Consider the following 57671-nt stretch of genomic DNA (forward strand, 5'->3'; position numbering starts at 1 on the left):
CCCTCGACGACGCTCAGGAATGGGCACACCGCATCGCGAATCTCGCACCGCTGTCGTTGCGGCACATGAAGATGGTTCTCAACGACGACGGCACCATGGAGGAGCAGTCTCCCGAGCAGCTCGACGCGCTTCACGCCGCCTGGCTCAGCGAGGACGTCCAGGAAGCCCGCGCTGCCCGCATCGAGAACCGCCCTCCCGTATTCAAGGGTAAGTAAAGCTGGTTGCAGGGAAAACAGGCGCCGGGCACGCAGGGCAGATAGTGGCTACGCTCGTCTGAATGAAGAAGACGACGGTTCTCGGAGTTGCTGCTGTTGCCGCGGCGACGGGGTGGGTGGCGCGAGCCGCATGGGGCATCCCGACGCAGATCGGGGCCTCGCGAAGCACGGTGCAACCGTATGCGGCGATGTCCCCGCGATACCGGGACCGCCAGTTCCACAACTCGGAGCCCAGCAGCACACTGGTTCCGGGCACCGATGATGCTCTCCTGAGAGTCAAGCTGCTTTTCGATGGTGTCGGGTGTTCGGGGTGATGGTCTGCGGTCCAGGGTTGAGGAGGTAGTAGACCTCGCGAGCCAGGTAGCGTTTCAGGCACCGAATGGTTTCCAGTTTCGAGTGGCCTTCGCTGGTTTTCTTCTCTACGTAGGCCTGGGTTTTCGGGTCGAGTCGAATGCGGCCGATGACGGCCAGATGCAAGGCTCGGTTGGCTTGGCGGTCACCGCCGCGATTGAGGCGGTGGCGTTGGGTCATGCCAGAAGATGCGGGTAGCGGCGCGACACCGCATAGCATCGCGAACGCGGCTTCGGATTTCATTCGATCGGAATTGTCGCCGGCGGTGACAAGCATTTGTCCGGCGACTTCGATACCGATTCCGACGCGCTCGAGTAGTTGAGGTGCGAGGGCTTTCACGATCGGGTTGATCAGTTCGTCGAGATCGGCGATCTCGTCGGTCAATTCGAGATAGCGGCGAGCCAGGGATTTCAGCGAAACCCGGTAGGCGGTCACAGGATCGGTAGCGTTCGAGACATCCGGCCGCCACGCGGCGAGGAGGCGTATCAGCTGCATCCGCGTCAGATCGCGGACCTGCTCGCGCAGCTCGTCGGGAGCGGAGATGATCGTCATCCGCAATAGTTGCAGCGCACTGCGCCGCTCTCGTACCGAATGGGCTCGGGTCACCCTCAACACACGAAGTGACTCGACGGCACCGTCTTTCGATTTCGGGGTGGTGGTGCGCCGGTTGGTTTTGGCTGCACGCGCTGCGTTAATGGCATCGAGGTCGTCGTTTTTGCCCTTACGGCGGCGGTCCGAGCGATCGGGGCGGTCCACCTCGAGTACCGTCACGCCGGCTTTCGCGAGGTGGCGGGTCAGCCCAGCTCCGTAGGAGCCAGTGCCCTCAATACCGATCCGGATCAGATTGCCGTACTCGCCGATCCAGGTCAGCATGGTTCGATACCCGTTTCGGGTGGTCGGAAAACTGCGAGTTCCGAGGACGTTGTCGTCGGTATCGATCACCGCGGCGACGTGCAGTTCTTTGTGGGTATCGACTCCGGCGAACACTTCCCGGTCTTGATCGAGATCGGCTTTGTCAGGCATCCTTGTCATGTCGCTTTCCTCTCCGTTGACCGATGAGCAAGGCGGCGCCGCGCATCGACCGAACCGGCGGACAAGACAGTGATGAGCACCTGGTGGTGCAGGCTCTCCTCAGGTCACCCCGACGGTGAGGCGTAGCGCCTCACCGGGGGTTCCCAGGAACCGACAAATCCAAGGAAAGACATACGATCGTCGATCGGAGTGCGGGTCAGGAACACTGGGAACTCCCGGCACCAGCATTCTCTCGTCTCCATGCGTTAACGGTCAGGAAATCCGAAAACACCGGCACAAACAGTCTCACTGTCGGAATGTTCAAGTCGATGGCTACGAGAGGGTCGACGGGTCGGCCGCGTCAGCCGATTCCGTTGGCCACTCCGCTGGCACCGGCGGCAGCCGGCGACGCGGCGGTGACGTGGTACGGCCATTCGAGCGTTCTCGTCGAGGTCGACGGCTACCGCGTTCTCGCCGATCCGGTGTGGAGTGAACGCGTATCGCCCTCGGCCACAGTAGGTCCCGCACGCATGCACCCCACTCCGGTGGCTTTGACCGAACTGCCTGCAGTGGATGCGATAGTCATCTCTCACGATCACTACGACCATCTCGACATGGCTACGGTCAAGACCCTGACTCGTACACAGACCGCTCCGTTCGTCGTGCCGATCGGTATCGGGGCTCACCTGCGGCACTGGAAGGTGCCCGAGAACCGGATCGTGGAACTGGACTGGGACGAGTCGACCAAGATCGGCGACCTGGTCCTCACGTGCACGGAGGCTCGTCACTTCTCCGGTCGTGGCCTTGTCCGGAACACGACCCAGTGGGCGTCGTGGGTATTCGCCGGGCCGAAGCACCGGGTCTTCTTCGGTGGTGACAGCGGATACACATCACGTTTCGAACAGCTGGGTGAAACCTATGGGCCTTTCGATCTGACGCTTCTCCCCGTCGGTGCGTACGACGTGCGCTGGCCGGACATCCACATGAATCCGGAAGAGGCAGTGCAGACGCACATCGACCTTAACAAGGGCGACGGGTCGCGCGGTGTCTTCGTCCCGATTCACTGGGCGACGTTCAACCTCGCGTTTCACTCGTGGTCGGAGCCGATCATTCGCCTCGACGAGTCGGCCGCAGAGGCGGGCACAACAGTGTCGGTCCCGATGCCGGGCGGCAGGATCGACGCGTTGTCACCGACACCGCCGTCGAAGTGGTGGATACCGCTGGGCTGACTGCGGCCCGTGCTCGAAAGTCACCCGGTATCTTCCTCAATCCAGTCGGATTCCGAACCAACCCCCACGTTGGTACTGCAGTTGATGTGTCACTTGTTCACTGGTGAGGTCGGGATCGGGTTGTCGTTTCGGTTCCCATAGTTGTGTGACACTTTCGGATGCGGATGCGATGCCTTCTCCGTCGAGGGTGACAACCTTCTCGTCCATTCCCAGCTGAGGCCATGCAGTTGCGACATCGATCGGCCCGGCAGGCGGTATCGGAGCCAGCAAATACTCACCGCGCACTGAGCCCGAGCGGCTTTCAGCCGTGCGTAACTCCAGCAGCGAGCCTCGCGTTCTTTGCGCGGTTGTCACCGATGATCCGTCCGCGAAACCGAGGCCGAGGAGTAGCGGCGCGCTGAAATGTGTGAACGTGGGACGCCCGTCGTAAGTGCCGAGACTCAGCGAGAGTGCCGGATCCTCGTAGCGGGCATCAATCGCGAACATCATCCCGAACGAGTAAACCCGAATCGCCGACAACCAGACAACCACGTTGTCGGTCCGGTTGAGGTCGAGAGAAATCTGCAGGTCGACGGGCCGTTCGCACCGAAGCGCCTCGTCTAGACCGTTGTAGACGTATTTCATACCGTTCCTCGATGGCCTTCTCTGCTCGTTCCGACCAGCATCGCAGAACCGCGGCGCACGGGTGTGATCTTCGTGTAGCCGTCATTGCCACACGAGTCCGACCCTGATTAGTTGCTCCGGGTGCGTAATCTTTGACCATGGCTCACGAGCACACCAGTTCAGAAGAGACAGCAGTGGCGGTAGCCCCTGAGCGATTGCCGGACGACGTCGACGTCGCCCGCGGTCTGACCGCCGATCAGGTTGCAGCAAAGATCGCGTCGGGACAAACCAACGATGTACCGGACCGGGCGTCCCGCTCGGTCAAGGACATCATTCGCGGCAACGTCTTCACTCGCATCAACGCGATCCTGACCGTGTTGTTGGTGATCGTGCTCGCGACGGGGTCGATCATCGACGGCATGTTCGGACTGCTGATCATCGCGAACAGCGGTATCGGCATCATTCAGGAGATCCGCGCCAAGCGCACGCTCGACGCTCTGGCCATCGTGAGTCAGGCCAAGCCCATGGTCAGGCGTGACGGCGTTGCCGTGGCGATGGCGCCCAAAGATGTTGTGCTCGACGACATTATCGAACTCGGATCCGGCGACCAGATAGTCGTCGACGGTGAGGTGGTCAGTTCGGCCGCACTCGAGGTCGACGAATCGCTGCTCACCGGTGAGGCCGATCCGGTTCACAAGGCGAGTGGCCAGCAAGTGTTGTCGGGCAGTTTTGTTGCCGCGGGCAGCGGTGCATACCGCGCCACCAAGGTCGGCGGCGATGCATACGCGGCCAAGCTGGCCGAAGAGGCGAGCAAGTTCACCCTCGTGCATTCCGAACTGCGTAGCGGCATCGACAAGATCCTGAAGTTCATCACCTACCTGATGATTCCGGCGGGTGCGCTGATCATCTTCAATCAGCTCTTCACGATCGGCCTGCCGATCCGACCGGCACTCAACGGCATGGTGGCAGCTCTGGTTCCGATGGTTCCCGAAGGCCTTGTGCTCATGACGTCCATTGCATTTGCGGTCGGTGTGATCCGGTTGGGCAAGCGCCAGTGCCTCGTTCAGGAGTTGCCGGCGATCGAGGGTCTAGCTCGTGTCGACGTGGTGTGCGCGGACAAGACCGGAACGCTGACCGAGAACGGTATGCGGCTGTCCGAGGTCGACGTCGCACCGGGTGGATCGGGGGAGACTGCGGTCAAGTCCGCGTTGAGCGCGATGGCCGCGTCCGATCCTCGCCCCAACGCGAGTGTCCTGGCGATTCGCGAGTCTCTCTCCGACGACTCCGGGTGGGGCGAAGCGACAGCGGTGGCGCCGTTCTCCTCGGCGAAGAAGTGGAGCGGCCAGTCGTACGGCAGTCACGGCAACTGGGTACTCGGTGCCCCGGACGTGCTGCTCGATCCCGACTCGGAAATGGCCCGCAAGGCCGAGGAAGTGGGTTCGAGCGGACTTCGTGTCCTCATGCTCGGCAGCAGCGACCTCCCCGTCGACGACGCCGACGCCCCTGGCACCGTCACCCCCGAAGCTCTGGTCGTGCTCGAGCAGAAGGTGCGCCCGGACGCCCAGGAGACGTTGGAGTACTTCGCCAGCCAGAAGGTCGCGGTCAAGGTCATTTCCGGCGACAACGCGGTTTCCGTCGGCGCCGTTGCCGGATCCCTCGGACTCGAAGGCGGCGACCGTCCCATCGACGCGCGAGAGCTGCCGAGCGATCAGGAAAAGCTGGCGGACACTCTCGACGGAGCAACGACGTTCGGTCGAGTGCGACCGGATCAGAAGCGGGAAATGGTCGCGGCCTTGCAGTCTCGCGGACATACCGTCGCGATGACCGGTGACGGCGTCAACGACGTGCTCGCCCTCAAGGACGCCGACATCGGAGTCTCGATGGGTTCGGGCAGCCCGGCTACCCGAGCCGTGGCCCAGATCGTGCTGCTGGACAACAAGTTCGCGACGCTCCCGTACGTCGTCGCGGAAGGCCGCCGAGTGATCGGCAACATCGAGCGTGTGTCGAATCTGTTCCTGACCAAGACCGTCTACTCGGTGGTGCTTGCGTTCCTGATCGGCATCACCGGCGTCCTGTCCCAGGTCTTCGACTTCGAACCGCTGCCGTACCCGTTCCTGCCCCGCCACGTCACGATCGCAGCGTGGTTCACGATCGGTATCCCGGCCTTCATCTTGTCTCTGGCACCCAACAACGAGCGCGCGCGAACCGGTTTCGTCTCGCGCGTGATGCGTCTGGCGTTGCCGTCGGGCCTGATCATCGGCATCACCACGTTCATCTCCTACGTATTGGCTTACCAAGGCCCGGACCAGACGGAAACCCAGAAGATCCAGGCCGGAACCAGTGCGCTCATCACGTTGATCATGATCGCCGTGTGGGTTCTGGCCGTCGTGGCTCGGCCGTACGTCTGGTGGAAGCTCGTTCTGATCGGCGGGTCGGTGGCCGGATACCTCATCCTGTTCGCGCTGCCGTTCACCCGCGAGTTCTTCAAACTGGATCCGAGCAACGTCGCTGCGACGACGCTCGCGATCACCCTCGGCGCGATCGGCGTTGTACTCGTGGAACTCTCGTGGTGGATCAGCGCACGCCTGCACGGGGAGAAACGAAAGATGTTCGCGACACCCGACGACCTGCCCGGCGAGCATCACCATGCCCACAGTGAGTGAGTAGTTTCAGCGCCTGAACATCTGCACCCAGGCAATGCGATCGCCGCCGCGCTTCTTGGCTCGGTACATCGCATTGTCTGCGTGCTCGATCAGTTCGTTTACAGCTCGATCCGGTAAGTCCGTCTCGGGACTCAGATAGACGCTGACGCCGGTACTGGCGGACACAGGATAGGGATCGGAGTCGGACGAGACCGCCGAATGTATCTCGGTGGCGACCTGCTCGATATCTCCTCGATCGACTCCGCGCAGGACGACGAACTCGTCTCCACCGATTCGAGCCACCACCGCATCGGGTCCGGCGGCAGCGAGGAGGCGGTCGGCGACAGCGGTCAACGCGTCGTCGCCCGCGACGTGGCCGTGTGTGTCGTTGAGGTTTTTGAACGAGTCGACGTCGATGAGTAGTGCGATCAGAGCCTGCGTTCGATCACTGCGCAGCAGATGCTGTGCCTCGTCCTGGAGTCCGCGGCGATTGAGTGTCGCGGTGAGGTAGTCCCGGTGGGCGTTGCGTGCGTCGTCGGTCAGGCGCAGCCAGACGATCTGCAGAATCCATGCGGTGGAGAAAACCACACCGGCAACCATCAGATAGAGATTCACGACCACCCAGTCGTCGTTGACCGGCTCGGACATCGCCATGGCAGCGAGCGTCGTGCAGACAGCAAGAGCCCAACCGATGTGGCTGATGGCAACGCGAGGGCTGTGAACTATCGCCGCATAGAAGCCGATCATGATGAACAAGATGCAGCCGATGGTTCCGACGAAAGCGGTGCGTACGGCGAAGAAGAGAGTGACGGCGAGCCACAGGTCGGCCCAGACGACAAAGGCCACGGATTGTCGCCAAGTTGGCCACGATTCATTACGCGCCCAGCGGTAGCCCGCATAGGCGCCACTGATAGTTCCGAGGGCGAAGATCGACCGCGCCAGGGCGGTGTCGGAACCGAAGCGGCTCAACTGCATGGTCGCCGCGATCAGGGCGAAGAGAAAACACCACACCGCGACTAATTTGCGTCCGGGAACGGTCAGCCCGCGAGTGTCGAGGAATCGGGGGAGCCAGGTGTAATCGGTGCGATCCGACCACCACCGGGACAGCAGTTCACGCGTGGGGTAGGGGTCGCTCCCCGTCCCGCGCAGTCCTGCATTCAAACCGGGCACCTGTCGATGTCGATGGGTGGTCAATCAGCTATTGGCGGGTTAACGCTACCTCGAGTTGCGCACGGCTCGAACGCACGGACCTGCTTTCTGGCGCAGAGGCCGTCGACCTGTGAGAATCGAAGGGCGCGGAGGAACGATTCCGCCGAAGGATGTGCGTCAGCACCGGGAGAGGACACGGACATGGGTTTCTTGGACAACGTCAAGGGATTGGTCGAAAAGGGCCAGGAGCTCGCAGCGGAGAACTCCGACAAGGTTCACGACGCTATCGACAAGGTAGCCGACATCGCCGACGACAAGACCGGCAACAAGTACGGCGATCAGATCGACAAGGCAGCTGAGGCCGCCAAGAAGGCTGTTCCCGAAAAGCAGTAGTACCGGATTCGGCATACCGTTTTTCGGTAGCACCGTTGCTCAGGGGCCCGTCACCGAAAAGGTTGCGGGCTTCTGTGCGTCCGCTAGGTGAACTCCCAGGGTCGGCGGGCAGAATGAACGCGTGAACTTCACCTGGATTCTGCTGGTCGTCATTGCCGCCATCGCAGTCACCGGGCTGTCCAATCGACGAAACCTGCAGGCTCCGCTGGTTTTGGTGACGGTAGGTTCGGTCGCATCCTTCATACCCGGTATGCCGCGGCCGGAACTCGATCCCCACGTCATTCTCGGTGTGGTCCTGCCGCCGCTTCTCTACTCGGCCGCTCTGAAATTCTCGGTGGCGACCTTCAAACGCAACTTGGCCCCGATCCTGCGCCTCGGCGTCGGAATGGTGTTGGTGACGGCGTTCGTGGTTGCCTTCTTCGCCGAATGGATGGTGCCCGAGTTCACGATCGGCGCCGCCCTGGTGCTCGGGGCCGTGATCGCGCCGACCGACGCCGTCAGCGCGGTGGCGGTCGGTCAGAAGCTCGGGCTCCCGAAACGGGTGATAGCCATCCTGACGGGCGAGGGGCTCGTCAACGACGCCACCGCGCTCACGCTCTTCACCGTCGCCGTCGCAGCAGTGACCGGAACGCGAATTGCCACCGATTCGCCCCTGTTTTTCTTCGCGTACGAAGTGATCGGCGGCGTTGTCGTCGGCTTGGTGCTCGCGTTTGTCGTCAAGTTCGTTCGTGCCCGCATGTACGACTCTCCACTGGAAACCGGCTTGGGGTTGGTGCTTCCGTTCGCTGCCTACCTGGCCGCCGAAGAACTACACGCGTCCGGTGTTCTGGCCGTTGTGGTCGCTGGTCTGGTGATCGGGCACTATTCGACGGACGCGTCGATCATGACGCGATTGCAGGAGCGCTCGGTGTGGTCGAGCCTGGACACTCTTCTCGAGATGTTCGTCTTCGCATACATGGGGCTCCAGCTGAGCTTCGTGATCGACGATGTTGTCGCCGACGGACTTCCGGTGCTTCACGTGTTCGCGTACGGTCTCGCAGTCCTGGCCGTTGTCATCGTGATTCGGCCGGTGTGGCTGTTCCTGAGCTACTCGCGTGTGCGATTCGGTGTAACCCTGCGCCGTGATCGCGAGAATCAACTGACGTGGAAACAGAATCTGGTGGTCTCGTGGGCGGGAATGCGCGGCGTCGTCACTCTTGCTGCGGCCGGCGGTATCCCGTTTGCACTCTCGTCCGGCGAGCCGTTCCCCGGACGCGGCGTCATCCAGGCGATCGCGTTCATCGTCGCGGTCGGGACATTGCTCATCCAGGGATCTACCTTGCCGTTCATGATCCGTCGCCTCGACGTCGCGGATCCTTACGAGCAGTTGCGCACGCAGGAACAGATGGAGTTGGCCCGCAACATTTCTCGCAAGGCGGGAGAGAAGGCGTTGGCAGACGCGGCCGCGCACCCTCCGCCGGGGATCGACGGGAAGGAACTGCAGGCGATCGTCGAACGCGTACGACGCTCGATGCAGGCGAGGCTTCAACTCCAGGAGGTCGACGAGGACGCCGATCGCGAGGCCGCCTTGTGGAATGCGGGAGCTCTGTTCGACAAGTTCCGGCATCAGTCACTGCGCTCGCAACGAGTTGCGCTGATCGCCGCACGTGACGACGGAGATCTCGACGACGAGGTATTGCGTACCGTATTGGAAGGACTCGACATCGAAGAGGCCGCAGCAGAGGAACGTGTCAGGCGTCGCCGAGCAGGTAGCGGTGCGGGCAAATAGAGGGGAACACTGCGTATGACTGTTCGGAGTTCGAGGGTTCGCGCAGTCTGGGGAGTCGTGGTGGCGAGCGCACTTCTCGTGAGCGTCGGCTGCGGATCGGATGCCTCGCCGGATGTCTCCGTCACCGACACCTCGACCACGACAACCCCGTCGGTCGAGAGCAGTGCGCAACGTGGCGTCGTGTTCGACAGTGAACCCTTCACCAGCACAGCCGAAGTGGCGGCGTCCGGAGCAAGCGCGGTGAAAATCCTGTACGGCTCCACCTCCGGTATCGACGGCCGAGAGACTCAGGTGTCGGGAACGGTGTTCACGCCGCCTGGAACTCCGCCGGAGGGCGGTTGGCCGATCGTCTCCATCGGCCATGGCACGACGGGTATTTCGGACGACTGCGCGCCGTCGGCCTCGCCGACCCTGTTCGGCACGATCGGCCTGGTCGCGCCGTTCCTCGACTCGGGATACGTGGTCGCTGTCTCCGACTTCGAGGGCCTCGGCACTCCGGACCCGCATCCTTACCTGCAACCGGACACCGCGGCGTTCAACGTCATCGACGCGGTTCGAGCGGCGCGCAACGTCGTTCCGGACACCTCGACTCGTTGGGCAACTCTGGGGCTGTCCCAAGGCGGGCAGGCATCCTGGGCGGCAGCCGAGGAAGCCGACACCTACGGCGACGGACTCGAATTCGTCGGTGCAGCAAACCTGTCCCCGGCAGCGGACATCTCGCCGATCATCTCGAGTGATTCCGAGGTGAATCTGTCACTGCCTCAGCAACTGCTGCTGCCCTATGTACTCGAAGGGCTGTCCCTCACCCATCCGGACCTCGAACGAACCGACTACGTGCGCGGCGCATTCGAGCAGAACTACGACCTGCTCACCTCGTGCCTGACCTCTCGGGCGACGGAGAAGTTGGGTCTGGTCGGAAAGGTGACGCCCGCCGACACGCGGCCGGCTACCGCCGAGGATGCGGACCGAATTCACGCGTGGCTCAGCGATGTTGCTCTTCCCCGTCAACGCGCGAGCGGTCCGATGTACGTAGTCGTCGGTACCAATGACAACCTGATCCGTCCGGAATGGACCGAGGCGGCAGTCGAACGCGCCTGCGCCGACGGTGACGTCATCGAATTCCAGGCGCGACCGGGTGAAGGTCATGCGGACGGCGCCGCTGTGCCGGGAGCTGTCGCGTGGGTGAAGGATCGATTTGCAGGTGTTCCGGCACCGAATACCTGCGGGTCGTGAATCGATGACGCCGTTGGAGCGAATCCGCGCTCTTGCACTGGCATTGCCGGAGGCGACCGAGCGGGTCAGCCACGGTGAAGCGTCGTGGTTCGTGCGCAAGGCGCCGCAGTTCGTCACCATGGCAGATCACCACCACGACGATCGCGTCGCGATCTGGGCCGCGGCCCCACCTGGGGCGCAGGCAGATTGGGTCAGTCGTGACCCGTCGAGGTTCTTCGTCCCTCCGTACGTGGGTGGCCGGGGATGGATCGGCGTGTACCTCGACGTTCCGAGTGCCGACGAGACCGAGGACGAGAAATTCTGGAACGACGTAGCCGACGTCGTCGAAGATGCGTACCGCACGGTGGCTCCGAAAACACTGATACGGAAACTGGACGAGGACTCGCCTTGAGTCCGGCCGTGGTCGCGCTTCTCAGCGTGCTGATTCTCGCAGTGGCCGGGGCGCTGACGGCTGTGTGGATGCGCACCAGACGTGAGGTGACCACCCCCACCGAACGTGCAGTCCATGCCGCTCTCCATACGGCTTCGCTTGCCGCGCGGCCACTTCGGCGTGGACTCGACGAGAATTCGGCCGCCGAGGCGGCGCCTCACCTACGCGAGCTGACCGGCGGCTCCGGTCTGGGCCTGGCAGACGCGTCGGGAAACCTGTTGGCGTGGGACGGCCGTCACGAAGCGTTGTCCGAACAATTCCATGACGCCGCCATTCGTGCGATCGAAGGCGAACGCCGGGTACTCGTCACGCACTCGGACCTGGTGCGCGGACCGAGCGATCACCATGTGCGAGCGCTGATCGCTCAGCCCCTGCTGATCGAGGACATCGGCGTGGTCGGCGTACTGGGAATCGTCACCAGCGAGGACCCGTGGCCGGGAATGCTCGGAGCGGTCACCGAGGTCGCACGATATGCCTGCAGTCAGATCGAACTCGCCGACCTCGACGCGTCCAGAGCCCTGTTGGATCGAGCCGAAGTGCGTGCCCTGCGCGCACAGATCAGTCCTCATTTCATCTACAACGCGCTCAACACGGTCGCATCGTTTGTTCGAACCGATCCGGCGCGGGCCAGAGAACTGATCCTCGAGTTCGCGGACTTCACGCGGTACTCGTTCCGATCTGCGGGTGAGTTCACCCTGCTTGCCGACGAGCTGCGCAACATCGATCGTTACCTGACCCTCGAACGCGCGCGATTCGGGGAGGCTCTGAACGTCCGCCTTCAGATAGCACCCGAAGTGCTCAACGTGGTTCTTCCTTTCCTTGCCCTCCAGCCGCTGGTCGAGAACGCGGTTCGTCACGGCATTTCGAGTAAGCCGGAGGGCGGGACCGTGAGCATCGTGGCTGCGGACGAGGGACCGGACTGCATCATCAGCGTCGAGGACGACGGTGTGGGGATGGACCCCGAACTACTGCGCTCCGGTTCGCTCGACGCCATCGAGTCGGGATCGGGGCGACCCAGCGCACGAGAAGCTGCTCACGTCGGTTTGGCCAACGTCGACGACAGACTTCGTGCCGCGTTCGGCAACGACTACGGACTCGTGGTGGAGACAGCGCCGGGTGCCGGTACGAAGGTCAGCATGCGTGTTCCCAAGTTCAAGCAGGGTATTCACGTCTGATTCTCGCCTTCGATGATCAGGCTGAAACCGTCGTGGGAACATGGACCTGTTGTGAACGAGACTGACACTGATGCCCAGCTGACCGTCCTTGCCGTCGACGACGAGAAACCAGCCCTCGACGAGCTGGCCTTCTTGCTGCGCGCCGAGGACTCGGTGGCGCACGTTCACACGGCATCGGATGCGACGACAGCGTTGCGGATACTGCGCGGTGGAAGCATCGACGCGGTGTTTCTCGACATCAACATGCCCGGACTCGACGGTCTCGAACTGGCCGGCATCCTCTCCAATTTCGCGACGCCACCGCCCGTGGTGTTCGTGACAGCGCACGACGATCGAGCGGTTGACGCATTCGATCTCGGCGCCGTCGACTACCTACTCAAACCGCTCCGGGAGGAGCGTCTCGCTCAGGCCGTTCAGCGGATCGTGGGGCTCGCCGGGCGCACCAAGAGTGAGAGCAAACCCGAAGCTGCGCCCACGGACGAGGTGATCCCGGTGGAACTGGGCGGTGTCACGACGCTCGTTCAGCGTTCCTCGGTGGAGTGGGTGGAAGCCGACGGGGACTACGCGCGTTTGCACACCGCTGGAAAGTCGCACCTGGTGCGCATCCCGATCTCGACGCTCGAATCACGCTGGGCCGACGCGGGCTTCTTGCGTGTGCACCGCTCCTACCTGGTGTCTCTGGCGCTGGTCACCGGCATCCGCACAGTAGGCAGTGGATTGGTGGTCTGTCTGCGCCCGCACGGTGACAAGCCTCCCGTCGAGCTTCCGGTCAGCCGCAGACACACCCGTGAACTCAAGGATCGACTGGTTCGTGCGCCCAAGCAGAGTTGGTTGTCGCGGTGACGTCGCAGTCCGATCCTCCGCAGCGTGAGCGCGTTGTGTTGGCGCAACGTAGTGGCGCACGGATCGTGCGAACGCGGGTGGAGGTGCAGGAACAGACCGAAGTCGGCGACGCCATGATCCGCGGTCTCGTTCGCGCGCAGTTGGGACTGGCGATTCGCCTTGCCGTCGTCGCAGCCGGACTCCTGTGTGCGGTGCCGCTTCTGACGCATCTCTTCCCGACGCTGTCGGAGGTCGCAGTCCTTGGCATCCGGTTGCCGTGGCTCGTAATGGGCGGCGCCGTGTATCCCTTGCTGTTGACCACAGGCTGGGTGTTCGTGCGTCGTGCGGAGCGAAACGAGCAGGACTTCAACGACATCGTGGACGACTGAGCGCGGCGCTGTGGGAGGACAACCTATCCCGGTGCTGACGGTGCTCGGCATCGTTGCGGCGGCCGTGGCAACCGTGGCTATCGGAATCTACGGCGTTCGGCTCGCTCGTACCACCTCGGACTTTCTCGTCGCGTCCAGAACCGTCAGCGCGCGGTGGAATGCGACGGCCATCTCCGGCGAGTACCTCTCTGCTGCTTCGTTTCTCGGTGTTGCGGGGCTGGTCGCCAAGTACGGCGCCGACGCCCTCTGGTATCCCATCGGATTCACCGCCGGATACCTCGCCCTGCTGCTGTTCGTCGCAGCACCGCTTCGGCGTTCCGGTGCATATACCGTCCCCGATTTCGCCGAATTCCGTCTCGGCTCACCGCGATTGCGCAAGCTCGCAATGCTCGTCGTCGCGATGGTGTGCATCCTGTATTTGATTCCACAGTTCCAAGGCGCGGGACTGACGCTCAACATTCTGCTCGGGGTTCCCAGCTGGATCGGCGGCGTTGCTGTCGGGGTCATCGTCATCGCCAACGTCGTCGGCGGCGGGATGCGCTCGATCACCTTCGTTCAGGCCTTCCAGTACTGGCTGAAACTGACTGCCGTCGCGATTCCCGCTGTGGCACTGACCTTCTACTTCTTCGGCGATCACCACGACGTCGGCGCGTCGATGCCGCCGACGGTCACCACTGCGACGACCGTCGACATCACCACCGACGTCGTCGTCCAGGTGTCCGAGCCGGTGACGGTCAGCGGCGGCACAGTCGACGGGCGAGCGGTCGAAGGCACGATGACCCTGGGGCCGGGGGAGCACACTCTCGGTGAAGGCATGTCCATGGTCCTCGACGCGGGAGCCGCTGTCCCTGTCGTCGCCGGAGCGCCCGCGCAGAACTCTGACTGGATCACCCCGGGTTGGGGTTTCGGTGGGCCGCACCCGATGTACCAGGTGTACTCGCTGATGCTCGCGACCTTCCTCGGAACGCTCGGCCTTCCTCATGTTCTCGTCCGGTTCTACACCAACCCCGACGGCCGGGCAGCCCGTCTGACGTCGCTCGCCGTTGTCGGTCTGGTCAGCGTGTTCTACCTGTTTCCGACACTCCTCGGTGTTTTCGCTCGACTGTACGTCCCGCAACTTCTGATCACCGGCACCTCTGACGCGGCGGTGCTGCTGTTGCCGGGCTCGGTGTTCTCGGGGTGGGGCGGACAACTGCTGGCAGCCCTCGTGGCGTCCGGTGCCATCGCCGCTTTCCTGTCGACGTCGTCCGGATTGCTCGTCAGCATCGCCGGCGTCGTCAGTACCGATGTTCTCCGTGGTCGAGTTCGAGACTTCCGTATTGCAGCGCTACTGGCCGGGGTCGTTCCTCTCGTGCTGTCGCTGGCGGTGGTGTCGGTCGACCTCTCGAGAACCGTCGGTTTGGTGTTCGCAGTCGCTGCGTCGACGCTCTGCCCACTGCTCGTATTGGGTATCTGGTGGCGCGGTCTGACTGCCGTCGGCGCGGGGGCGGGGATGGTTGTCGGTGGATGTGTTGCGGGCACTGCCGCTACTGTCGCCGTCCTGGGTGGTTTGTCGGAGGACGTCCTCGGTGGCTGGCCGGCAGCCATTTTCGCGTTCCCGGCCGCGGTGAGCGTGCCGCTGGCGTTCCTCACGATGATCGTCGTGAGCAAGGTGTCGTCGAAGCAGATACCGGCAGATATTGCGCGAATCTTCACGCGGATGCACGCCCCGGAACGGCTCGGAATGGGCTCCGATCGCGAAGACGATCTCCGCCAACCCTGACTTTCACCGCCCGAACCCTCTGCCGTTGGTCGCGCCTGCCTGACCGTTCGGCGCAGCGCGCGACTGCTCACCGTGTGACTGACGCCACAGCGTCTTCATGTGACTCCGATCTCACTAACGTCTGTGCGTAGTTCACTTCACACGCGAGGCGAGGAGCCGGCAGTGTCCACAGCAGAAATCAGTGAGGGGTCGCCGCAAGAGCGACGCACCCCGGATGCCCAGGCATTCATAGACATGCAAGCGAGTCCCGAATTCCAGGAACTCCGAACGCGTCTGCGCAAGTTCGTTTTCCCCATCACTGCATTCTTCCTGCTCTGGTATGCGGTGTACGTCGTCCTGGCTACCTATGCCCACGACTTCATGGCCACCAAGGTCCTCGGCAACATCAATCTCGGCATCATCCTCGGCCTCGGGCAATTCGTCACGACCTTCGCCATCACCGCGTGGTACGTGAAGTTCGCCGGTCGTGAGCTCGATCCCCGCTCCGCCGCCATCCGTGAAGAACTGGAAGGTCCCGCACAGTGATCACCACACTCGCCGCGTCCGGAACGGACGTAGGAAACCCAGCCTTCAACATCGCGATCTTCCTCGCTTTCGTCGTCGTGACCATGACGCTGGTGATCCGCGCCAGCCGGACCACCAAGAAGGCGTCCGACTTCTACACCGGCGGTGGGCAGTTCACCGGCCCGCAGAACGGGTTCGCCATCGCCGGTGACTACCTCTCGGCGGCATCGTTCCTCGGTATCGCAGGTGCGATCGCCGTGTACGGCTACGACGGATTCCTGTACTCCATCGGATTCCTTGTCGCCTGGTTGGTTGCACTGCTCCTGGTCGCCGAATTGCTCAGGAACACGGGCAGATTCACGATGGCCGACGTCCTGAGCTTCCGGCTCAAGCAGCGTCCGGTGCGCATGGCGGCGGCCCTGTCCACTCTGGCGGTTTCCCTCTTCTACCTTCTTGCCCAGATGGCCGGCGCCGGTGGACTTGTCGCCCTGTTGCTCAACATCGACGGCAAGGTGGGACAGTCGATCGTCGTCGCGATCGTGGGTGTGCTGATGATCGTGTACGTCTTGGTCGGCGGCATGAAGGGCACCACCTACGTACAGATGGTCAAGGCAGTTCTGCTGGTTGCCGGAGCCGGAATCATGTTCGTACTCGTTCTGTGGGCAGTGCGCGGCAACTTCTCTCAGTTGCTCGCCAATGCGCAGGACATGGTCAACAGTTCCACCACCAAGGGTGTGCAGGGACGCGACATCCTCGGCCCCGGTGCCAAGTACGGTCTTTCCGGAATGACGAAGCTCGACTTCATCTCTCTCGGAATCGCTTTGGTGCTCGGCACGGCGGGCCTGCCGCACGTGCTGATGCGCTTCTACACGGTGCCCACTGCCAAGGAAGCTCGCCGCTCGGTGACCTGGGCGATCGCGCTGATCGGTGCCTTCTACCTGTTCACACTGGTTCTCGGCTACGGCGCGGCCAGCATGGTCGGACCGGACAAGATCTTGGCAGCGCCTGGTAAGGAGAACGCGGCCGCTCCGCTTCTCGCCTTCGAGCTCGGTGGCACCATCTTCCTCGGCATCATCTCCGCGGTGGCGTTCGCGACCATCCTCGCCGTCGTTGCCGGTCTCGCGATCACTGCTTCGGCGTCGTTCGCTCACGACATCTACGCCAGTGTCATCAAGCGCGGCAACGCAACCGAGGAGCAGCAGGTTCGAGTTTCTCGAATCACCGTCGTGGTCATCGGACTCGTCTCCATCGTTCTCGGCATCATGGCGATGGGGCAGAACATCGCCTTCCTGGTGGCTCTCGCCTTCGCGGTGGCGGCCTCGGCGAACCTGCCCACCCTGCTCTACTCGTTGTTCTGGAAGAAGTTCAACACCACCGGTGCGCTCTTCAGCATCTACGGCGGTTTGATCAGCTGCTTGACGCTGATCGTGTTCTCCCCGGCGGTGTCGGGTAAGCCGTCGTCGATGTTCCCGAACTCCGACTTCGCCTGGTTCCCGCTCTCGAACCCCGGCATCGTCTCGATTCCGCTGGCATTCGTCCTCGGCATCGTCGGTACGTACATCGGACGTAACAAGATCGAAGATCCGGCAAAGCAGGCGGAGATGGAAGTTCGCTCCCTCACCGGCGTCGGCGTCGAAAAGGCTGTCAGCCACTAAGAGGGGCAAAGCCCCGTGCGTCTTTCTGGTACCTCTGGTTACGGAAAAGGCGCACGGGGCTTATTGTTCTGCCATGGCAAAGCTCACAGTGAAAATCGACGTTCCGCTTCCTCCTCAGGAAGTGTGGGACAAGGCGTCCGATCTCAGTGGATACGAAAACTGGCTCGTGGTTCACGACGGATGGCGCAGTGAACTTCCCGAACAACTGGGTGTCGGCACCGAGATCAGCTCGGTCGTGACCGTGAAGGGCCTGCGCAACCGCGTTCGGTGGACCATCAAGAAGTACGACGTTCCGAAGGCGATCTCGCTCAAGGGAGACGGCAAGGGCGGGGTCAAGCTCGGTCTCGAACTCGACGTGAAGGCAAAGGGCGACGGGTCGGAACTCGCGCTGACAGTCGAGTTGGGCGGCGCGCCGTTGTTCGGCCCGATCGGTTCGAGTGTGGCGCGGGCGCTCAAAGGCGATGTGGAGAAGTCGCTGGCCCAGTTTGTCCAGATCTACACCTAGTTGTGGAGATTTCCACATCGAGCTACTTCACCGCTAACGTGAGTTAGGATTCTTTTCGGCGGGATAAACCGGGCATCGGTTGGTTATTGATGCGGGTCCCGCCGGAAAGGATTCGATCAATGTCGTCTCGTCATGGGTACGGCGCACCACCTGCGTCCATGCCTCGATCCGTGCAGGTTCTGATCGGACTCTTGGCAGTAGTCGCAGTCGGTGGAACCGCAGCATTCGCCGTGACGTTCAAAAGCGTCAGCGACAAGGGAGAACTCGGTGCGAGTGCTGTCACAGCTGCGACGGCAACCAGCTGTGAGAACCCGGAAACCGTGACCGTGGCCGCCGATCCGTCGATCGCCTCGGGACTCGAAGCTGTCGCCGCTGCCATCCCCGCTACGGAACTCGGGTGCAGCTCGCTCAGTGTGACGCCGCAAGATCCCGTGCTCACCGTCGCGGCGATCGCCGACGGTTCGGCGCCCGCATTATGGATCCCTGATTCGAGCGAATGGTTGGACAAGGTTTCGGCTAGCGGGCAGGAGATTCGCCGGATCAGCAACTCGGTCGCGTCCACCCCTGTTGTCACTGTCTCGGCGCCGGGTAGCGAGGCACCCACCGCTTGGACGGATGTCCTCGGCGCTCCAGCACTGCACATCGGCGATCCCCTCACCAGTGCCGTCTCCAGCGCACCGATCGTGGCAGCCTTTGCCGAGGCCCAGTCGCGGGGCGGGGACCTCACGTCCATTTCGGCAGCCCTGGTCCCGGTGGCGCAAGCGCAGTACGGAAATCTGAAGGAAACCGGTTCGACCGGACGCATCCAAACCGTGGACGCGTCCGGCGGGACCGCGGTGACGACCGAGCAGACCTTCGAGGCTTATCTCGCCGCACATGCGGACAGTCGACTCACCGCGTCGGTACCGTCGTCCGGTTCGGTCTTCATGGACTACCCGATGGCAAGTGTGGGTGCAGACTCGTCGGCGGCGGACGACGCCGGCAAACTGCTGGCGGCAGCGCTGACATCGGACACCGGGCGCTCCGTACTTGCCGGCCTCGGGTTCCGCGGCGCGGATCAGGCCCCGCCGGTCGCCGGTGGAGTGGGAAAAGTTGGCTCGCTGGTGCCGTCCGATCCGACTGTGGTCACCAAAGCGCTTGCGCGGTACGAGATTCTGTCCAGGCCTTCCCGTGCACTGGCAGTTGTCGACGTCTCGGGGTCCATGGACTACATGCAGGACGGGGTCACTCGAATGGCCGCGACTGCACAGGCTGGTGACATTGCGATCCGAATGTTTCCCGCCAACGCACAATTGGGTCTCTGGGCATTCTCCGTAGACCTCGGCGAGGGCACGGACTACCGCGAACTCGCACCTGTCGCCCGTATGGATGCAACTGAAGGCGACACGGATCATCGGAGCAAACTGCTGTCTCGGATCGACAGCCTCTCTTCGATCGTCGGCGGCGGAACAGGTTTGTACGACAGCGTTCTCGCCGCGTATCGGTCCATGCAACAGACTTACGATCCGGCCTCGATCAATTCGGTGATTCTACTGACCGACGGTGCGAACGATGATCCGTCGAGTATCTCGCTGCAGGAACTTCTCGACACCCTGACTCGCGAGCAGGACCCGACGCGGCCGGTACCGATCATCACCATCGGTGTCACCGATGACGCCGATACCGATGTGCTCGAGCAGATTTCGGCTCTCACCGGCGGCAACAGCCACTTCGCTCCGACACCGGCAGACATCCCGAAGGTCTTCGTCGGCGCGATCAGTGGGCGCGCCGGCTGAACTACTCGAGGACTGGCGCGTCGGCGCTGTCCGTGATCCATTCGGTTGCGAGTCTCTCGAGGGTGCCGTCGGCGTAGAGCGCATCCACGGCGGCAGAGACGCACGCCGTCAGAGGACTGTTCTTCTCGAGCACGAACCCGAAGAATTCGGTGACCGCGTTGGGCCGCGGAAACTGACCCACGATGACCGACCCGGGCAGTTCGTTCTCGGTGATGTGAAATCCGGTCGGGATGTCGACGACCAATGCGTCGATCTCGCCCGCGGCCAGCGCAGCTTTCGCGTCGTCCGTGGTCGCGAACTCGCGTGGCGCAGTGGTCGGAACAATCGTGTCGGTGATCGCCGCGAGGCTGGTGGAACCGGTCTGAGCGCCCAAACGGTAGCCGGCCAGATCCGCAAGATTCTTTGCCTCAGCGGCTTTGCTCCCGCGCGAGGCGATCACCGACTGCGCCACTGCGTAATACGGCGAGCTGAAGTCGACGTTCTCGCGGCGATCCCCGGAAACCGTGAACTGATTGACGTCGAAGTCGAAATCCTTGGGGCCTGGTTTCAGTGCGTCGTTGAAGGCGACCGTGGTGAAGCGAACCTGATCGGCGTTGTACCCGAGCTTGTCGACGACGGCCCGGGCCACCGCTCCCTCGAAGCCCTTGCCGTTGGACGGAGTGTTGTCGACGAACCACGGCGCGTACGCCGGCGAATCGGTGGCGATGGTCAAGACACCGTCTTCGAGGGTGGTCCCGCTCTGGGGTCCGCACTTGTCCACGGCGGTGGTCGAGGGCAGTTTGGTGAATGCCTCGGGAACCGTGGTCGTGGTGTCCGCTGCCGCAGGTGCCTCCGGCTGCGACGAACACGAGCCCAACAAGATCGAGCAAGCGAAGATCGCGGTCACAGCAACAGCGCGTCGTGTCATAGGCACAAGGTCATCTTGCCTGTTTGTCCGGTACGGACGTGACGGGGGTCTCGTGTGAGCGGAGTTCACGCAGCTGAGCGTCGTAGTGCGAGGCGCTCCGACGGTGTCGTCCCACCCCATACTCCGTGTGGTTCAGCGGTGTCGAGTGCAAACGTCAGGCAGTCCCGAATGACCGGGCAGCGGAAGCACACCTGCTTTGCGGAATTTTCCCGTGCAGCCCGATTGCGTCCGCGTTCTTCACCCGGCGAATAGAACACGGCGGGGTCCACCGTCTTACAGGTGGCGAACATCCGCCAGTTGTTGTCGACCAACGGCTCCACGGAACTGCGAACTGTCATCGTGGTCTCCTCTCCCATCGAGAATCCAGTCTTGCCCGTGGCCTGGCGCAGCGGCAGGTTTCCGATCCACCAGATTTCTACTGCCAGATGCAGCACTATCCAGCACAATGAGGAAATGGCAACGACGGATCGGGGTCAGATCACGCTCGACGGCACAACGGTGTCCGTGACCAATCTGGGCAAGATCCTCTACCCCGAGAGCGGCACCACGAAGGCCGAAGTCATCGACTACTACACCCGTATCGCCGCAGTCATGCTTCCGCATGTCGTCGGTAGACCGGGCACTCGTAAGCGTTGGCCCAATGGCGTGGACGGTCAGTCCTTCTTCGAGAAGAACCTTGCGTCGTCTGCCCCGCAGTGGCTCACGCGTGCGTCGCTGCAACATTCTGATCGTGTCGTCACTTACCCGGTCTTCGATTCCGTTGCATCCCTGGCGTGGCTGGGGCAGCAGGCCGCACTCGAATTGCACGTTCCCCAATGGCGATTCGACGGTTCCGAGCGTGGTCCGGCGACACGACTGGTATTCGATCTCGACCCGGGCGAAGGCGTCGGATTGACCGAGTGCGCCGAGGTGGCGAGGTCGATTCGAGATCTGGTCGCAACTCTGGGGTGGACTGCCTATCCGGTAACCAGTGGTAGCAAGGGAATTCACCTCTACGTTCCACTGGATCGAGCCTTGGACGGCAGCGGTGCGTCGACTGTCGCCAAGCAGATCGCCACCGGACTCGAGAAGCTTCACCCGGATCTCGTCACCGCGACGATGGCTCGAAATGTGCGGGCAGGCAAGATTTTCGTGGACTGGAGTCAGAACAACGCAGCCAAGACAACCATTGCGCCGTACTCGATGCGCGGTCGCGATCAACCCTATGTTGCCGCGCCGCGCAGTTGGGACGAACTCGACGATCCGAAACTACGACATCTGTTGTTCGACGAGGTTCTGGAGCGCGTCGAATCCGATGGTGATCTGCTGGGCGATCTGGATCCGCCGGTCTCGGCGGCTGTAGCCGACACGTTGACGCACTATCGCAACAAGCGGTCGGCCGACCGGACGCCGGAGCCGATCCCTGCTGCGGTGACCAAGGAGACAGCGGGCAATACCTTTGTGATTCAGGAACATCACGCCAGACGATTGCATTACGACGTTCGCCTGGAGCGGGATGGTGTGCTCGTGTCCTGGGCTGTTCCGAAGGGCGTGCCGACCAGTGCCGGAGAGAATCGGTTGGCCGTGCACACCGAGGATCACCCGCTCGAGTACGCCACGTTCTCGGGCACGATCCCGAAGGGGGAGTACGGCGGCGGTTCGATGACGATCTGGGATTCCGGGACGTACGAGACCGAGAAGTGGCGTGAAGACGAGGTGATCGTGCGCCTCAGTGGGAAACGGGTGCAGGGACGCTTCGCGCTGATCCGGACGAAGGGTGACCAGTGGTTGATGCATCTGATGAAGGATCAGAACGCGAGTTTCGGAACGGAGTTTCCCAAGAATCTCGAGCCGATGCTTGCCACCGCTCGAACGCTCGAAGGTCTCGACTCGCAGGAGTGGGCTTTCGAAGGAAAGTGGGACGGGATCCGAGTGATTCTCGAATATCATTCGGGCACAATGTCACTTCGCAGTCGCGCGGGTAACGACAAGACCGGGGACTATCCCTCCCTTGCCGGGTTGGCCGAGGTGCTGGACGGTCATGACGTGGTTCTCGACGGTGAAGTGGTGGCGTACAACGACGCGGGGGTCACCGATTTCGGTCTTCTCCAGCGAGGTGGGGAGCCGGTGTTCCTGGCCTTCGATCTTCTGTACCTCGACGGAGTGTCTTTGCTGCGGAAATCCTACTCGGACCGGCGCACCGTGTTGAATGCGTTGGCGGGCAAGGTCGGTGAGCTCGAGGTACCTCCACAGATCGAGGGCACGGCGGAGAACGCGTTGGAGGTGAGTACCGATGCCGGATGGGAAGGGATTGTCGCCAAACGTCGTGCATCGGTCTACCTTCCGGGGCGGCGTGGGTCGAGTTGGATCAAGGTGAAGAACTGGCGCACTCAAGAGGTGGTGATCGGAGGGTGGCGCACCGGGCAGGGCAATCGAGCACAGGGGATCGGGGCGCTGCTCATGGGAATTCCGGGTGAGGATGGATTGACCTACGTTGGGCGCGTCGGTACCGGCTTCAGTGATCGCGACTTGGAGTCTTTACTTGCGACACTGGAACCGCTGCGTCAGAAGGAAAGTCCGTTCGGGGAGGAACTTCCAGCAGATGACCGCAAGGGTGCGGTGTGGGTGAGGCCGGAACTCGTCGGTGAGGTGCGGTTCATGGATTGGACGAAGACCGAGCGTCTGCGTCATCCGAGTTGGCGAGGTCTGCGGGAGGACAAGAAACCGGGCGACGTGGTGCGGGAAACAGTGCAATGACGGCCAACGCACCGACGAACGCGACTGCGGCACAGATTTGGATTCCGGTACTCATCGCCGAGGTGTAAGCCTGGTTCGCTGCGTCGGTCAAGGCACTCGCGGGGGGAGCGCCGGCATGGATCTGCGCCGGATCGGCTGTGGAAGTGCCGACTCCGGGTTCGAAGCGGGACCGGAAAACGGTGGCTACGACCGTCCCGATGACGGCGACGCCCAGAACTCCACCCAACTCTCGCGCGACGCTGTTGATCGAACTGGCCATCGAAGCCTGCTGGGGCGCAACCGAAGACATCGACGTGGTTGTGGCCGGAGCCATGACCAACCCCATCCCCGCGCCGACCAGTGCCATGATCGCAGCCAGGATTCCGAACGGTGCGTACCTATCTGCTGCGATCGACAGGACCAACAGTCCCGCGGACATGACTGCGAGACCGGTCGCGATCGAACTGCGCACGCCGAATCGGCCGACCATACGATCGCTGCTGGAGGCGACAGTCGCCATCACTATCGCAAACGGAACTGCACCGACGCCGGCGACCAATGGACCGTAACCACGAACCAATTGGAGGTATTGCGTGTACGTGAAGAGAACTCCGAAAAGGGCGAAGAACGTTACGGCCAAGATGGCATTGGAGATGCTGAACACTCGACTGGTGAAGATGCGCACGTCGGTCATCGGCGCCGAGGCCCGCAGCTCCCACCAGACGAATCCGGCGAGAAGTGCTGTTGCGCTGACGATCTCCAGCACCGTGACGGGCGACGACCATCCGCGAAGGCTTGCCTGGGTGAGGGCATCCACGATCAAAGCCAGTCCGCCGGCGGACAGCAGGAGTCCGGGGATGTCGAACGAACCCTTCGTGATCCCTCTTGCCGGGGGCACAAGAAAAACCGTCGCGGCGATCACACCGGCGACCAGTGGGACGTTTATCCAGAAGACGCTTCCCCAACTGAAATGTTCGAGAAGTACGCCACCGGCCACGGGGCCGATCGCGATTCCCAGTCCGGCGGTTGCAGACCAGATTCCTATCGCCCGGCCTCTCTCGTGCGGGGCGAACATCGAGACGACAAGTGACAGCGTCGCCGGCATGACCAGTGCGGCGGCTGCCCCCATCGCTGTTCTCCATCCGATCAGCTGCATTGACGCGTGAGAGAGGGCAGCGAAGGCTGACCCGAGGGCGAACAAGGTGAGGCCGGTCAGAAGTATCCGACGGTGACCGAATCTCGCGCCGAGTCCACCTGCCGTGATGAGCAAGGCGGCGAACGCCAATGTGTATGCGTTGGTGATCCATTGCAGGTCGACGGTGGTCGCCCGCAGTTCGCGGGCAAGGGTCGGGATAGCGGTGTTGAGGATGGTGTTGTCGATCGTGACTACGACGAGGGATGTGCAGAGGGCGCCCAGTGCTGCCCATCGTCGCCGGTCAGTGGGTTCGAGGGAATTCATCATGTCCTTACGAATGTAACCTTACGAATGTTTAGTGATGAGAACGTACCCCCTCGCCTTACATGTGTAAAGTTTGTCGGGTGAGTGATGTTTCCGAAGATGCCGATGAAACTGGGACGAGTGGTTCTCGGAGTACTCGCGCCCGAAATCCGAGAGGAAGCGGCGCACGGCTCCGCGGAGAGATCGTCGCCGCAGCGGCGACGCTCATCGCCCGCACCGGATCGGATCAGGCGGTGACGCTCCGATCAGTCGCTCGCGAAGTCGGGATATCCGCACCATCTATCTACGGACACTTTTCCGATCGCGATGCCATTGTCGAAGCGGTGGTCTCCGAATCGCTGGAGCAGTTGCATCTCGCCGTGGCCGACGCCGTTTCCGCACACCCCGACCCGGTCGAGGGTCTGTATGCAGGGTGCTCGGCATACGTCGAGTTCGGCATTTCCGAGCCCGCTCGGTATCGGGTCTTGTTCGGGTGGTCCAGGCCGAAAGGTCAGTCACCACAATCGGATACGCGAGGACTGGCCGCCTTCAACACGCTGGTGACCAACCTCGACGCGTGCGTCGCCGCTGGGAGGTCGGCCAGCACAGACACTTTTGTCGATGCGGTATCGATCTGGACTTCGCTGCACGGACAGGTGATGTTGCGGGCCGATCTTCCGGAATTCCCGTGGCCGTCGACCGACACCGTCGGTGAGATGGTGAGGAGCCTTGCGCGGCTTGTGAACTGACGCCTCAACCGTTCGCTGATCGGCAACCAGGCGAGGTCTGATCCAGCATCGTGAGATAGGCATCGAGCTGAGCCGCGCCGGCGAGAAGGTTGCGACTGCGTGTGGTCAGCCGGTCCTGCCAGGATTCGAGGAACGCTGACAATGCGTCTGCTCCGCCGGCCTCGCGCAGCGAATCGAGAAACTGGGCGACTTGCGACAGCCGATAGCCACCGCGCCGCAGCTGCCGTGCGATCTCGGCGTCGCGCACACACTCCGAACCGTATTCGCGATAACCCGTTGCCTGTTCGCGCTCGGGGCGCAGGATGCCATGCTCTTCCCACGTGCGCAGTGTCGCCGGGTGAACGCCGAGACGGCGCGCCAGCTCACCCACCGTCAGCGCTGGACCGTGCACCAGTGCCGGTGCCATGGTGGACAGAGTCCCCAGCGCTGTGGCTACCTCGGTGCGAGTTTTTCGCTCGGCGAGCAGCGTCACGTGCGCACTGTCGATCAGGCGGTAGGCGGACTCGGTGTCGCCCTGGTTGGTTGCCCGCATGATTTCCGTGGCCCGCTGGTGCCCGTGACCGCCGCGCAATGCGAGGAAAGTGCGCAGGGCTTGCGCGTGCACTGGGGTGTATCGCCGGTAGCCGTAAGTGCTGCGCTCGGTCGGAGGGAGGATGCCGGCATCGTCGTAGTTGCGGATCGCCTGTGCGGACAACCCGTGTTCACGGGCAAGGTCTATGGGCCGCACTGATCACCTCCGATTGAGGCTTTTCACGTTATACCCCAGGTAATTGCCAGTAAAAGTTTAACCCGAATCTTCAACGATACTGTCGAAGGCAGTCCACCTTCGAAAGGGATGATCATGTCCACTGCCCCAGCGCTGAGTGAGTTCGGCCGCCAACTCGAAGACGCGGCAAGTCTTGGTCGTGCCGTCGACGAACTGCTCGCAGCGCGAACCGAGGTGCCGGCTCTGCTCGCTCTCGGCGAGCCGACTCATGGGATCAAGGCTTTTCCGTTGCTGCGCAACGAACTTCTCGGCCAACTGGTCGAACGAGGATATCGGTCGATCGTGCTCGAAACAGATGTCTTTGCGGCTTTGCTCGTGAACGACTACGTGAACGGGGGAGAGGCGGACATCGAGAAGGTGCTCGCCACAGGCTTCAGCCACGGATTCGGTGCGGTACCGGGAAACCGCGAACTCGTCGAATGGCTACGCGAGTACAACCACGGCCGCGCTCCGGCTGACCGAGTTCGCTTCTACGGCTTCGACGCTCCGGTGGAGTACTCCGGTGCACCGAGCCCGCGCCGCGCACTGTCTGCGGCAGGTGACTTCCTGCCCGCCGCGTTGCGGCCACAATCTCTCGACGACGCCGACCTTTCACTGGGTCAGGACGCCGACTGGACCAACCCGGCGGCGATGTTCGATCCGGCTGCGTCCGTCGGCAACTCCGATCATGCTCGCGCTCTGCGCATCATTGCGGACGACCTCGGCAGCGTCCTGCGGCGCGCCGCACCAGTGCTGCGACCCGACGACCCGGCCGGGTACGACCTGGCCCTTGCACATTCACGCACCGCTCTGGGGCTCTTGCGCTATCACTCCGCGATGGCGAGTTCCGCTCCTGATCGCATTGGAACACTGCTCAGTCTGCGTGCCGAGATGATGGCCGAGAACCTGCTGGCCGTCGTCGCCCAGGAGCAGCGACGCGGGCCGATCCTGCTCTTCGCACACAATGCCCATCTCCTGCGAGTGCCGTCCGACATGCCCGTCAACGGCTACGTGGTCAGCTGGGGGAGCGCCGGCTCACTTGTCGGACTTGTCCTCGGGGAGCGCTACGTATTCGTGGCAACCGACGCCAACCCCGACAGTGATCCGGGCACTCTGCAGGGAGCGTTGGCCGATGCGACCAGTCGGCGTGCCCTGTTTCCGACCTTCACACTTCGCGCAGCACTTGACCCGTCCGTCACCGCGGGAGAGGCGATCCTGCCCGGCCACCTGCCGCTGAAACCTTCGGAGTTGGACGGCGCCGACGCGGTCATTTTCGTCGCGGACACTGATGGAAAACGTCATCAATACTGGTAACAGCGTCAGGGGCAGAGTGCGTGCGAGAGTATCGCGACGGTGTCCGGCTGGTCCTTCGGCGTCGACGTCAGCGTCACAGTGAACGCGCGGTCCGGCGTCGCACCGGACAGTGTGTAGTACCCGTAGATCCCGCCACTGTGGCCGGTATAGGTGACGCCGCAGGGAAGTTCGGTGGCGCCGACGCCCATCCCGTACCCGAGTCCCTCGGCTTCGGTGGCGGCGACCTGAGGGGTGGTCATCTCGGCAAGCTGCTCGGCCGGCACCACCTGCCCGTCGAGTAGTGCACGCCAGAAGGTGTTCAGGTCTGTGCCCGTCGAGACCATCGCTCCGGCAGACCAGGGGATCGACGGTTCCGTGCGGGAAACGTCGGTCAGGCCACCGTCGAGATCCTGATAGCCCGTCAGGTGATCGCCCCTGATGTCGAGCTCACCGGCCGGCGGGAGGTACGTGTCTTCCAAGTCCAGCGGATCGAGTATCCGAGACCGGAGTTCATCGGCGTAGCTGCGGCCGCTCACGGATTCGACGAGCATTCCGAGAACGATGTAGTTGGTGTTGGTGTAGACGAACGACGTTCCGGGGACGAATTGCGCCGGTTTGCCGAGGGCGATGGCGACCGCGGCGGACGGCGTCAGCGTTCGGTTCTCGTTTGCTGCAATCCATTCGTCGGCGCCGGGTTCTCCGGCGAACTCGGGAAGGCCGCTGCGATGTTGCAGCAGTTGCCGCACGGTGATCGCGCTACCGTCGATGCCACTGCCGTCCATGTCACTGCTGTGCAGTAGGCCCGGGAGATACTGCTCGATCGGTGCGTCGAGGTCGACCTTGCCCTCGGCGACCAACTGCAGAACGAGCGAAGCTGTGAATGTCTTTGTCACACTTCCGATCCGGACGCGATCATTCTTGCCGATCGAATCGCCGTTGGTCCGGTTGGGCACGCCGCTGGTCATGACAGCCGTCGTGGTGCCGTCGTCGAGTGTTGCGATCGACCCGACGACACCCGACCTGGTGAGTCCGTCGAGATCCGATTGAATCTCCACTGCGTGCTGGAGCGTCGAGCAACCGACGAGTGCCGTGGTGGCTCCGATGATGACCGCGGCGACGAGCAGGTATGGGCGCATGAGTCGAATCTATGGACCTAGTCGTGCCGCGGGATCCAGGAAATCCCCCATCATTCCCTGATCTTCTGCCCGCCCGGGACGTAAGGCCCGTTTGTTCAAAACCGACAAATCGGATCAATCATTCCTGTCCGAACACCACGTCCACGCCGTTAACATCCGAACGAAGTGTTTGTTTTCACGTGTCTTACCAGTTCACGGCTATCGAGGTGCGCTGCCGCGCGCCGAAACGACTCCCACGAAGGACGGATGCATGAAGAAGTCGACACTCCGAACGGGAACGGTCGCGGCTTTGCTGACCGGAAGTGTCCTGTTGCTCTCCGCTGCCCCTGCCTCAGCCGACCCGGGAAGCCTCGGTAGCGGTGGCAGTAGCGGGAGTTCCGGAAGCTTGGGAAGCACGGGCAGCATCAGCAGCGGATCAGCCGCCCTTCCGATTCCGAGTCCGGCAGGGCTGATCGCGTTGGCAGCGGCGAGCACTCAGACCGGAAAGCCCTACCAGTGGGGCGGCGTCGGGCCGAACTCGTGGGACTGCTCCGGGCTGGTGCAATGGGCGTTTCGGCAGGCCGGCGTGAATCTGCCACGGACCAGCCAACAGCAGGCCAACGTCGGACAGCCGGTTCCCCGGTGGGCCCTCGCCCCCGGCGACGTCATCACCTTCTACCCCGGTGCGACGCACGTCGGCATCTACGCTGGGTTCGGAATGGTGTTCAACGCCTACGGAGTTGGTGTTCCGACCGGACTGACGCCGCTGGCGGATCTGCCGATCAACAACATCCGCAGGTTCTAGAACCTGCACAGAACCTTCACAAGTCCTCCCAGGTTCATCCACGAGGGCCGAATACAGTCAGTTCCATGAGTCAGCGAAGAGTGCTCGTGGTCGACGACGAGGTCAGCATCTGCGAGTCCATCGCGGCGAGGCTGCGTGCCGAGGGCTACGACGTCGAGCTGGCGTTCGACGGTCCCAGCGCGGTGGCCCGCTGCGAGCAGATGGACGCAGACCTGGTGGTACTCGACGTGATGATGCCGGGATTCGACGGACTCGAAGTCTGCCGCCGCATCCAGGCCGTGCGCCCGGTGCCTGTGCTGATGCTGACCGCTCGCGCCGATGAAACGGACATGCTGATCGGTCTCGGCGTCGGGGCCGACGACTATCTGAGCAAGCCGTTCAGCATGCGTGTGCTCGTCGCCCGGGTGCAGGCTCTGCTTCGGCGTGCGGATCGCGCGGAGCACGCTGCTCGCCCGGTGGCCGACCTCCTCGAGTTCGGTGACGTCGTGATCGACCTGACCGAACGTCGAGTGCGCCGTGATGCGCAAGAAGTTCACCTGACTCGCACCGAATTCGATCTCATCGCCTATCTGGCGGAGCGGCCGCGAGCCGCGATCCCGCGGGAGTCGCTGCTCGAGGAGATCTGGGGCTGGGGTGAGGGAGCGGGCAGTCGGACCGTCGACAGCCACGTCAAGGCACTGCGACGCAAGCTCGGACCTTCCGTGATCCGGACCGTTCACGGCGTCGGGTACGCCTGGGACGTGCCGCGATGAGCGGCGTCGACCGACTCTTTGCACGGTGGCCGCGGCCGCTGGACCCGATGCGGTCCTTCAAGGTGAAGGTCGGCCTCCTGGTTGTCGCAGCACTGGTGTTCGCCGCGGGTGGTTTCTGGCTGACGTCGCAACAACCGTTTCGTTTTGCTCTACTGACGGCGTTGGTTGTCGCTCTCGGCGTTACGCAGGTGCTCGCACACGGGATGACGTCACCGCTTCGCGAGATGACGGCCGCGGCGAAGGCGATGGCGCGCGGCGACTATTCGCGGCGAGTACGAGCGACTTCCAGAGACGAAGTAGGCGAACTCGCCCATGCGTTCAATCGGATGGCCGAGGACCTCGGGGCCGACGACCGGTACCGCCGCGAGTTGATCGGCAACGTTTCCCACGAACTGCGCACGCCCATCACCGCTTTGCAAGCCATGCTCGAGAACGTCGTCGACGGTGTCGAAGAACCGGATCCGGCGATGATGAAATCGGCGCTGCGGCAGACGGAACGACTGGGCGCGCTGGTAGCCGACCTTCTCGATCTCTCGAAACTCGAGGGTGGCGCTATGCCGTTGAAACGCCGCCGTTTCGAGGTCGAGCCGTTCCTACGCGAGCTGTCGAGTGTGAGTGCGGGCGACATCGAGATAGACGTCAAGCCTCCACAATTGTCCGTGGTCGCCGATCCGGATCGCCTCCATCAGGTGGTGACCAACCTGGTGGACAACGCGGTTCAACACGGGAACGTCGACACCAAAGTTGTGATCCGAGTACGTACCGGCAGCGCGGGGGAGTTGGTGCTCGACGTCCACGACGACGGCCCCGGCATCGAACCACAGGCCCGTGAGCGAGTGTTCGACCGCTTCATCCGCGGCGGCTCGACCGACGGGGGCACCGGACTCGGCCTCGCGATCGCGAAGTGGGCGGTCGAATTACATGACGGCAGGATTGCCGTCGTCGATGCCCCGTCGGGTTGTTGCATTCGAGTAGTGCTGCCGCAGAACTGAATCAAAGTCCCTGACGAGATCGAGAGATCTCGCGATGGCGCATGTCTTCATCGGCATTCGTCTGTACTTCCGACCCTGAAAATTGAACCAGACACATAGGAGATCACATGAGCGCTCCGATAGTAATTCCACCGAAACCGCCGATGCCGGCCGTAAAACCGAAGCGTCCCAGCCGGTTCTGGCGTCCCGATCGCACTTCGATGGCCACCCGCTCGATGCTCCTCGGCGCGGCCGGAGTAGGGGTGCTTGCGGCCCTGATCCTCGACCCAGGGTTCGCGAGTATCGCGTACGTGATCGTGGGTGCCGGTGTGGTGATCGTCTTCGGGATTCTGACGCCGCCGCGGATGACCGTGACGCAGTGGGTCGCCGCCATCGGGATGCTCGCACTGCTGGGTGTTGCCGCCGTTCGCGGTGCGGAGTGGTTGGTGTTCCTCTGCGTCGTGGTTGCGTGGGTTCTGTTCACGTGGACTCTGATCGGCGGGCGGACGTGGACCGGGATACTTCTGGGAACGTTCGCTCCCTGGCGGGCACCGCACCGGACGGTCAACTTCGTTCGTCGTCGAAAGCTCGCTACCCGCTCTGCTCCGCGGGTGCCGGCGGCGCGAGTTGTCGTCGTGAGCGCAGTATCGATTCTTCTCCTGTTGATTTTCGGATCTTTGTTCGTGAGTGCGGATCCGGAGTTCGCGAAGATCTTCGGCGGCTTCGCTCCGGCCATCTCGGTGTCGAACCCGGGGGCACGGATCTTTGCCGGCGTCGTGATGGCGTTCGGCACGCTGGTTGCGGTGTACCTGCGCCGCAGAACGCCGACGGTGGACGCGTTTGCACCTGCGCAGGCGACGCCGTTGCCGATGTGGGAGTGGGCGGTCCCGCTCGGAGTACTCAACGTGCTGTTCCTCGGTTTTGTTGCAGTACAGACGAAGACGCTGTTCGGGGGAGACGAGCACGTACAGGTGACCGACGGACTGACCTATGCGGACTACGCGCGTGAGGGTTTCTGGCAGCTCATGGCGGTTACCGTGCTGACGCTGCTCGTCATCGCCGTCGCCGTGCGGTACATCGACCGCCGCGACGCTGGATCGAGGCGTCTTGCCCGCGGACTGCTGGGTGCACTGTGTGTCTTCAGCCTGGTGATCGTGGCGTCCGCTGTGCACCGGATGTGGTTGTACGAGAATCAGTACGGTTTCACGGTGCTCCGGGTCAGCGTCTTCGCGACAGAGGTGCTTCTGGGATTCGTGTTCGTGTTGTTGCTCGTCGCAGGTATTCGGATGTCCGGGAAGTGGATGCCCACAGCTGTTCTCGCCACTTCGGCCGTCGCGCTGCTTGCCTTCGCGGTGTTCAACCCCGATGCGTACATCGCGCAAAAGAACGTGGAGCGGTTCGAGGGCGGCAAGAGCATCGACGTTTCCTACTTACGCGGGCTCTCCGTCGACGCGGTACCTGCCTTGGATCGTCTACCGGAACCGCAGCGTTCATGTGCCTTGAGCAGATATCGATTCGGAGTGCCGGGCACCACTGCGCCCTGGGAGTTCAACGCAGCGCGTGAGAAGGCCCGCGACATCCTGGAAGCTCGCCCGGTGGGGCCGTGCCTGCAGATGTACACGGTCGGATAGACGCAGGGCGATTGTGCAGCCGCACGGCAGATATCGCGCGCGGCTGCACAATCGGCGAGCGTCGCCTGGTCGATCAGTGCACGGCGAGTGAGATTTTCTCCCGTTCCTCTGCGGACACCACATCTCGGGTGGATCGTAAGTCGACGGTCACGCTGTGGAGTTTGCCGCCGTAGCGGAACGTGCCCTTGTCCGCGAACTCTTCCGCGACCGGGCTTCCCCGGTTGATGCCGACGTCGAGCTGTTCGTTCATGCTGAAGATCGCCCGAGTGGTCTTCTCGATCCGGCCTTCGGAGACCACCTCGTCGTCGACGCTCAGGGTTGCGGTTCCACCCTTGCCGATTCCGCCGCCGTCGTACTCGAAGTGGACGGACACCTCGCGTGCATTGGGTGCCAGCGGGTTGCGCCCACGCACGAAGGTCCGACCACCGCCGCTGAAGTTGTAGCAGTAGACGGGGACGGAATCGAGTATGTACAAAGCGAATCCGCCGAACCGGCCACCGAGGCTGACCAGCATGCCGTCGGCGACGCTACCCAGACTTGCGGTCAGCGTGTACGAGCGGTTGAAGAACGTCGGCGCGGCTTTCTCGACCAGACCGTTCATGTGTGGGTACAGCGTGAGGGTCTTGCGGCCCATCATCGGATGCGGGGGTCGTGATTCCGCGGTGGCGTGGCGACCGACCGTTCTGTCGTCCAGCGGCAGCACCTGATATTTGGCCGCCTCGACGAGGAACTTTTCCTTGAGCCGGGCGAGGATCTCGGGATGCTCGTCCGCGAGATCGCGGGCCTGCGACCAGTCGACCGAGGTGTCGTACAGCTCCCAACGGTCCTCGCTCATCGGTGTGAGCTCGAGGCCGTGAGTGGCCATCAGCCAGGGTGCGCGGTGGGCCGTGACTGCGGTCCAACCGTGATCGTAGATTCCGCGGTTGCCGAAGATCTCGAAATACTGTGTGGTGTGGCGCTCTTCGGCGTCGGGCTCGGCGAAGGTGTAGTTCATCGCCACGCCTTCCATCGGTTTCTGGGTGACCCCGTCGACGCTGGTCGGTGCCGGAATGCCGGCAGCTTCCAGGATTGTCGGCGTGATGTCGACGCAGTGATGCCACTGCTCCCTGATTCCTGGCTTGTCGATCCCCTTGGGCCAGTGGGCGATCAGACCGTTTCGGGTACCGCCGTAGTGGGACGCAACCTGCTTGGCCCACTGGTAAGGGGTGTCGAGAGCCAGAGCCCACGACGCCGGATAGTGCGGGTAGCTGGTTTCGGTCCCCAATTCGTCGTAGCGCGCCAGTACGTCGGATGTCGCACTCTTGTAACCGTTGAGGCCGGCGAGGTAGTTGAACGAACCCTCCATTCCGCCTTCCGCGGAAGCGCCGTTGTCACCCATCATGTAGAGCACCAGAGTGTTGTCGAGTACACCCATGTCCTGCAACCGGTCGACGAGCCTGCCTACCTCGTCGTCGGTGTGCTCGAGAAACGCCGCGTACAACTCCATCAGACGGGCCGAGACCTTCTTCTGGTCGTCGTCGAGTTCGTCCCAGTGTGGGAGCCCCGGAGCCCACGGGGCCAATTCGGTGTCAGGAGCGACGACGCCCAGTTCCTTCTGCTTTTGGAGGGTGATCTCGCGTTGGCGATCCCACCCGTGATCGAATTCGCCGACGTACTTGTCCAGGTAGCGGTCCGGGACCTGGAGTGGAGCGTGGCACGCGCCGAAGGGGAGGTAGCAGAACCACGGCTTGTCGGGGTCCATCGTGTTGACGCCCTCGACCCATTCGATCGCGTGGTCGACGAGATCCTCGGACAGGTGGTAACCCTCCTGTGGTGTCTTGGGTAAGTCGACCATCGTGAAGTCCTCGTAGAGAACCGGGGTGAACTGGTCGGACTCGGCACCGAGGAAACCGTAGAACTTGTCGAAACCCTCACGGACCGGCCAACGATCGAACGGCCCGGCAGCGGTGGTCTCCCACGTCGGGGTCTGGTGCATCTTGCCGAAAGCACCTGTCGCATAGCCGTTTCCCTGTAGGACGCGTGCGACCGTGGCGGCAGAGGCGGGGCGGGTCCCGTTGTATCCCGGTGCCGCGTTGGCCATTTCGGAGATGACACCCATACCGACACTGTGGTGGTTGCGCCCGGTCAGTGTGGCGGCACGCGTCGGCGAGCACAGAGCCGTGGTGTGGAATCGGCTGTATTTCACGCCGGTTTCGGCCAAACGCTCGGCGGTGGGGGTGCGGCACGGGCCACCGAACGCGGAGGGTGCGCCGAATCCGACGTCGTCGATCATGATCAGCAGCACGTTCGGGGCCCCGGCCGGCGGGCGAAGCGGTTCCGGGCGGGTGTACGGGGGATTCTGATCGGGGTAGTACACGGCGGCCGCGACGTTCGGCGTCTCGGGAATGATCGGAATGGAATGGCGATTCACCAGCAGGCTCCTTGGCGTGTGCAAAACCGGGCGGATTAAGCAGTCGTCTTAATCTGGAGCGTATCGATCGGAATTCAGTTGGCGGCGTATGTCTCGTTGACTGGGACAACTACCCCCGTGAGTGGTTAAGGAGTCCCTGCACTCCCTAACCGCGCACAGGGGATGGGGCTTGCGGAATTAAGACAGTGACTTATATGGTCGGTGTATGCCCGCCTCGTTGGATGCCAAGAACGCCATGATCGCCGTCGCCGAGCGGATGTTCGCCGAGCAAGGTATTCACGAAGTGTCCATGCGGGACGTGGCGACTGCGGCCGGGCAGCGCAACAACTCTGCAGTTCAGTATCACTTCGGTGGGCGAGACGGTCTGGTGCTGGCCGTATTCCGGCATCGGATGGATCAGATCAACGCAGCGCGACTGACGTATCTCGACGACATCGACGCCAGTGGGCGGACCGACTTGGTCCGTGCTTTGGTCGAAGCCTTTCTGTACCCGCTGGCAGATTTTCTGGCGACGGTCGACGGTTCCAACTATGCGAGGTTCATTGCCCGAATCTCACCGTCGGTGGATACGCAGAGTGCTGAGTTCCGCGAGGTCAGCGAGGGGATCAACGAAGTTGTCGTCAGGTTGACGCGGGCGTTGCCGCATCTGCCCCGCCGCGTCGCGGTTGAACGGATCGATCTGACGTTCAACATGAGCGTCTCTGCTCTGGCCATCTTCGAGCAGCGCCGCGAAGACGAAAACCCCGTTGTGCAGGCAGATTTCGATACGACGGTGGATCATCTGGTCGATCTCGCGGTAGGAGCACTGACCGCGCCCCAAAGCGCACACAAACGCACACGAGCAAAGCGGGTGGACGCGTCGATTGACGTGTGACCCCGCGACACGACACGACAGGACGGAGTCATTCGATGGCTACCCTTACATCATCACGAACAGTCCAAATCGGCAATCACACAATCGAATTCGGACCACGCGGAATGAGGCGCAATCCGGAAGGCGTTGAATCGAGGCCGTACGAGCGGTTCACTCTGACACCCGTCACACCGTTCATCGGTGCCGAGATCAGCGATATCGACTTGCGTGATCCGTCGGAGGAGCAGATCGAGGACGTGCGCCGGGCCCTCCTCGAATGGAAGGTCGTGTTCTTTCGGGACCAGCCGATTTCGAGCGTGAATCATCGTGACTTCGCGGCCCATTGGGGTGAACTCGAGGTTCATCCACTTCTCCCGCAGGGAGAGGTCCCGGCAGTCGTCAGATTCGAACGCGGAGAGGACAGTCCAGGAACGGAGAACATCTGGCACGTCGACGTCACCTGGACGAAGACGCCGCCGCTCGGTTCAGTACTTCGGGCGATCGACGTACCGCCTGCCGGTGGTGACACGCTCTGGGCCGATATGGGTAACGCCTTCGACTGCCTCCCCGACGAGATCAAGGAATTGATCGACGGCAAGGACGCCATCCACGATTTTGTGCCGTCCTTCGGACGCGGCATGAGCCCGGAGAAGTTGGAACAGATGAAGGAGCAGTACCCGCCGGTTCTGCACCCGATGGTGCGTAAGCATCCGGAGACCGGGCGGAAGACGCTGTTCGTCAACAGCCTTTTCACCACCCACATTCCGGATATGGATTCTGTCGAAGGCAACGATCTGCTCAATTTGCTGTTCGCGCAGGTCAAGGTCCCGGACTTTCAGTGCCGCTTCAAGTGGGCGCCGAATTCCATTGCCTTCTGGGACAACCGGGCTACCCAGCACTACGCAGCGAGTGATTACTTCCCTCATCGCCGCGTCATGGAGCGGGTGGCCATCCTGGGGGACGTGCCCTTCTGATCTACTCCTGCGGAATGCGGATGATGCACCGGAAGCCGACGTGGCAGGTCGAGGACTCCTCGGATTCGCCCTGCCGCGCGGCGGGGCGGTAGCGCAAGCAGTAGTTCGGTGCACACAGATGTGAGCCGCCCTTGATCACCCGTCGCGCGTAGGGTTCGCCCACCAACGCCTCCGTGGCGAACTCCGCTCGGGGATTACGAGGAATGCAGCACGACGAGGCCGGCGCGACGTTCTTGGAACTGTGGGCGTGGTCCGATGTGTAGTGATCGGCCGTCCATTCCCACACGTTCCCGGCCATGTCGAACAGTCCGTAGCCGTTGGGCCGGAACTTTCCGACCGGAGCGGTGCGCTCGTAACCGTCCTCGAGCAGATTCTCCCAGGGGAACTGGCCCTGCCACACGTTGCCACCGGGCCGCCCGCCCGGAGAGTCGTGATCGCCCCACACGTACGCCTGGCGATCGAGTCCACCGCGGGCGGCAAACTCCCACTCGGCCTCGGTCGGGAGTTCCTTGCCGGCCCACGCGGCGTAGACCTGGGCGTCGAAGTACGACACGTGGGTGACGGGGTGCCGTTCACGTCCCCCGATGTTGCTGTCGGCGCCCTCGGGATGGCGCCAATCGGCGCCGGGAGTGAACGACCACCACTGGGTGTAGTCGTCAAGTGAAACCGGGCCGGGTGGCGAATTGAAGACCAACGATCCCGGGACGAGGAGGGCTGGATCGGCGTCGGGATAGTCGGCGGCGTCCGGGGCGATTTCAGCAGTGGTGACGTGGCCGGTTGCCTTCACGAAGCGTCGGAACTCGGCGACCGTCACCGCCGTCGTGTCCATCCAGAATCCGTCGACTGTGACCTGGTGAACTGGGCGTTCTTCCGGATAGAAATCTTCGGAGCCCATCCAGTACGTCCCACCCGGGATCAAAGACATGTTCTTCGGGGGAGTAGCCGTGGAGTGAGGCGTCGTCATGAATTCAAGAATGGCACGTTGGTCACGCCGATGTGGGGAGAGTCCCACCTGGTGCCCTCGGCAGGATTCGAACCTGCGACCCTTCCTTTAGGAGAGGAATGCTCTATCCCCTGAGCTACGAGGGCGGGGAGCGTACCGACAAGCACTGAAAACCCTGTGCTGCCGGGGTTTTCGCTTCCCGATACTGCTGTTGCATCCGCTCGACCTGTCGGCACGAAGCCTCGGGCGTCACAGCTGCGCTAGTCAGTGTAGCGGCCCGCCGACGAGGTCGCGAAGTCGACGGTATCGCCGGGTGCAAGCAGGAGCCGAACCGATCGCACTGATCGCAATGGTGTTCACCGCGGAGCAGGCACGGCATCGTGCGGGAATGACCCGCAGAATCCGATTCAACGCCTTTGCCATGAACTGCGTCGCCCACCAATCGCCAGGTCTGTGGCGCCACCCGGAGGACCAGTCGTCCAGGTACACGGATCTGAGGTACTGGACGGAATTGGCGAAGCTCCTCGAGCGTGGACGATTCGACGGGCTGTTCCTGGCCGACGTGTTGGGAACGTACGACGTGTACGGCGGCAATCACGACGCAGCGCTGCGGCAGGGCGCGCAGGTACCGGTCTCGGACCCGCTACTGCTGGCGTCGGCGATGGCTGCCGTGACCGAGCACTTGGGCTTCGGGATCACCGCAGGTACAGCTTTCGAGCATCCCTACCCGTTCGCTCGGCGCTTGAGCACCCTCGACCACCTGACGAACGGGCGAATCGGGTGGAACGTGGTCACCGGATACCTCCCCTCGGCCGCACGGAACATGGGCGAGGACGACCAACTCCAGCACGACGATCGCTACGACCACGCGGACGAGTACCTCGAAGTTCTCTACAAGTTGTGGGAAACGTCGTGGGAAGACGACGCGGTGGTGCGTGACAGAACCACCGGGGTCTACACGGACCCCGCCAAGGTTCATCCGATCGAGCACGAAGGCAAGCACTTCACCGTTCCGGGCATCCACATCTCCGAACCTTCTCCGCAGCGGACGCCGGTCATCTTCCAGGCCGGCGCGTCGCCTCGTGGGGTGCGGTTCGCCGCTGAGAATGCCGAAGCAATTTTTGTCGGTGCACCGACAAAGGCGATTCTCAAAGACACCGTTGCCCGAATCCGAAACGAACTGACGAAGGTCGGGCGAGATCCGTACTCGGCCCGCATCTACACACTGTTGACGATCATCACCGACCGAACCCCTGAGTTGGCCCAGGCGAAACTCGAGGACTACCGCAGCTACGCGAGTAGTGAAGGCGCGCTCGTTTTCACCTCGGGGTGGATGGGAATCGACCTCTCCGGATACCGAGCGGACGAGCCGATCGGGAACGTCGAGAGCAATGCCATTCAATCCGCGGTCGCATCGTTTCGTCAGGCCGACGAGAAAGGTGGCGAATGGACGGTGGGGGACATCGCGGAGTGGGCGGGCATCGGCGGGCTCGGCCCGATCGTTGTCGGTTCCGGCGCGGAGGTCGCCGACGAATTGCAGGAGTGGGTGTCCGAGACCGACGTCGACGGTTTCAATCTCGCGTACGCGGTGACTCCCGGAACCTTCGAAGACATTGTGGAGCATGTGATTCCGGAGCTGACCAAACGAGGTGCCTACCAGAGCGACTACGACGAGGGAACGCTGCGCAACAAACTGTTCGGGCGAGGGGACAGGCTGCCGCTCGAACACCGAGGCCGGAGCTTCGACCGGATCCGCACTGCCGGCTGAGCGGGGACCTCAGGACCAGCCGGACCCGGGTACGTGAACCGAGGTGGTGAGGTCGACGGCCTCGATGTCCGAAGACCTCAACTCTTCACCGCACACACTGCAACCCAAGCGTGCTTCGAACCGTTTACCGCAGGCCTTGTGATGGAGAACGATGTCCGGGCCGTCCGCGGATCTGAACCAACGCTGACCCCAGGAGATCATGCACATCACCACGGGGAAATACGCCGTGCCCTTGGCGGTGAGTCGATACTCCGACCACTGTGGGCGATCCGGAAGCGGACGCGTTTCCATCACACCGATCTCGGTGAGGTGCTTCAAGCGATCCGCGACTATCGCCGGTGGTGCACCGGTGATCTCGGCGAACTCTCCGTAGCGGCGAGCGCCTCGGAAAGCTGCACCGATGATCGCCGCTGACCAGCGATTGCCGACAAGTTCCATCGTGTGAGCCAGAATCTCCGGACGGCGTTCGGACTTGGTGGAGCGTCGCCGCGATGTTGCTTCCGGGACACTGCGTGAGAAGTCCCCACTCGGACCCATTTGGGAGTCCAGGGATCGTACGTCCACGTCCTCGCCGCACTCCTTGCAGCGCAGGATCGGGGTGAAGTCGTTTCCGCAGGTGCTGTGCCGCAGTGGTGGAAGCGGCTGGGTTTCATTGGGCGCCCACTGCTTCTCCCACGACCACATGGTGATGAGGACGGGCCAGATCGACTGCCCTTTGCGGGTGACCGAGTATTCGTGCCTGGGCGGGTTCTGCTGATACTCACGACGCTCGAGCATTCCGCCGGCCGTCAGGACCGCCAACCGTGAGGACAATACGGAGTTGGAGATTCCCCCGAGGGCGAGCCAGTCGTTGTATCGCCGCGACCCCAACAGGGCGAATCGCAGAATCCAGAGGTTCCACTCGTCCCCCAACAACCCGAGCGTGACGGCCAGTGCGTTCGGACCGCCGGCAGGCAACTCGGTGACGCCCGCCGACGCGGTGGGTGTCGAAGATCCGGCTGCATTCACTCGTACCACCCCGAAATCATAGGCCGCGAACCCTGCGGCACCGCGAGACCGTACCGAATGGTCTGCAGAAAGAGTCGGGAATCACTCGGTGCGGGCAATGAGTAACGCTTCCTGAGTGATCTGGCAGATCTGGAGTCCGGATCGATCGAAGGCCGCCGCATTCACGACTGCTCTGCCGGCGTGAGCTGTGGGGGTCGCGTGCTCGAAGAGCAGCCACTCGTCCGCTCGCACAGGGCGTTGAAACCACATCGTGTGATCGAGGGACACACCAGTCCAGTCCGTGTCGAGCGAGTGCTCCTGCCCGATGTCGTAGCCGTGCGGAGTCAGTGCGGTTGCCATCAGCATCAGATCACTGGCATAAGCGAGAGCAGCCACGTGAATCAGTGGATCGTCGCTCAGCCGCTGAGCCGAACGCATCCAGATGTTGCGCGGAGGCGCCGCCGAATGCGCGGTGGGGGAGTGCGAATCAAGGGGGGAAACACGAATCTCGATGGCGGAGAACTCCTCCCACACCTCACCCAACCCACCGTCTGCCTCGGCCAACTCTTGCAACGTCACGCACTCAGTGGGCGGGAGTGCGGTAGGTACTGCGCGACTGTGAGTGATGCCCTCGTCGATCGAGGAGGCAGAGACCGTGGAACGGCAGACGAGTCGTCCGTCCTGGTGGACGTCGACGCCTCTGGTGGACAGGCGTTTTCCGTCGCGAAGTCGATCTACCGAGAACTCGGTTGCATGCTCCGTCGATCCCGGGCGAAGGAAGTGGGTGTGGACGGAACTGATCGCTTTGCCGTCGGTAACCGTGTGCCCGGCTGCGAGAATCGACTGGGCTACCAGTTGGCCGCCGAACAATTGAGGTAGACGAACGCCGTCGTTCGACCCTTGCCACCGGTCCGGGCCGGTCGATTCCAGATCGAAGACGTCGGCGAGACCACTCGTGGGGGCGCTCACGACGCGTGGTTTCGTGCCGGACGGGGTGGACGAGGTAAGAATCCGCTGGTCCGGGCGACGTAGTCGTCGTAGGCCTGCCCCTTGCTCTTGCGCATGCCGCGTTCGAGAAGGGCCTTACCGCTGTAGCTCACCAGCAGTTTGATCATGACGATCGGAGAGACGATCGTGATCAGCGCCAATAAATCACCAAGCGCGAGGATGAACAGTCCGACCCAGACGCATGCATCACCGAAGTAGTTGGGATGGCGGGTCCAGGCCCAGAGCCCACGGTCCATCACCTTCCCGGCATTGGCCGGATCAGCTTTGAAGCGGGAAAGTTGGTAGTCTCCAACCGATTCGAAGACGAAGCCGACGGTCCAGACCGCGATGCCGATCGCGCCGAGGACTCCGAGGGCGCGAAACTCGTACATCGCGAACTGGACGGGCAGCGACACCACGAGAATGAGGACGCCCTGGAGGCCGTAAATTTTGCGAATCAGGAACGGAACCAGCGGTCCCTGTTGATGTTTGAGCAGGGCAGTATAGCGCTTGTCCTGCCCGTGCCCACGGTTTCGGAAGCCGATGTAGAGGCCGAGTCGCATTCCCCACACCACGGTCAGTGCCAGCACGACGAGGCGACGCAGATCGTTGCCGTCCGATCCGATGGACGTCAGGTACGAGACGGCGGCGACGACGGCAAAGCCGGGCCCCCAACAGATGTCGATGATCGAGTGATTGTTCATGCGGATGGCTACGGCCATCACGACTGCGATGAAGACGAGCACGGCGAGTGCGCTCACACCGAAGTTCAGTGCAAGGTCGTCCAGTGGGATGTCGGTCATGCGCGCGCTTTCTGATTGTGGTGGTCGAGCAGTTCGGAAGCGAAGTCCGCGAAGGCTTCCTGTGCGCTCGGATAGGTGTGAGGAGTGCCGAGCCGGCTGGTCACGAGCAGTGCGTCGAGCGCTTTGGCATCGAGTTCTGTGGTGGTGGGTAAGAATTCGGTCGAGCCCTCGACGGCGTCGGCCGAACGCACTCCGTTACCTGCGGTGACGATCACCTGCCCGTTGGTCGTGGACTCGGGATCGACGAGAGCAGTGACCACCGGGGCTACCAGGTCGGCCCCCATGATGTCGATGAATCGTGGATCCATTCCGGACTCGGTCATCTGCGTAGTGGCATAGGGCAGTACGACATTGGTGAACACATTGCGACTCGCGCCTTCGCCGGCCGCGGTGCGGCCCAGTGCGATGACGGCACCCTTACTGGCGGCGTAGGCGGACACGGTGGGTTCTCCGTGCAGTCCTGCGGTCGAGGCAATCATCACGATGCGCCCGAATCCGGCTTCGCGCATCACTCGGGAGGCTTCGGCGGCGACCAGTGCGGTTCCGACGACGTTTGTCGTGATGACGGTGCTGAGGTTCTCGGCGGTGGTGCGATGAAGCATCTGTGGACCGCTGACCGCGGCGCTGGTGATGCAGAAATCGAGTCGTCCGAACCGAGTGAGAGCGTCGTCCACCAACTTTCGGCCGACGTCGGGGTCGGTGACGTCGTCGTGGTTGGCGACGGCCTGTCCACCGGCTTCGAGGATTTCGTCGACAACCTGATCTGCGGGGCCTCGGCCGCTCGAATCGAGTGTGCGATTCCGATTGTTGACGATCACCGTGACCCCTCGGCTCGCGAGATGCAGTGCGACGGCACGGCCGAGGCCCTTACCCCCTCCCGTGACGACGGCAACGCGGCCGGAGAGTGAACTGACGGTCATGAGGCGATCCGTTCGACGAGCACCGCGACTCCGACACCGGCGGCGCCGCTGACCGCGGCCACACCGTAGCGACCGTCGCTCCGTACCAGTTCGTCGACACATGCGCCGACGAGAATTGCTCCGGTGGCGCCGAATGCATGGCCCATCGCCATCGTGCCTCCGTTGGGGTTCATGCGGTCCGGCCCGGCGTCCAGGTCGCGGCGGAACCGTAGGCATAGCGCGGAGAAGGCCTCTGCGAACTCGAACACGTCGATGTCCTGTGGACGAAGCCCGGCTCGCGCGATGACTGCCTCCACGGCGCTCTGACCCGCAGTGAGCATGAGGACCGGATTCACCGAAGTCGAGGCGGATCCGATGATCCGTGCGCGAGGGGTCAGGCCGGCTCTCGCCGCGGCTTTCTCGGATCCGAGGAGTAGGAGCGCTGCGCCGTCGGCCATGGCGGGAGAGGATCCGACGGTGTGCAGGTGTTCGATCTTTCCTACCTCGGGATAGGCAGCGAGCGCGAGTGCATCCTGACCGGCGGCGCCGAGCCCTTCGAAGGCGGCAGGCAGCGCTGCGAGTCCCTCTGCCGTCGTGTCGGCCCTGACCAGTTCGTCGTGCGCGATTCCGGCTTCACCATTTCTGCCGGGAACTGGCACAACGGACCGCTCGAATGCGCCGTTGCGCCAGGCCTCGGCAGCCTTGTGTTGGGTTTCGACGCCGTATGCATCCAACTCGTCGCGGGAGTACCCCTCGATCGTGGCATTCAAGTCGGCGGCAACACCCATATGGATGGAGCCGATCTGCGCGATGGTTGCCGGGTCGGTCCACAGCGGTCCGCGATCACTGAACATCGGAGTCCGGGAGACGCTTTCGACGCCACCGGCCACGACGAGGGACACGTCGTCGCCGCGAATGCGGGCCGCGCTCTGGCCGACTGCGTCGACGCCGGATGCGCAGAATCGGTTGAGGGTTGCGCCGGGGACGGAGTCGCCCCAACCGGCAAGGAGTGCGGCAGTTCTAGCGATGTTCGCGCCCTGCTCGTCCACTTGCGATGCGCAACCGAGAACGACGTCGTCGATCTGTTCTGCGGCGAGGTTCGTTCGACCCTGCAAAGCCTTGGCCAGGTGGACGACAAGATCGACTGGGCTGTGTTCGTGGAGGGCACCTCGCGTCGATGCTCGGCCGCGCGGTGTGCGCACGTAGTCGAGGACAAAAGCATCAGTCATTTTCAACCCTTCAATTAGTAGAGTTACTCTGCTAGTTGTAGTACGGTTGCGGTGAAATTACAACCGCCGTTGCGCGGGTATCTCGGTGACGTCACCGAGGCCGGATCGGCAAGGGGAGAGGTCATGACTGTTTCGAACATTTGGATTCTCGGCGGGTACCAATCCGACTTCGCACGGAACTTCACCCGTGAGGAACTCGATTTCGCGAACCTTGCCGAAGAGGTGGTGAACCACACCCTGGACGCGGCGAAGGTTCCTGCCACCGACATCGAGGTGATCCACGTCGGTAATGCCTTCGGTCAATTGTTTGCCGGCCAAGGTCAGCTGGGCGCGATGCCCGCCACCGTGCATCCAGACCTGTGGGGTGTGCCCTCGTCTCGGCACGAGGCGGCGTGCGCATCGGGCAGTATCGCTGTACTTGCAGCGATGGCAGACCTGCGCGCCGGCAACTACGACGTGGCTCTGGTGATGGGTATCGAACTGGAGAAGACGGTTCCGGGTGATGACGCGGCCGGCCATCTGGGCGCTGCAGCCTGGGTCGGACACGAAGGTCAGGAAGCAAAATTCATGTGGCCGTACATGTTCGACCGTGTGTCGAAGGAGTACGGGCGGCGTTACGGGATCGACGAATCTCACCTTCGCGCGATCTCGCAGATCAACTTCGCAAACGCGAAAAACAACCCCAACGCGCAGACACGCGGTTGGGCGGTGCCCGATCTACTCGGGAATGCAGGCGGCGGCGACGCCACCAATCCTGTTGTGGAAGGTGGTGTTCGACGATTCGATTGCAGTCAGGTGACCGACGGTGGCGCCGGGGTTGTGCTGGTGACGGACAAGTACCTCCGAGAGCATCCTGATGCCGCGGCGACTCCGCTGGCCCAGATCGCGGGCTGGGGTCACCGGACAGTTGGTTTAGGTCTCGAGCAGAAGCTGGCCCGCGACGCCGATAATCCCTACGTGATGCCACACGTTCGGGATGCGGTGATGGGTGCCTTCTCCCGGGCCGGAGTCGACCTGGCCGGGATAGACGGGATCGAAACACATGATTGTTTCACGGCGAGTGAGTATCTCGCGATCGACCACATCGGTCTGACCGCGCCCGGCGAGTCGTGGAAAGCCATCGAGAGTGGTGACATCGCCATGGGCGGCAAGCTACCGATCAACCCCAGCGGCGGTCTGATCGGCGGTGGTCATCCGGTGGGTGCCAGTGGTGTTCGAATGCTTCTCGACGCGGCCCATCAGGTGACGGGAACGGCCGGCGGTTTCCAAGTCGAGGGTGCGAGCCGCTTTGCGACGCTCAACTTCGGTGGAAGTACGGCCACCACCGTCAGTTTTGTCGTCGACGCAGTTTCCTGAAAGTGCAGCCCAACCCAGCCTTTCCCAATCAGTCGAAAAGAGAATTCCATGGACGTCGAAATCGTAGGCAAGTTGTTGTCCACCCTTCCCGCCGATGACGATCACCCGTATCGCACCGGCCCGTGGCAACCCCAGACCACCGAGTTCAAAGCGGACAACCTCGAAGTCGTATTCGGTGAGGTTCCGAAAGACCTCGACGGTGTCTACCTGCGTAACACCGAGAATCCGCTCCATCCCTCGATGAAGGCGTATCACCCCTTCGACGGTGACGGCATGATTCACATCGTGGGCTTTCGCGACGGAGAGTCGTTCTACCGCAACCGATTCGTACGTACCGACGGCTTGGCGGCCGAGCAGGATGCCGGCGCTGCGTTGTGGGCCGGGCTTGCCGAGTCTCCCAAACTCAGTCGCCCCGAGGGCGGCAAGGGTGCGCGCACCCGGATGAAGGACGCGTCCAGCACCGACGTCGTCGTTCACCGGGGGACTGCTCTCACCAGCTTCTACCAGTGCGGAGATCTGTATCGTCTCGATCCGATGTCGGCGGAGACACTCGGCAAGGAAAGCTGGAACGGCAAGTTCCCCTTCGAATGGGGTGTGTCCGCGCATCCGAAGGTGGACGACAAGACCGGAGAAATGCTGTTCTTCAACTACAGCAAGGAAGCGCCGTACATGCACTACGGCGTCGTGGACTCGGCCAACGAGTTGGTCCACTACGTCGACGTCCCACTTCCCGGTCCGCGCTTGCCGCACGACATGGCCTTCACGGAGAACTACGCGATCCTCAACGACTGCCCCTTGTTCTGGGATCCGGTTCTGCTGGAGAAGGGCGCGCACGTCGCGAATTTCCATCCCGATATCCCGCTGCGTCTCGGAGTCATCCCACGCCGCGGAAATACCTCTGACATCAAGTGGTTCGAAGCCGATCCGACCTATGTCCTGCACTTCGTGAACGCCTACGAAGAGGGCGACGAGATTGTTCTGGACGGTTTCTACCAGGGCGATCCGGAACCGTCGGACAACGGTATGGGCAATCAGTGGGAGCGCGCCTTCCGTTTCCTCGCTCTCGATCGTATGCAGACCCGGCTTCACCGCTGGCGTTTGAACCTGGTCACCGGAGCCACGCGTGAGGAGCAACTCAGTGACTCGATCACCGAATTCGGCATGATGAACGGGAATTTCGCGGGCGAGAAGTACCGATACGCCTATGCGGCTTCGGGTAAACCGTCGTGGTTCCTGTTCGACGGCTTGGTCAAACACGACCTGCTGACGGGCAACGAGGAACGATTCTCCTTCGGTGACGGTGTGTACGGCAGCGAGACTTCGATGGCGCCGCGCGTGGGTGGTACCGCCGAAGACGACGGCTATCTCATCACGTTGACCACTGACATGAACGAGGATGCGTCCTTCTGCTTGATCTTCGACGCTGCCCGCGTCGGAGACGGACCGTTGTGTAAACTTCGCCTTCCCGAACGAATTTCGAGTGGTACGCACTCGACGTGGGCTCCGGGCGCCGAGCTCCGACGCTGGCAGAGTGCCGACACCGCCGCCGAAGCGGTCGGACTGTGACGGGCACGCACGACGCGGGCACGTGGGAGATCCTGCGACAGGTGGTGATCGGTGCACGAGACGTGGACAAGACCGGTCACCAATTGCGCGAAGCATTGAATCTGGCACCAGGATTCGCGGATCCACTGCTCGAAGACATCGGTTTGGCCGACGAGACCTTGGCCGTCGGGCCGCAGGCATTTCTCGAGATCGTCGCGCCGCTCGACGAGAAGGTCTCGCTGGCGAGATGGATCCGCAAGGGCGGAGGGGAGGGCGGCTATGCACTCTCGATCCAGGTTTCGAACATCGAGCCCTATCTGGAACGTGCAGCTGCGGCGGATGTTCGGACGGTGGCAGATCTCGAGGCCTACGGTCACCGGATCGTCCAACTTCATCCCGGTGATCTCGGACTGCTCGTAGAACTCGACGAGATTCCCGACGCCGACGAGTGGTTCTGGGATGAGACGGAGAAGGAGGTTTCCCTCGATCCCTGGGTCGACGACATCCTCGGCGTCGACGTGTCCTCGCCCGATCCGGCCAGGACGGCGACGCTGTGGGCCGAAGTGTTCGGAAAGAAACCGGTCTCGGCGCAACCACTCTCGATCAGGCTGGGATCACGCGTCGTGTCGTTCGTTCAGGGGGAGCGGTCGATGCTCACTGCAATCGATCTGGCGGCGTCGAGCGGCGCGTCTGCCGTCGAGCCCGGGCTGAGTGTCGGCGGCGTGGAGTTCCGGATTCACCCACGCTGAGCGTGCTTCACATCGAACGACAGAATTCGGGGCCGATCGCTCGAAGCGACCGGCCCCGAATTCGTGTCATGGACTCAAGCGAAGTCCTGTCGCAAACGAGTCTTGAGCAGCTTCCCGCTAGCGTTGCGTGGCAGCTCCTCGATGAACCGAACTGCACTGGGGCACTTGAAGTGAGCCAGTCGCTCGCGTGACCACTCGATGATCTCCGCTTCGGTTGCATCCGAATCAGCAGCTCGAACGACTACGGCAAGGGGAGTCTCACCCCACCGATCGGAGTGAACGCCGACTACCGCCACCTCGCGGATGCCGGGGTGCCCGGAGAGAACACTCTCCACCTCGGCCGGATAGACGTTCTCACCGCCGGAGACGATCATGTCCTTGAGGCGGTCGTGGAGGTAGAGATAGCCGTCCTCGTCGAACGATCCGCCGTCTCCGGTGCGAAGCCAGTCACCGTCCAACATGGTGGCCGCAGTGGCTGCTTCGTTACGCCAGTAACGCTTCATGACGTGAGCGCCGCCGATGACGACCTCGCCGCGGGTACCGACCGGGACGTCTTCGAGCGTCACGGGATCGACGATGCGGATGGGCACTCCGAACATCGGCTGCCCGACGGACTTCAACCGATGCGCGGTCGACTCGTCGGTCGCCCGATGATCTTCCGGGGTCAGCATGGTGACGCCGCCGGTCGACTCGGTGAGTCCGTATGCCTGCAGGAAACTACACCCGAAGACCTCGGTCGCGTCTTGCAACAGGGGCAGTGGCATCGGCGCGGCTCCGTAGACCAGGAACTGCAGGGCACTCCAATCTGCCTCGCGCACAGCCGGAAGGGAGGTCAGGACGCTGATCACCGCGGGAACGGCGACCGCATGCGTGACTTTGTACTCCTGCATCAGCGCGACGAGTTCGAGAGGTCCGGCGATGGTCTCGAGCAGTAGAGCGCCACCGCCGAGCGTCGTGACCAGGGCGAGACCCAGTCCGGCCACATGGAAGAACGGAACCGGGCACATAGCCACGGAGTCGGTGTCGAGATCGAGCAGGTGATACATGGTGGCGAGGGCACGGCCGAGGTTGGCGCCGGTGAGTTCGATTCCCTTCGGGTGACCGGTGGTTCCCGACGAGTAGAAGATCAGCGCTGTGTCGTCGGGGCGGCGCGACGACCCCGGATCGTCGTCGCCGACACCGGAAAGCCAGTCGTTCCACGAGATCGAGTTTCCGGAACCGTCCACCGTGACGACGGTCCGGACGCTACCGACCGCCGCGGCGACGTCGGAGAGGCCCTCATCGCCTGCTCCGAGTACGACAACGGTCGGCTCGCTGTTGCTCAGGATGTAGTCGACCTCGCCCGGTGCCAGCCGATTGTTGACGGCCGTCAGGATCGAGCCCATCTTCGAAGATCCGTACAGGACGGAGAGGAAAGACGGTGCATTGGCCCCGATGTACGCCACCCGGTCGCCGGGTCGAACACCATCGCGCAGAAGTGCATTCGCGACACGATTTGTTTCGATGTCGAGTTCGCGGAAACTGGTACGCCCGTCATCGGAGATGACGGCGGTGCTCTCCGGACTGGCAATCGCCCGGCTGCGTAGCAAGTCTTCCAGATTCTGCACGGGGCGACCGTCGGGCAGGAGCGCGTTCACGGAAGGTTCACGGACGGCAGGTTCACGGGTGGCAGGTTCACGGGTGGCAGTCGAACCTACGTCCGTCGGCTGAGTTGTCATGCTGAATGCTCCAATCTGAAGGGGGCAAAGACAGGGGGTTCGAAAATGCCGGCGGGAGCAGCGAGTACATGCTCGACGGCGCGTAGTGCCGGGCCTGCAGTGATGAACTGACCGGCTGTCGTGCGACTGTTCGGATCTTGTGGTTCGACCAGGTTGACGGTCATCACGATCTCGGGTTTGCCGAAGAGGTGGACTTCCCATTGGTCCCGTCCCGCGTATTCGTCGCGATCAGGTTCCATGGTCCAGATGATGGCGAGGGTGAGGAACTGCTTTCCGTCGACCATTGCGTGCCAGCGCCATTCGGTGGTTCCGACGGTTCCCGCGGCGATGCGTCCGGCGGCGACGTCGAGATCCGTACGTGCCGGAACGACCCTGTGATCGGACACGACCCCGTCGTAGGTGACGCCCAGGCGCTCGCACATGAACGCGATGGTCTCGAGGTACAGCGACGCGTACAGCGAGGGCAACGGCCCGGTTCCGTCCAGTTCCTCCGGGGGCGAACCCATTCCCATGACGGTGAACGCGAAGTCGGGGTCAGGCATGCCGCGAGCGTCGAGCACCTCGTCGATCGTAATTCGGTCGAGTTCGATCGATGTTCCCGTCAGCGCCAACGCCAATCGCTCGCCGATGACACCTGGGCTCACGCCGACCCCGAAGAGCGTCGAATCGCCTTCCTTGCATGCTTGGGCGAACATGTGCTCGCGTTCGGTGCCGTGTGCGCGGGGGAAGTGCTGCCCGGCCGTCGTGATCACGTTGATCCCGGCGCGAAGCAGACGGCACAGATCGTCGTCGTGGCGTTCGTACGGAATCTGCAACCGCGGACTGTGGATGAGAACCTGTGGGCGCGAGCGGATGATCTCGTCCACGTCGCGTGTAGCGATCACCCCCGTCGGTGCTCGTCTGGCGATGTCACCGGCGTCTCGACCCGCCTTGGCGTCGCTGTACACGTAGAGGCCGACCAACTCGAGGTCGGGACGATCGATGATTCCGCGTAGCGCTGTCTTGCCGATGGCACCGGTCGCCCACTGGGCAACACGAATCGGATCGCTCATGATCGAGTGGTCAGTTCGCCGGCGAAGAGGAGCTTGCCCAGACCGCGTTCGTACCGAATCGGGTCGCGGGCCAGACGCGCACGGGCATCGATTGCCATGAAATCTGTGTCGCACGTCCACTCACCGCGTTGCGTGGCGGCGAGTCCGGTCGCGGCGATGTCCAGAGGATTTTCCTTGTGGCCCTGAACATGTGACGCCATGCGGGTATCGACGCTGCCGACGATCAACGACGTGACGGTGATGCCGTGCGGTTCGAGTTCGGCGCGAGCGATGCCGCCGAGCGACAGAGCAGCCGCCTTGGCCGGTGAATAGCCACCCATGAAGGCGGTCGGAGCGATTGCGGCCACCGACAGGACGTTGACTATCGATCCTCCGCCGCGGGCGGCGAGTACCGGCGCGAAGGCGCGGATCATCGTCAGAGGCCCGAAGTAGTTGACCTCCATCTCGGCTCGCGCAGCCGCTTGGTCGTCGGCCTCGATCAACCGATTCCCGGTGAACAGTCCGGCATTGTTGACGACCACTGTGGTGTCACCGCACGCCCTGGCCGCTGCATCGACGAGTCCTGGATCGGTCACGTCGAGTTCGACGATGTGTGCTCCGGTGGATCGCAGCTCGGCGGGCGCCTCGTCGGGATTTCTCACCCCTGCATAAATTTTGGCGGCACCCATCGACTTCGCCTGTTGGACGAAGGCCAAGCCGAGCCCTCGATTGGCGCCGGTGACGAGGACAGTCGCGCCCTCTATCGGCGTTCCGCGAAACCTTGTCATGAGTGCTCCTGTGTCTGCCGTGTGTAGATGAGGTCGTCGGGAAATTTCTTGCTCTTCTTCAAGGACGTTTCAGGCGCGAGCATCCCGAAGATCCAGCCTTCGGCTGTGGCCATGTCGTGGTTCCAGTCCCACCGCAGTGCGCGGTGGCGGATTCCCCACCTGCCGTCCTCGTAGCCGAAGCGGTCGATCAGGCGCGCCGCGGTGAGTGTGTCGGCTATGCCGTCCGAGTGCTTGATTCGTGCGAAGGCAAGCACGTAGGACTCGACGTGTGCTGTGGCCCCGTCGAGTTCGATCAGGACGTTGGTCATTGCGTGGGTCGTCAGTGACCGTGGGTGAGTGATGGCCCCGGCGATGTGGTCGATGTAGTCGTCGGCGGTGCCGGTGAAGACACCCCCGTGGTCTTCGGTTGCGCCGGGTAGATAACACCGCCTGGCGTCCTCGACGTCTCCGCGATCGGCAGCCCGGAGGAAACGAGCCAGAACCTCGTAGATTTCCTGCTTGGCGACGAGAGCGTCGACCCGGCTGTAGTCCCTGACGTCTGGGCCCCCGCCGCTGTCGACTGCGTGAATGTTGTTGGACCTCACGATGATGTCCCTTCTCGGCTCCGGATCGGGGGCCGCACGTTGACGGAGTGCCTCTGTTTACTGTAGTAATCTCTATCACACTGTTAATTGAAGTGTCACGAGGAGGTGAAACCAATGCTTGGAAACACACCACCCGCACAACCTGCGAATGACCCGGTCGTACTCACGCTCTCCGATGTATCGATCGAATTCGGCGGAGTCACGGCTCTCGACGACGTCGGCTTCGACGTCCACGCCGGCCAGATCTGCGGACTCATCGGGCCGAACGGCGCTGGTAAGACCACGCTGTTCAACTGCATCACAAGGATTTACGAACCGAGTCGCGGTGTCATCACCTGGCAAGGAACCGACCTCTTGGGATTGCGGCCCTATGCAATGGCATCTGCAGGGATCGCTCGGACCTTCCAGAATCTCGCACTGTTCAGCGGCATGAGCGTCTTCGACAACACCATGGTCGGCGGATCGTCTCGGGGCCGCTTCGGACTGGCGAGCGGGCTTCTCGGCTGGCCTCCAGCGCGCGCCCGAGTCCGAGAACTGCGAGAGAAGGCCTGGTACCTGCTCGAACGCCTCGAACTCGTCGACGTCGCGAACGCGCCGGCAGCAGGCCTTCCGTTCGGAACACTCAAGCGCGTCGAACTGGCACGAGCATTGATGTCCGAGCCTTCGCTGCTTCTGCTCGACGAGCCCGCCGGCGGGCTCACACACAGCGAAGTCAAGGAGTTGGGAGAACTGATCGTCTCGCTCCGCGACGACTTCGGCTTCGGAGCGCTTCTGGTCGAACACCACATGGGATTGGTGCTGGGTATCTCCGATCACGTTGTCGCACTGAACTTCGGCCACAAGATCGCTGAAGGTACTCCGGCGGAGATCCAGCAGAACGACGCCGTGATCAATGCTTATCTGGGGCGAGCGGCATGAGCCTGCTGAGCGTCGATGATCTGCATGCCGGTTACGGGCGAGGCAATGTACTGCACGGGGTGTCGCTCGACGTGGAACCCGGCGGGGTCGCTGTTGTTCTCGGCGCGAACGGTGCCGGCAAGACCACCATGATGCGCGCGCTTGCCGGATTGATTCCGCACCAGGGAACGATCACCTTCAACGGTTCGCCGCTCGGATCCAAACCTGAACGCGCCGTGGCCGCCGGCGTCAGCCTTGTCCCACAGGGCCGTGGAACTCTCGGTCAACTGTCGGTACGTGACAACCTGCTCGTCGGCGCTGCGCTTCGCAACGACAAGGCGGAGATCGAGGCCGACATCGAGCGGTGGTGTGAGACATTTCCGGTGCTCGCGAGGAGGTCCACACAGTTGGCAGGTTCGCTGTCAGGCGGTGAACAGCAGATGCTCGCGGTCGCGCGGGCATTGATGAGCCGTCCCACCCTTCTTTTGTGCGACGAACCGAGCCTGGGTCTGGCGCCCATCGTCATCGCCGAATTGTTCGACACGCTCGGTGCGATCAACCGGAGCGACGGAACTGCACTGCTGATCGTGGAACAGAATGCCGATCTCGCGATGAAACTCGCGTCGAAGGTCTTCCTGCTCGACGTAGGCACCATCGTCGCTGCCGGCACGCCCGAGGAATTTCGTTCGGACGACGTCGTGCGCAGCGCCTATCTCGGGTACCAGGAGTAAACGGTGACACTCTTTCTCGAACGACTCATCTCCGGATTGACCAACGGCTCGATCTACGCAATTCTCGCGCTGGCACTCGTGGTGGTGTTCCGTGCCACCGGCACGATCAACTTCGCTCAGGGCGAGTTGGCCCTGTTCACAACCTTCGTGGCGTGGTGGCTCACAACGATGTCCTGGCCGATCTGGGCCGCGATCGGAGCGGCTCTCGCTCTCGGCTTCCTGCTCGGGGCGTTGATGGAGCGTCTGCTCATCCGGCCGGTTCAACGTAGAAGTGACATGGCAGTGCTGATAGTGGCACTGGGATTGTTCACCGGGCTCAACTCGTTGGCCGGAATGCTGTGGGGGAGCGAAACGAAGATCATGCCGAGCCCGTTTCCCAACGGTCCCACCGACTACATCTCGGTGGGCGGCGCGCGCGTGTACGGCGACGCACTGGGCGTACTGGTTGCGCTCGTTGTCCTACTTGTGTTGATGTCCTTGCTCTTTCGCAAGACGAGAGTCGGTCTGCACATGCGTGCCGTCGCGGACAATGCCGAATCTGCCACTCTCGCCGGAGTTCCGACCAGCCGGATACTCGCAATCGGCTGGGGTGTTGCGGCAGCGATCGGCGCACTGGCCGGTGTCCTGGTCACTCCGCTCTCGCCGCAACAACTCGGCCTCACGACCATGTTCCCGATCTTCATCGCAGCATCTGCGGCAGCGCTGTTCGGCGGTCTGGACAGTCTTGTCGGCGCAGTTGTGGGTGGGTTGACGATCGGTGTTCTGGAATCGATGCTCAGCGGCTACATTTCGGTCATCGGCGGTTCGCTGCAGCAGACATCCGCGCTACTGATCATCGTGGTGATTCTCTTCGTCAGACCCAATGGACTGTTCGGTACCAAGAAACTGGAGCGGGTATGACGACGCTTGCCGAGAGAAATGAACCCGCGGTCGCCGAAAAGGCAGTCAGGCAGCCGCGTGTGGTGGTTGCCGGATCGACGTCGTACCGGATACTCCAACTGGTTCTGCTGGTGGCTGCCGTCTGTGCCCTGCTCCTCGTGTCGCAGAGCGCGCCGTTTCGCGTAGGGCAGTTCACGAGTGTCTTCATCATCGCGATTGCCATCGCCGGACTGAATATCGTCAGCGGGTACACCGGACTTCTGTCGATCGGCCATTCTGCCTTCTTCGGCCTCGGCGCGTACACGACCGGCGTTCTGATCGTCGATCGCGGATACTCGCCGTTGACCACAATCCCGATGGCAGTCGTATTGTGTTTCGTACTAGGACTTCTCGTCGGGCTTCCCTCCTTGCGGATCAAAGGGCTGTATCTGGCCCTCGTTACCCTCGCCGTCGCTGTGGCGTTTCCCGAAGTGATCCGCAAGACCGGGGATCTCACCGGTGGCGCGGCCGGCATGGTCGTTCGTGCGAATCTTCTGGTCCCGCCGAAATGGACGGGTTTGACCCGCGCGGACACCTATCTCTGGATCTTCTGGGTTTCGGTAGTGACGCTGGCAGTGGTCATGCTCCTGATCCGCAATCTCGTCAAGAGTCGATTCGGTCTGGCAATGGTTGCGGTGCGCGACAACGAGATTGCGGCGAGTGCAAACGGCATCAACGTCGCGCGGGTCAAGATTCTCGCTTTCGGACTTTCCGGCGCGATCACCGGTCTGGCAGGTTCGCTGTTCACGATGTACATCGGCGCGCTCTCACCCGAGTCCTTTTCGTTGATGAAGTCGATCGAGTTCATCACCGGACTGGTGTTGGGCGGAATCGCAACGCAATTCGGCCCGATCGTCGGGGCTACGGCAGTGGTGTTCCTGCCGTACTACACCGGAAGCGTCACCGACGGCCCCGTGTCGGGAGTGGTGTTCGGCGCGGTGCTGATCGCGATCGTGTTCTTGATGCCGGACGGAATCGTCGGCCGGATCAACAGCGTTCTCCGACGGTTTGTCCTCGTGGTTCCCGCAGATCATCCCAAGTATCGCGAAGGTGAACCCCGCACCTGAGCGCCGTCTCCCTCGCCCACTCTCGTTTCTCTCAACTCACAGCAAGGAACTGGACGATATGAAAAGGCAGACCACGATTCCCGCAGTCATCGCCGCTGCGGCACTACTCCTTTCGGCCTGCGGAGGTAACTCCGACGCAGAGAGCAACACGTCGACCTCGGCCGGAGCAGTATCGGTCGACGACTGCAGCGATCCCAGTGGTGCCGCGGCGCCGATCACCGACAAACTCACGGTGGGGTGGAGTGGGCCGACGTCCGGCCCGCTCGCCGACGCGGTCGGCAACGTGATCGAAGGAATGCGAGCACGGTTCGAGGTCGAGAACGCGGCCGGCGGCGTCGGCGGCGTCAAGCTCGACGTCGTGGTCAAGGACGATGCCTTCTCCCCGGAGCGCGCCAAAGCCAATGTCGGAGAGTTCATTCAGAAGGACAAGGTCGACGTTCTGGGCACGTTCGGAGCAGGCCAGTTGAACGCCATCGCGGACGACCAGACCACTGCCTGTGTTCCACTGCTCTTCGCGCAGGCAGGCATGCCCGAGTTCCGGGTGATCGAAGACTTTCCGTGGACCACGGAGTATCTACCGGATCCGGGCGTCGAGATGGAGGTAGTGGTCGAAAGCCTGAAGAAGAAGTATCCGAGCGGCGCCAAGGTTGCCTTGGCCACGAACCAGACCGAGTCCGGACAAGGGATCGCCAACGGCTTCAAGTCCGCGATCGAAGGAACGAACTTCGAGATCGCAGCCGAAGAGGCGCTGACCGACCCCAAGACGGCGGCATCGACCCTCAAAGCCAGTGGCGCCGAGGTATTGGTGGTGGCCGGTGTCACCACCGATTGCCTCGCGATCACCCAGGCGATCGGACGTGTCGGATGGAAGCCCGACACCGTGATTCAACCGTCGAACTGCGTCGACGGTGCGACGCTGTATGCGCCCGCCGGTGATGCTGCCGACGGGCAGCAGGTGATGGTGTGGCTCAAGGATCCCAACAACGCCCTCTACAAGGATGACGCGGCGGTACGTGACTACCTGGCCGGTGCGGCTGCTCACGGTGCCGATTCCCCGACCAACAGCTACACCGTGAACGGCTGGGCCATCGGTGACCTGTTGGTGGACAACTTCACTCGGGCCTCTGAGTCATCCGACGGACTCTCACGCGCCAGCATCATGAGTGCCGCACGAACGCAGGACTACCACCCGCCGATGTTCATCGACGGAATCAAATTCACGATGACCGCGGACCATGCATTGGGAATCCTGGCATTCCAGCCGTTCGAGTGGAACGCCGCTACCCAGGCGTTCGAGAAGCAAGGCGACGTGATCGACATTTCCGGCCGTTACGAGAACTGAAACGAGTACGCGAATGAACAAGGCACACAGGGGATTGCACCCTCGCGTCAAGGTGGACGAATACACCTCGAAGGGGTGGTGGTCCGACGAGACGATCGATCAGGTGTTCCGGGCGCAGGTGCGGGTACGCGGTGACGAACTTGCCGTGGTTGATCCGGCGAACCGGAGCGAGTTGTCCGGCGGAGATCCGCGACGCCTCAGTTGGAACCAACTGGAGAGCGAAGTCATCGCGCTCGCTGCCGGCTTCTCCGAGGTGGGTTTGGGCCGGGGAGATGTTCTGGGCGTGCAGATGCCCAATACCGTCGAATTGGTCGAGGTCTACCTTGCAGCGTGGTCTCTGGGGATCGTGGTCTCGCCATT

The 57671-nt window shown here is 62.8% G+C and carries 53 protein-coding genes, 1 tRNA gene and 1 pseudogene (2 of these 55 only partly in view); 35 read left to right on the forward strand and 20 right to left on the reverse strand.

Going from position 1 to position 57671, the window contains the following annotated elements; translation table 11 throughout:
• Both YH3_RS19105 and YH3_RS35600 read left to right on the forward strand, forming a co-directional pair.
• Window positions 1-215, forward strand: partial view of an enoyl-CoA hydratase gene (locus tag YH3_RS19105; protein ID WP_003940192.1) — the 3' portion only. Its footprint begins 517 nt before the window's first position; the window shows 215 of its 732 coding nt (coding positions 518-732); its start codon lies beyond the left edge, outside the window; its stop codon occupies window positions 213-215.
• A 62-nt stretch (window positions 216-277) separates the two neighbouring features.
• A complete protein-coding gene (locus tag YH3_RS35600) occupies window positions 278-529 on the forward strand; it encodes a hypothetical protein (protein ID WP_238592653.1) in 252 nt (83 codons plus the stop codon).
• Here the strand turns inward: YH3_RS35600 and YH3_RS19110 are convergent.
• Window positions 492-1598 (reverse strand): IS110 family transposase, encoded by a 1107-nt coding sequence (locus tag YH3_RS19110; protein WP_082920510.1) that lies wholly within the window; start codon window positions 1596-1598, stop codon window positions 492-494. The two genes, YH3_RS35600 and YH3_RS19110, sit on opposite strands and share 38 nt — an antisense overlap.
• A 254-nt stretch (window positions 1599-1852) precedes the next feature.
• On the opposite strand from YH3_RS19110, the pseudogene YH3_RS19115 reads away from it, so the two are divergent.
• Window positions 1853-2806, forward strand: a pseudogene (locus YH3_RS19115) (MBL fold metallo-hydrolase); the annotation flags it as partial.
• A 36-nt stretch (window positions 2807-2842) separates the two neighbouring features.
• Here the strand turns inward: YH3_RS19115 and YH3_RS19120 are convergent.
• Window positions 2843-3430 carry a hypothetical protein gene (locus YH3_RS19120; RefSeq protein WP_064443869.1) on the reverse strand — a complete coding sequence of 196 codons (588 nt, stop codon included), beginning with the start codon at window positions 3428-3430 and terminating at the stop codon, window positions 2843-2845.
• A 137-nt stretch (window positions 3431-3567) separates the two neighbouring features.
• Here YH3_RS19120 and YH3_RS19125 point away from each other — a divergent pair, with 137 nt between their 5' ends.
• Window positions 3568-6072, forward strand: a complete 2505-nt coding sequence (locus YH3_RS19125) for an HAD-IC family P-type ATPase (RefSeq protein ID WP_064443870.1) — start codon at window positions 3568-3570, stop codon at window positions 6070-6072.
• A 6-nt stretch (window positions 6073-6078) separates the two neighbouring features.
• Here YH3_RS19125 and YH3_RS19130 read toward each other — a convergent pair whose 3' ends face one another.
• Window positions 6079-7221 carry a diguanylate cyclase gene (locus tag YH3_RS19130; protein ID WP_064074000.1) on the reverse strand — a complete coding sequence of 381 codons (1143 nt, stop codon included), beginning with the start codon at window positions 7219-7221 and terminating at the stop codon, window positions 6079-6081.
• Between the two features lie 180 nt (window positions 7222-7401).
• Here YH3_RS19130 and YH3_RS19135 point away from each other — a divergent pair, with 180 nt between their 5' ends.
• From YH3_RS19135 to YH3_RS19190, 12 genes are all read left to right on the forward strand, one after another.
• On the forward strand, window positions 7402-7593 hold the full coding sequence (locus YH3_RS19135; RefSeq protein WP_003940164.1) for an antitoxin: 192 nt from the start codon (window positions 7402-7404) through the stop codon (window positions 7591-7593).
• 121 nt (window positions 7594-7714) lie between these two features.
• Window positions 7715-9361, forward strand: coding sequence for a Na+/H+ antiporter (locus tag YH3_RS19140; protein ID WP_064443871.1), 1647 nt, complete (start codon window positions 7715-7717; stop codon window positions 9359-9361).
• A 15-nt stretch (window positions 9362-9376) separates the two neighbouring features.
• Window positions 9377-10594: a lipase family protein gene (locus tag YH3_RS19145; RefSeq protein WP_030534944.1), complete on the forward strand. Its 1218-nt coding sequence runs from the start codon at window positions 9377-9379 to the stop codon at window positions 10592-10594.
• A 4-nt stretch (window positions 10595-10598) separates the two neighbouring features.
• Window positions 10599-10985, forward strand: coding sequence for an MmcQ/YjbR family DNA-binding protein (locus YH3_RS19150; protein WP_007727762.1), 387 nt, complete (start codon window positions 10599-10601; stop codon window positions 10983-10985).
• Window positions 10982-12199 carry a sensor histidine kinase gene (locus YH3_RS19155; RefSeq protein WP_030534943.1) on the forward strand — a complete coding sequence of 406 codons (1218 nt, stop codon included), beginning with the start codon at window positions 10982-10984 and terminating at the stop codon, window positions 12197-12199. Before YH3_RS19150 ends, YH3_RS19155 begins: the two co-directional genes overlap by 4 nt.
• A gap of 51 nt (window positions 12200-12250) precedes the next feature.
• Window positions 12251-13042, forward strand: a complete 792-nt coding sequence (locus YH3_RS19160; RefSeq protein WP_003939723.1) for a LytTR family DNA-binding domain-containing protein — start codon at window positions 12251-12253, stop codon at window positions 13040-13042.
• The gene (locus YH3_RS19165; protein ID WP_003939880.1) at window positions 13039-13410 is read left to right on the forward strand and encodes a membrane protein; all 372 of its coding nucleotides are present in this window, start codon (window positions 13039-13041) and stop codon (window positions 13408-13410) included. The genes YH3_RS19160 and YH3_RS19165 overlap by 4 nt, the downstream gene beginning before the upstream one ends.
• Before the next feature lie 10 nt (window positions 13411-13420).
• Entirely contained in the window at window positions 13421-15172 is a 1752-nt protein-coding gene (locus YH3_RS19170) for a cation acetate symporter (protein WP_030534942.1), read from the forward strand.
• 162 nt (window positions 15173-15334) lie between these two features.
• Complete coding sequence (locus tag YH3_RS19175) at window positions 15335-15697, forward strand: DUF485 domain-containing protein (protein WP_003939976.1); 363 nt, start codon at window positions 15335-15337, stop codon at window positions 15695-15697.
• Window positions 15694-17331, forward strand: coding sequence for a cation acetate symporter (locus YH3_RS19180; RefSeq protein ID WP_007727752.1), 1638 nt, complete (start codon window positions 15694-15696; stop codon window positions 17329-17331). Before YH3_RS19175 ends, YH3_RS19180 begins: the two co-directional genes overlap by 4 nt.
• A 73-nt stretch (window positions 17332-17404) precedes the next feature.
• The gene (locus YH3_RS19185) at window positions 17405-17836 is read left to right on the forward strand and encodes an SRPBCC family protein (RefSeq protein WP_003939735.1); all 432 of its coding nucleotides are present in this window, start codon (window positions 17405-17407) and stop codon (window positions 17834-17836) included.
• A 119-nt stretch (window positions 17837-17955) separates the two neighbouring features.
• Entirely contained in the window at window positions 17956-19611 is a 1656-nt protein-coding gene (locus tag YH3_RS19190; protein WP_064443872.1) for a substrate-binding domain-containing protein, read from the forward strand.
• A gap of 1 nt (window position 19612) precedes the next feature.
• Here the strand turns inward: YH3_RS19190 and YH3_RS19195 are convergent, their stop codons facing one another.
• Window positions 19613-20518 (reverse strand): transporter substrate-binding domain-containing protein, encoded by a 906-nt coding sequence (locus YH3_RS19195; RefSeq protein ID WP_030534940.1) that lies wholly within the window; start codon window positions 20516-20518, stop codon window positions 19613-19615.
• Window positions 20519-20583: 65 nt separating this feature from the next.
• Window positions 20584-20856, reverse strand: a complete 273-nt coding sequence (locus YH3_RS19200; protein ID WP_037128762.1) for a WhiB family transcriptional regulator — start codon at window positions 20854-20856, stop codon at window positions 20584-20586.
• Between the two features lie 115 nt (window positions 20857-20971).
• Between YH3_RS19200 and YH3_RS19205 the strand changes: the two genes are divergently transcribed.
• Window positions 20972-23254, forward strand: coding sequence for an ATP-dependent DNA ligase (locus YH3_RS19205; RefSeq protein WP_064443873.1), 2283 nt, complete (start codon window positions 20972-20974; stop codon window positions 23252-23254).
• Here the strand turns inward: YH3_RS19205 and YH3_RS19210 are convergent.
• Window positions 23154-24695: an MFS transporter gene (locus YH3_RS19210; protein ID WP_082920609.1), complete on the reverse strand. Its 1542-nt coding sequence runs from the start codon at window positions 24693-24695 to the stop codon at window positions 23154-23156. The genes YH3_RS19205 and YH3_RS19210 overlap by 101 nt on opposite strands.
• Window positions 24696-24772: 77 nt before the next feature.
• Here YH3_RS19210 and YH3_RS19215 point away from each other — a divergent pair, with 77 nt between their 5' ends.
• The gene (locus YH3_RS19215) at window positions 24773-25420 is read left to right on the forward strand and encodes a TetR/AcrR family transcriptional regulator (RefSeq protein WP_003940096.1); all 648 of its coding nucleotides are present in this window, start codon (window positions 24773-24775) and stop codon (window positions 25418-25420) included.
• A 4-nt stretch (window positions 25421-25424) separates the two neighbouring features.
• On the opposite strand, the gene YH3_RS19220 is transcribed toward YH3_RS19215, so the two are convergent.
• Window positions 25425-26147, reverse strand: a complete 723-nt coding sequence (locus YH3_RS19220; protein ID WP_064443874.1) for a MerR family transcriptional regulator — start codon at window positions 26145-26147, stop codon at window positions 25425-25427.
• A 108-nt stretch (window positions 26148-26255) separates the two neighbouring features.
• On the opposite strand from YH3_RS19220, the gene YH3_RS19225 reads away from it, so the two are divergent.
• Window positions 26256-27479: an erythromycin esterase family protein gene (locus YH3_RS19225; RefSeq protein WP_082920610.1), complete on the forward strand. Its 1224-nt coding sequence runs from the start codon at window positions 26256-26258 to the stop codon at window positions 27477-27479.
• Window positions 27480-27484: 5 nt separating this feature from the next.
• Here the strand turns inward: YH3_RS19225 and YH3_RS19230 are convergent, their stop codons facing one another.
• Entirely contained in the window at window positions 27485-28594 is a 1110-nt protein-coding gene (locus YH3_RS19230; RefSeq protein ID WP_064443875.1) for a serine hydrolase, read from the reverse strand.
• 250 nt (window positions 28595-28844) lie between these two features.
• Between YH3_RS19230 and YH3_RS19235 the strand changes: the two genes are divergently transcribed.
• The 4 genes from YH3_RS19235 (at window position 28845) to YH3_RS19250 (ending at window position 32732) form a co-directional block, all read left to right on the forward strand.
• Window positions 28845-29378, forward strand: coding sequence for an NlpC/P60 family protein (locus YH3_RS19235; protein ID WP_020970417.1), 534 nt, complete (start codon window positions 28845-28847; stop codon window positions 29376-29378).
• Window positions 29379-29443: 65 nt separating this feature from the next.
• The gene (locus YH3_RS19240; RefSeq protein WP_003940586.1) at window positions 29444-30130 is read left to right on the forward strand and encodes a response regulator transcription factor; all 687 of its coding nucleotides are present in this window, start codon (window positions 29444-29446) and stop codon (window positions 30128-30130) included.
• Window positions 30127-31122, forward strand: a complete 996-nt coding sequence (locus YH3_RS19245; protein ID WP_050654680.1) for a HAMP domain-containing sensor histidine kinase — start codon at window positions 30127-30129, stop codon at window positions 31120-31122. Before YH3_RS19240 ends, YH3_RS19245 begins: the two co-directional genes overlap by 4 nt.
• Window positions 31123-31229: 107 nt before the next feature.
• Window positions 31230-32732 carry a DUF4173 domain-containing protein gene (locus YH3_RS19250; RefSeq protein ID WP_064443876.1) on the forward strand — a complete coding sequence of 501 codons (1503 nt, stop codon included), beginning with the start codon at window positions 31230-31232 and terminating at the stop codon, window positions 32730-32732.
• A 73-nt stretch (window positions 32733-32805) separates the two neighbouring features.
• Here the strand turns inward: YH3_RS19250 and YH3_RS19255 are convergent, their stop codons facing one another.
• On the reverse strand, window positions 32806-35142 hold the full coding sequence (locus YH3_RS19255) for an arylsulfatase (protein ID WP_064443877.1): 2337 nt from the start codon (window positions 35140-35142) through the stop codon (window positions 32806-32808).
• 205 nt (window positions 35143-35347) lie between these two features.
• Here YH3_RS19255 and YH3_RS19260 point away from each other — a divergent pair, with 205 nt between their 5' ends.
• Both YH3_RS19260 and YH3_RS19265 read left to right on the forward strand, forming a co-directional pair.
• Window positions 35348-36016, forward strand: a complete 669-nt coding sequence (locus YH3_RS19260; protein WP_064443878.1) for a TetR family transcriptional regulator — start codon at window positions 35348-35350, stop codon at window positions 36014-36016.
• Window positions 36017-36051: 35 nt separating this feature from the next.
• The gene (locus YH3_RS19265; RefSeq protein WP_064444230.1) at window positions 36052-36969 is read left to right on the forward strand and encodes a TauD/TfdA family dioxygenase; all 918 of its coding nucleotides are present in this window, start codon (window positions 36052-36054) and stop codon (window positions 36967-36969) included.
• Between the two features lies 1 nt (window position 36970).
• On the opposite strand, the gene YH3_RS19270 is transcribed toward YH3_RS19265, so the two are convergent.
• Window positions 36971-37933 carry a formylglycine-generating enzyme family protein gene (locus tag YH3_RS19270; protein ID WP_064443879.1) on the reverse strand — a complete coding sequence of 321 codons (963 nt, stop codon included), beginning with the start codon at window positions 37931-37933 and terminating at the stop codon, window positions 36971-36973.
• 49 nt (window positions 37934-37982) lie between these two features.
• A tRNA-Arg gene (locus YH3_RS19275) sits at window positions 37983-38058 on the reverse strand.
• Window positions 38059-38300: 242 nt separating this feature from the next.
• On the opposite strand from YH3_RS19275, the gene YH3_RS19280 reads away from it, so the two are divergent.
• A complete protein-coding gene (locus YH3_RS19280; RefSeq protein WP_047272629.1) occupies window positions 38301-39680 on the forward strand; it encodes an LLM class flavin-dependent oxidoreductase in 1380 nt (459 codons plus the stop codon).
• 9 nt (window positions 39681-39689) lie between these two features.
• Here the strand turns inward: YH3_RS19280 and YH3_RS19285 are convergent, their stop codons facing one another.
• The 5 genes from YH3_RS19285 to YH3_RS19305 form a co-directional block, all read right to left on the reverse strand.
• Complete coding sequence (locus YH3_RS19285; RefSeq protein ID WP_003940366.1) at window positions 39690-40688, reverse strand: helix-turn-helix domain-containing protein; 999 nt, start codon at window positions 40686-40688, stop codon at window positions 39690-39692.
• 81 nt (window positions 40689-40769) lie between these two features.
• Window positions 40770-41636: an acyl-CoA thioesterase II gene (locus tag YH3_RS19290; protein ID WP_030534920.1), complete on the reverse strand. Its 867-nt coding sequence runs from the start codon at window positions 41634-41636 to the stop codon at window positions 40770-40772.
• The gene (locus tag YH3_RS19295; protein WP_064443880.1) at window positions 41633-42457 is read right to left on the reverse strand and encodes a DUF1295 domain-containing protein; all 825 of its coding nucleotides are present in this window, start codon (window positions 42455-42457) and stop codon (window positions 41633-41635) included. The genes YH3_RS19290 and YH3_RS19295 overlap by 4 nt, the downstream gene beginning before the upstream one ends.
• On the reverse strand, window positions 42454-43377 hold the full coding sequence (locus YH3_RS19300; RefSeq protein ID WP_064443881.1) for an SDR family NAD(P)-dependent oxidoreductase: 924 nt from the start codon (window positions 43375-43377) through the stop codon (window positions 42454-42456). Before YH3_RS19300 ends, YH3_RS19295 begins: the two co-directional genes overlap by 4 nt.
• Window positions 43374-44585, reverse strand: coding sequence for an acetyl-CoA C-acyltransferase (locus YH3_RS19305; protein WP_042921373.1), 1212 nt, complete (start codon window positions 44583-44585; stop codon window positions 43374-43376). The genes YH3_RS19300 and YH3_RS19305 overlap by 4 nt, the downstream gene beginning before the upstream one ends.
• Window positions 44586-44708: 123 nt before the next feature.
• Here YH3_RS19305 and YH3_RS19310 point away from each other — a divergent pair, with 123 nt between their 5' ends.
• From YH3_RS19310 to YH3_RS19320, 3 genes are read left to right on the forward strand one after another with little or no spacing between them, the layout of a single operon-like run.
• Window positions 44709-45941 carry an acetyl-CoA acetyltransferase gene (locus YH3_RS19310; RefSeq protein ID WP_064443882.1) on the forward strand — a complete coding sequence of 411 codons (1233 nt, stop codon included), beginning with the start codon at window positions 44709-44711 and terminating at the stop codon, window positions 45939-45941.
• 48 nt (window positions 45942-45989) lie between these two features.
• Complete coding sequence (locus YH3_RS19315; RefSeq protein ID WP_030534915.1) at window positions 45990-47507, forward strand: carotenoid oxygenase family protein; 1518 nt, start codon at window positions 45990-45992, stop codon at window positions 47505-47507.
• Window positions 47504-48235: a hypothetical protein gene (locus tag YH3_RS19320; protein WP_064443883.1), complete on the forward strand. Its 732-nt coding sequence runs from the start codon at window positions 47504-47506 to the stop codon at window positions 48233-48235. The genes YH3_RS19315 and YH3_RS19320 overlap by 4 nt, the downstream gene beginning before the upstream one ends.
• 74 nt (window positions 48236-48309) lie before the next feature.
• Here the strand turns inward: YH3_RS19320 and YH3_RS19325 are convergent, their stop codons facing one another.
• From YH3_RS19325 to YH3_RS19340, 4 genes are read right to left on the reverse strand one after another with little or no spacing between them, the layout of a single operon-like run.
• On the reverse strand, window positions 48310-49953 hold the full coding sequence (locus tag YH3_RS19325) for a long-chain-fatty-acid--CoA ligase (RefSeq protein WP_082920612.1): 1644 nt from the start codon (window positions 49951-49953) through the stop codon (window positions 48310-48312).
• Window positions 49950-51005 (reverse strand): dihydrodipicolinate reductase, encoded by a 1056-nt coding sequence (locus YH3_RS19330; RefSeq protein ID WP_042451078.1) that lies wholly within the window; start codon window positions 51003-51005, stop codon window positions 49950-49952. Before YH3_RS19330 ends, YH3_RS19325 begins: the two co-directional genes overlap by 4 nt.
• Window positions 51002-51772, reverse strand: a complete 771-nt coding sequence (locus YH3_RS19335; RefSeq protein WP_042451076.1) for an SDR family oxidoreductase — start codon at window positions 51770-51772, stop codon at window positions 51002-51004. Before YH3_RS19335 ends, YH3_RS19330 begins: the two co-directional genes overlap by 4 nt.
• Entirely contained in the window at window positions 51769-52356 is a 588-nt protein-coding gene (locus YH3_RS19340; RefSeq protein WP_042451074.1) for a nuclear transport factor 2 family protein, read from the reverse strand. Before YH3_RS19340 ends, YH3_RS19335 begins: the two co-directional genes overlap by 4 nt.
• 114 nt (window positions 52357-52470) lie before the next feature.
• Between YH3_RS19340 and YH3_RS19345 the strand changes: the two genes are divergently transcribed.
• The 6 genes in view from YH3_RS19345 to YH3_RS19370 are tightly spaced (at most 58 nt apart) and all read left to right on the forward strand, a layout consistent with a single transcriptional unit that may run on beyond the window.
• Window positions 52471-53274 (forward strand): ABC transporter ATP-binding protein, encoded by an 804-nt coding sequence (locus YH3_RS19345; protein ID WP_042451072.1) that lies wholly within the window; start codon window positions 52471-52473, stop codon window positions 53272-53274.
• A complete protein-coding gene (locus tag YH3_RS19350) occupies window positions 53271-53984 on the forward strand; it encodes an ABC transporter ATP-binding protein (protein WP_003939931.1) in 714 nt (237 codons plus the stop codon). Before YH3_RS19345 ends, YH3_RS19350 begins: the two co-directional genes overlap by 4 nt.
• 3 nt (window positions 53985-53987) lie before the next feature.
• On the forward strand, window positions 53988-54884 hold the full coding sequence (locus YH3_RS19355; protein WP_003940241.1) for a branched-chain amino acid ABC transporter permease: 897 nt from the start codon (window positions 53988-53990) through the stop codon (window positions 54882-54884).
• On the forward strand, window positions 54881-55969 hold the full coding sequence (locus tag YH3_RS19360) for a branched-chain amino acid ABC transporter permease (protein ID WP_030534909.1): 1089 nt from the start codon (window positions 54881-54883) through the stop codon (window positions 55967-55969). Before YH3_RS19355 ends, YH3_RS19360 begins: the two co-directional genes overlap by 4 nt.
• Before the next feature lie 58 nt (window positions 55970-56027).
• A complete protein-coding gene (locus tag YH3_RS19365) occupies window positions 56028-57311 on the forward strand; it encodes an ABC transporter substrate-binding protein (RefSeq protein ID WP_003939841.1) in 1284 nt (427 codons plus the stop codon).
• 13 nt (window positions 57312-57324) lie between these two features.
• Window positions 57325-57671, forward strand: partial view of a class I adenylate-forming enzyme family protein gene (locus tag YH3_RS19370; RefSeq protein ID WP_064443884.1) — the start only. 1375 nt of this gene lie beyond the right edge of the window; only the first 347 of its 1722 coding nucleotides appear in the window; its start codon is at window positions 57325-57327; its stop codon lies beyond the right edge, outside the window.

This window comes from Rhodococcus sp. YH3-3, assembly GCF_001653035.1.
Lineage (GTDB): Bacteria > Actinomycetota > Actinomycetes > Mycobacteriales > Mycobacteriaceae > Rhodococcus_F > Rhodococcus_F qingshengii.

Excerpts from the sequence above, each read along its gene's own strand:
- YH3_RS35600 (WP_238592653.1), top strand. The coding sequence starts at position 278 with ATGAAGAAGACGACGGTTCTCGGAGTTGCTGCTGTTGCCGCGGCGACG.
- YH3_RS19110 (WP_082920510.1), bottom strand. The coding sequence starts at position 1,598 with ATGACAAGGATGCCTGACAAAGCCGATCTCGATCAAGACCGGGAAGTG.
- YH3_RS19120 (WP_064443869.1), bottom strand. The coding sequence starts at position 3,430 with ATGAAATACGTCTACAACGGTCTAGACGAGGCGCTTCGGTGCGAACGG.
- YH3_RS19125 (WP_064443870.1), top strand. The coding sequence starts at position 3,568 with ATGGCTCACGAGCACACCAGTTCAGAAGAGACAGCAGTGGCGGTAGCC.
- YH3_RS19135 (WP_003940164.1), top strand. The coding sequence starts at position 7,402 with ATGGGTTTCTTGGACAACGTCAAGGGATTGGTCGAAAAGGGCCAGGAG.
- YH3_RS19145 (WP_030534944.1), top strand. The coding sequence starts at position 9,377 with ATGACTGTTCGGAGTTCGAGGGTTCGCGCAGTCTGGGGAGTCGTGGTG.
- YH3_RS19150 (WP_007727762.1), top strand. The coding sequence starts at position 10,599 with ATGACGCCGTTGGAGCGAATCCGCGCTCTTGCACTGGCATTGCCGGAG.
- YH3_RS19185 (WP_003939735.1), top strand. The coding sequence starts at position 17,405 with ATGGCAAAGCTCACAGTGAAAATCGACGTTCCGCTTCCTCCTCAGGAA.
- YH3_RS19190 (WP_064443872.1), top strand. The coding sequence starts at position 17,956 with ATGTCGTCTCGTCATGGGTACGGCGCACCACCTGCGTCCATGCCTCGA.
- YH3_RS19195 (WP_030534940.1), bottom strand. The coding sequence starts at position 20,518 with ATGACACGACGCGCTGTTGCTGTGACCGCGATCTTCGCTTGCTCGATC.
- YH3_RS19200 (WP_037128762.1), bottom strand. The coding sequence starts at position 20,856 with ATGACAGTTCGCAGTTCCGTGGAGCCGTTGGTCGACAACAACTGGCGG.
- YH3_RS19205 (WP_064443873.1), top strand. The coding sequence starts at position 20,972 with ATGGCAACGACGGATCGGGGTCAGATCACGCTCGACGGCACAACGGTG.
- YH3_RS19210 (WP_082920609.1), bottom strand. The coding sequence starts at position 24,695 with ATGATGAATTCCCTCGAACCCACTGACCGGCGACGATGGGCAGCACTG.
- YH3_RS19225 (WP_082920610.1), top strand. The coding sequence starts at position 26,256 with ATGATCATGTCCACTGCCCCAGCGCTGAGTGAGTTCGGCCGCCAACTC.
- YH3_RS19230 (WP_064443875.1), bottom strand. The coding sequence starts at position 28,594 with ATGCGCCCATACCTGCTCGTCGCCGCGGTCATCATCGGAGCCACCACG.
- YH3_RS19235 (WP_020970417.1), top strand. The coding sequence starts at position 28,845 with ATGAAGAAGTCGACACTCCGAACGGGAACGGTCGCGGCTTTGCTGACC.
- YH3_RS19240 (WP_003940586.1), top strand. The coding sequence starts at position 29,444 with ATGAGTCAGCGAAGAGTGCTCGTGGTCGACGACGAGGTCAGCATCTGC.
- YH3_RS19245 (WP_050654680.1), top strand. The coding sequence starts at position 30,127 with ATGAGCGGCGTCGACCGACTCTTTGCACGGTGGCCGCGGCCGCTGGAC.
- YH3_RS19250 (WP_064443876.1), top strand. The coding sequence starts at position 31,230 with ATGAGCGCTCCGATAGTAATTCCACCGAAACCGCCGATGCCGGCCGTA.
- YH3_RS19260 (WP_064443878.1), top strand. The coding sequence starts at position 35,348 with ATGCCCGCCTCGTTGGATGCCAAGAACGCCATGATCGCCGTCGCCGAG.
- YH3_RS19265 (WP_064444230.1), top strand. The coding sequence starts at position 36,052 with ATGGCTACCCTTACATCATCACGAACAGTCCAAATCGGCAATCACACA.
- YH3_RS19270 (WP_064443879.1), bottom strand. The coding sequence starts at position 37,933 with ATGACGACGCCTCACTCCACGGCTACTCCCCCGAAGAACATGTCTTTG.
- YH3_RS19280 (WP_047272629.1), top strand. The coding sequence starts at position 38,301 with ATGACCCGCAGAATCCGATTCAACGCCTTTGCCATGAACTGCGTCGCC.
- YH3_RS19295 (WP_064443880.1), bottom strand. The coding sequence starts at position 42,457 with ATGACCGACATCCCACTGGACGACCTTGCACTGAACTTCGGTGTGAGC.
- YH3_RS19300 (WP_064443881.1), bottom strand. The coding sequence starts at position 43,377 with ATGACCGTCAGTTCACTCTCCGGCCGCGTTGCCGTCGTCACGGGAGGG.
- YH3_RS19305 (WP_042921373.1), bottom strand. The coding sequence starts at position 44,585 with ATGACTGATGCTTTTGTCCTCGACTACGTGCGCACACCGCGCGGCCGA.
- YH3_RS19310 (WP_064443882.1), top strand. The coding sequence starts at position 44,709 with ATGACTGTTTCGAACATTTGGATTCTCGGCGGGTACCAATCCGACTTC.
- YH3_RS19315 (WP_030534915.1), top strand. The coding sequence starts at position 45,990 with ATGGACGTCGAAATCGTAGGCAAGTTGTTGTCCACCCTTCCCGCCGAT.
- YH3_RS19325 (WP_082920612.1), bottom strand. The coding sequence starts at position 49,953 with ATGACAACTCAGCCGACGGACGTAGGTTCGACTGCCACCCGTGAACCT.
- YH3_RS19330 (WP_042451078.1), bottom strand. The coding sequence starts at position 51,005 with ATGAGCGATCCGATTCGTGTTGCCCAGTGGGCGACCGGTGCCATCGGC.
- YH3_RS19335 (WP_042451076.1), bottom strand. The coding sequence starts at position 51,772 with ATGACAAGGTTTCGCGGAACGCCGATAGAGGGCGCGACTGTCCTCGTC.
- YH3_RS19345 (WP_042451072.1), top strand. The coding sequence starts at position 52,471 with ATGCTTGGAAACACACCACCCGCACAACCTGCGAATGACCCGGTCGTA.
- YH3_RS19350 (WP_003939931.1), top strand. The coding sequence starts at position 53,271 with ATGAGCCTGCTGAGCGTCGATGATCTGCATGCCGGTTACGGGCGAGGC.
- YH3_RS19360 (WP_030534909.1), top strand. The coding sequence starts at position 54,881 with ATGACGACGCTTGCCGAGAGAAATGAACCCGCGGTCGCCGAAAAGGCA.
- YH3_RS19365 (WP_003939841.1), top strand. The coding sequence starts at position 56,028 with ATGAAAAGGCAGACCACGATTCCCGCAGTCATCGCCGCTGCGGCACTA.